This is a genomic window from Pseudomonas sp. B707 (genome assembly GCF_022496685.1).
In the GTDB taxonomy this organism is placed as follows: Bacteria; Pseudomonadota; Gammaproteobacteria; order Pseudomonadales; family Pseudomonadaceae; genus Aquipseudomonas; species Aquipseudomonas paraglycinae.
Genome location: NZ_WTVE01000023.1, coordinates 173,015 through 230,442, shown reverse-complemented (window position 1 = coordinate 230,442; position 57,428 = coordinate 173,015). Strand labels below are relative to the sequence as shown.

Genomic DNA, 57,428 nt, shown 5'->3' with positions numbered 1-57,428 from the left:
GGCGCCAGCTCCGACGCGCACCACATTTCCGCACCGGAGCCGACCGGCCGTGGCGCCCTGCAATCGATGCAGAAGGCGCTCGACCAAGCCCATCTGCAAGCCGGTGACATCAGCTACCTGAACCTGCACGGCACCGCGACCCAGCACAACGACGCGATGGAAAGTCTGGCCGTCGCCGCGCTGTTTCCCGAAGGCGTACCGTGTTCCTCGACCAAACCGATGACCGGCCACACCCTCGGCGCCGCCGGCGCACTGGAAGCGGCGTTCTGCTGGTTGAGCCTGAGTGCCGACAACCCCGACCACGCCTTGCCGCCGCACGTCTGGGATGGCCAGCCGGATCCGGACCTTCCACCACTCAAGTGGGTGACCGCAAGCGAACGCCTGGCGTCCATTGCACCCCGCTACCTGATGAGCAACTCGTTTGCCTTCGGTGGCAATAACGTCAGCCTGATTATCGGAGACGCCCCATGAGCCACTGGCCGCTCGCCGAACTGCTGCCCCACGCTGGCGACATGATCCTGATCGACCGGATCCTGAGCTTTGACGACGAACAGATCCACACCACCCTCACCGTCCGGCCCGGCGGCCTGTTCAGCCTGCCCGACGGCAGCCTGCCGGCGTGGGTCGGCGTCGAGCTGATGGCGCAAAGCGTCGCCGCGTTCGCCGGCTGCCATGCGCGGCAGAAAGGCAACCCGGTGGAGCTGGGCTTTCTGCTCGGCACACGCAAGTTCGAATGCAATGTCGCGGCCTTTCCGGTTGGCAGCGAACTGACCATCCATGGCCTGCGCTCGCTGGAAGACGACAACGGCATGGGCGTATTCGAATGCCATATCAACGCGCCCGGCATCGAGGCCAGCGCCCGGCTGAACGTGTTCCGCCCGCCCCAGGCAGCGGACTATCTAGAGCAATCCAAGGAGTCGAACGATGACTGAATCAATACTGGTCACCGGCTCCAGCCGTGGCATCGGCCGCGCCATTGCCTTGCGCCTGGCCAGCGCCGGCCACGATATCGTCCTGCATTGCCGCAGCGGCGTAGCGGAAGCGCAAGCAGTGAAAGCCGAAGTCGAAGCGCTCGGGCGCAACGCGCGCATCCTGCAATTCGACGTGGCGGATCGCGAAACCTGCAAAGCCATCCTCGAAGCCGACGTTGAAGCCCACGGCGCCTACTACGGCGTGGTGCTCAATGCCGGCCTGACCCGCGACGGCGCCTTTCCGGCTCTGAGCGACGACGACTGGGACGTGGTGCTGCGCACCAACCTCGACGGTTTCTACAACGTCCTGCACCCGGTGATGATGCCGATGATCCGCCGCCGCGCCGCGGGTCGCATCGTTTGCATCACCTCAGTCTCGGGGCTGATCGGCAACCGTGGCCAGGTCAATTACAGCGCGTCGAAAGCGGGCGTGATCGGCGCCGCGAAAGCCTTGGCGATCGAACTGGCCAAGCGCAAGATCACGGTGAATTGCGTTGCGCCGGGCCTGATCGACACGGCGATGCTGGATGAAAACGTGCCGGTGGAAGAACTGATGAAAATGATCCCCGCACAACGCATGGGCACGCCTGAAGAGGTGGCCGGTGCGGTGAATTTCCTGATGTCGGCGGAAGCGTCGTACATCACCCGCCAGGTGCTGGCGGTCAACGGAGGCTTGTGCTGATGAAGCGCGTTGTCGTCACCGGCATGGCCGGCATTACCTCGCTGGGCAGCGACTGGGACACCATCGCCGGCAATTTCGCCGCCAACCGCAGCGGCATCCGCCGGATGGACGAGTGGGATCGCTTCAGCGAGCTCAACACGCGCCTGGCCGGGCCTATCGATGATTTCCAGGTGCCGGCGCACTGGACCCGCAAACAGCTGCGCAGCATGGGCCGTGTTTCGCGGCTGGCCGTCGGCGCGGCGGAAAAAGCGCTGGCCGATGCCGGCCTGCTCGGCGACGAGTCGATCAAGGACGGGCGCATGGGCGTGGCCTGCGGTTCGTCCACCGGCAGCACCGACGAGATCAAGGCGTTCGGCAACATGCTGCTCAACTCGGTGGCCGAGGGCCTCAACGCCAACTCCTACGTGCGCATGATGCCGCACACCACGGCGGCGAACATCAGCATCTTCTTCGGCCTCACCGGCCGTTTGATCCCGACCTCCAGCGCCTGCACCAGCGGCAGCCAGGGCATCGGTTATGCCTACGAGGCGATCAAGTTCGGACGCCTGCCGCTGATGCTCGCCGGTGGCGCCGAAGAACTGTGCCCGACGGAAGCCATGGTGTTCGACGCGCTGTACGCCACCAGCCTGAAAAACGATGCGCCGCACACCTCGCCACGCCCCTACGACAAGGGCCGCGACGGTCTGGTGATCGGTGAAGGCGGCGGCATGCTGGTGCTTGAAGAGCTGGAACACGCCCTGGCACGCGGTGCGCACATTCACGCCGAGATCGTCGGTTTCGGCAGCAACGCCGACGGCCAGCACACCACCCGCCCCGAGCAAGTCACCATGCGCCGGGCAATGGAACTGGCGCTGGAAGACGCAGGACTTGCGCCGGACGTCATCGGCTACGTCAACGGCCACGGCACCGCCACCGAACAGGGCGATGTCGCCGAAACCCTGGCCACCAGTGCCCTGTTCGGTGAACGCATGCCGATCAGTTCGCAAAAGAGCTTCCTGGGCCACACCCTCGGCGCCTGCGGGGCGCTGGAGTCGTGGTTCAGCATCGAGATGCTCAACCGCGACCTGTACGTGCACACGCTCAACCTCGACGAGGTCGATCCGCACTGCGGCAAGCTCGACTACCTGCGCGGCGAATTCCGCCAGATGAGCCACGAATACGTGATGAACAACAATTTCGCTTTCGGCGGGGTCAACACCTCGCTGATTTTCCGTCGCTGGCCCCAACCGAATTAATCCAGGTCAAGGAGACCTCCATGCACTTCAAGAAACTCGCTGCCACCCTGCTCATCTGCGCCTTGCCGGCCGTCAGCCAGGCCCGTGACACGGCGGTCTACCTGCCGTTCGACAAGGCCGTCGCCGAAGCGACCCGCACCGGCAAGATCGACGGCAGCGTGAAGTTCTATCTGGCGGGCAATGCCCCGGCCGGCAAAGTCACCGTCGTCAGCCCCGGCGCCGTGACCAACAAGAAGACCAACGCCTTCAACAAGACCGACCAGGAAGCCTGCGAGTGGGTCGTGCAATCGGCGATCATCAGCCTGCACCAGGCCGCAAAAAACGCCGGCGCCAACGCCGTGACCAACATCGTCAGCTTCTACAAGAGCAACGAGCGCAAGGATGCGAAAACCTACGAATGCCACGCGGGCGCCATCATGGCGGGCGTTGCGTTGAAGGGCGATCTGGTGACGGTTCAATAACGGCCGGAAACGACAAAGGGCGCCTTTCGGCGCCCTTTCACAAACAGGTTGGCTTGTCATCGCCTGTCACCTGTCTGGCTCTGCGATGGCTGGTTGCCCAGGATCCTCAGAGTCTCACAAGCCCCTTTCGGGAACGCCGGCAGTATTGCCTGAAACCTCATGCCGAGCAACGGCTGGCATTTGGCTTCGATGCGCCACTTCCGTTGCCATCACAGTCCCAACGCCCGTCTGACCGCAGTTTTAATGGCGTGAAACTCGTCTGTTGCAAGATGTGAGATCAGGTAAATGCGCTTGCCTTGCCGATCCCGGCTTTTGATCCGATCAAGCCGCGAGAGACTGACCGTGGCAATCATGTCGCACTTTGCCCAACAGGTCGGGCTGGCTCCCTGAAGGTGACTTGCAAGTTCGAGATGGTGCCCGAGCATGCAATCAGAGGCGGTAGTACTTAGCGGCACCACTGTTACCAACAGGCTGTTGGTTCGATGTTTACGTATCACAACAACAGGTCTGACTTTGACCATCTCGGGGATTTCATAACCCCTGAAATCGCAAATCAAAACGCTGCCCTCCTTAGGCTGATATCGAAGTGGCATCCGTGACGCTCGTTTGAAAAAGAACTGATTTTGCGCAACAACGGCCATATTCCCTACGACAGTTCCGTTACTCGAAATGTACGGAGTCGAGCCAACCAAACCTGTTCACCACAACTACACTCGCTCAAACAGGCCAATACACAGTGCCTGCCGGAACGGCGAGCCCGGTCGGTCAAGTACTCGCGGTTCTCTTTCACCGTCAAGGAGACGACCATGCAAGCGAAAGCCCTGATCACCGCCGCCCTTCTCGGCCTGCTCCCCAGTGCCAGCCACGCCACCAATCTGATGTACATGCCGTTCGAAACAGTCGTGTCGGATGCAATGCGCGCCGGGCGGCTGGATGGCAGTGTGAAGTTTTATCTGGTCGGCAACGGGCCTCAGGGCACTCAGCGGTTGTTGCGGCGCGGGGTGGTCAGCGATTTGAAGACCAACGGCTTCAACAAGAGCGATCACGACTCCTGCGAGTGGGTGTTGCAGTCGAATCTGATTGCGCTGCAGGCCGAGGCCAAGCGTGTCGGGGCGAATGCGGTGACCAACATCGTCAGCTACTACGACCAGCATGTGCGCAAGGATCTGAACACTTGCGAATGTCGGGCCGGAGTGTTTGTGACGCGAGTGGCGTTGAAGGGTGATCTGGTGCGGCTGCCCTGATCAACCGGCTTCAAGCTTGCGCGTGAGCAGTTCGACAAACGCCTTGGCCATCGGTGATTTCTGGTCTTTGCGCTGCACGAGCCACACCGCCGTCACGGCTTCGGGATCGAGCAGCGGTCGGTAGACCACGCCGTCGATGCGCATCCGCTGATACGACGCCGGCATGACCGACACGCCCAGACCCGCTGCCACCAGGCCGATGATGGTCATGGCTTCACCGGCCTCCTGGGCGAAGTGCGGGCTGAACCCGGCATCGCGGGCCAGACTGATCAACTGCGAATACAGACCACTGCCGTAGCTGCGCGGGAAGAACACGAACGGCTCGAGGGCCAGCGCCGAGAGGAACAGCCCCTCTTCAGAGCCCTGCGCCAACGGATGTTTGGAGCTGAGCACGGCCACCAGCGGCTCGCGCATCAGTTCGACCACGCTGAGCGAATCCGGCAGGCCCAGCGGGCGCATGATGCCGACCTCGATCGATTCGTCCACCAACGCATCGGCCACCATGGTGCTGCTCATCTCGCGCAGGTTCAGGTGCACGGCCGGGAAACGCTGGCGGAAGGAAAAAATTGCCTGGGGAATGGTCGAGTTGAACGGCGCCGAAGAGGTGAAACCGATCTTCAACTCTCCCAGCTCGCCGAGCTGTGCACGGCGGGCCACGTCGGCCGCTTTATCGACTTGTGCGAGCACCAGCCGTGCTTCCTCCAGAAACAACCGCCCGGCCTCGCTGAGCTCGACCCGACGATTGGTACGCTCGAACAGTCGCGCGCCGACTTCCTGTTCCAGCGCCTGAATCTGCTGGCTCAGCGGTGGCTGGGAGATACCCAGCACCTGTGCGGCGCGGCCGAAGTGCAGTTCTTCGGCAACGGCGATGAAGTAGCGCAGATGACGCAATTCCATGGGCACCCCATTAGGTCGTGAAAGCTATCAAACAGGTCGAACAATATATTGGATAGAAACATTAGCCAGCTATATGATTTTTTCATTGCCTGCCTGCCCGCGCCCTCCGAGGTCTGATGTGAAAACCGCCGTCGCTCCACTGGCCCATGAAGTCCCGCCCGCTGCGGCGGACGATGTGCTGACCGAACTGCAAGAGATCTACATCGAGAAAGGCACGCCCGCGTTCATGCGCACGGTGCTCGCGCTGTTCAGTGGCGGCTTCGCCACCTTCGCCCTGCTGTACTGCGTGCAGCCGATGATGCCGCTGCTGTCCCACGAGTATTCGATCAACGCTGCGCAGAGCAGCCTGATCCTGTCGGTGGCCACCGGCATGCTGGCGTTCGGTCTGCTGATCACCGGCCCGATTTCCGATCGGGTCGGGCGCAAACCGGTGATGGTCGCCGCGCTGTTTGCTGCTGCGCTATGCACCATCGCCAGTTCGATGATGCCGAGCTGGCACGGCGTGCTGATCATGCGTGCGCTGATCGGGCTGTCATTGAGTGGCCTGGCGGCGGTGGCGATGACGTACCTGAGCGAGGAAATCCATCCGCAGCACATCGGGCTGGCGATGGGTTTGTACATCGGCGGCAACGCGATTGGCGGCATGAGCGGGCGGTTGATCACCGGTGTGCTGATCGACTTCGTCAGCTGGCACACAGCGATGATGGTGATCGGCGGCCTGGCGCTGATTGCGGCGGCGGTGTTCTGGAAAATCCTGCCGGAATCGCGCAACTTCCGCTCCCGCTCGCTGCATCCGCGCAGCCTGCTCGACGGCTTCACCATGCACTTTCGCGATGCCGGCCTGCCGTTGCTGTTCCTTGAGGCGTTTGTGCTGATGGGCGCGTTCGTCACGTTGTTCAACTACATCGGTTATCGCCTGCTGGCCGAGCCGTACCACATGGATCAAGTGTTCGTGGGACTGTTGTCGGTGGTGTACCTGTCGGGTATCTACAGCTCGGCGAAAATCGGTTCGCTGGCCGACAAACTGGGTCGCCGCAAAGTACTGTGGGCGACCATCGCGCTGATGTTCGCCGGCCTCGCCCTGACCATGTTCACACCGCTGCCGCTGGTGATCATCGGCATGCTGATCTTCACCTTCGGCTTCTTCGCCGCGCACTCGGTCGCCAGCAGCTGGATCGGCCGCCGGGCGCTCAAGGCCAAGGGCCAGGCGTCGTCGTTGTACCTGTTCAGCTATTACGCCGGGTCGAGCATCGCCGGGACGGCCGGCGGAGTGTTCTGGCACCTGGCCGGGTGGAACGGGATCGGCCTGTTCATCGGCGCGCTGTTGCTGGTGGCGCTGTTGGTGGCGTTGAAGCTGGCGAAGCTGCCGCCGCTGGGTGGTGGCGAAAAGGTTTAGCGACAACTGCGCCCTAGCGGTAATCACGGGCCAAGGTACACTGACGGCATTCGCCTGCTTTGGTAAAGGAAGCCAGAATGCGCCTGGACCGTCTCCACATTCAGAATTTTCGTTGCTACGAAGATGCCACGTTCGACTTTCAGCCAGGGTTTAATCTGGTGGTGGGGGTTAATGGGAGCGGGAAGAGTTCGTTGTTGCAGGCGGTTGCCGTTTCGTTCATCGAACTCGGCAATGCCATGAAGCCAAGTCAGACCTCTATAAAAAATGAAGACATTCGCTTTGTCATAGATCGTTTTGAAAACAGAAGCCGCTTTGAGCGCAAGTTCCCATTACTGGTACATGGCATAGGCAGTTTCTTCGGAACTACAGACTGGGTCCTGAAACGAGATGCAGAAGACTTGCCCCATCTTGTAGATTCAGTATTCGACGCCGAGATAGACAAACTAAAACAGAAAATCAACCTGGCCATTCCAGTCGATTTGCCTGTGCTTGCTTTCTATCGCTCCAATCGCCGCTGGCAAGGGGTAGGAGTATCTGCTGAGTTCGCCGCGAAACAACGCGTCTCGCGCTTCGATGCCTACGTTAACTGGTTCGATGCAGTTGCGGATCTCAGAGAATTTGAAAGTTGGTTAATCGGTAGAACGCTCGAACGGATGCAGAACCTCCTTGATTCCAACACCCAGTCACTTGAGTTCGACGACGAACTTTACTGGGTAAACACTGCGATCGAGCGCGCTATTCCCCACGCACAAAATTTTCGCTATGACCTCCGGCTGCAAAGCTTGTTGATCGACCTGGATGGAAAGACCACTCCTTTCAATGAGCTTAGCGATGGTCAGCGCGGGATGGTTGCGTTGTTCGCCGATATCGCCCGCCGCATGTGCATCCTCAACCCCCACATGGGTAAGGACGTTCTGAAAAACACCTCCGGCGTGGTGATCATCGACGAACTGGATATCCATCTGCATCCGGCCTGGCAACGCAGCATCGCCCCGGCATTGAGACAGGCATTCCCCAAAGTCCAGTTCATCGCCGCAAGCCATTCCCCACAAATCATCGGCAGCCTGAAGCCTGAGGAAGTCATCGTGTTGCACAACGGGGATCCTACTCATCCGCGGGTCACCTACGGTCTGGATTCCAGCAGCGTGCTTGAAGAGGTAATGGGCGTTACGCAGCGCGAACCAGAGATCGAAGATCTGCTGTCCGAGCTTTTTTCCACGTTGGAAGACAACGACCTCGAAAAGGCAAAATCACAACTTGAGGCGCTGAAAAAGAAAGCCCCCGACCTACCGGAATTCGCCGGCGCCGAAGCACTGATCAGGCGCAAGGAGATTCTCGGCAAATGAAGCGAGTGCTCAAAGGAACTGAACCCGCTTCATTTACAGATTGGAAAAGCTCGGCGAACGACGAGTGGAGCCCAACTTACCCAACGCTACAAAACCCGCAAAAACGCGATTTGCATAATGCCCTGCTTAAGGAGCAAGGCTTTTTCTGCTGTTATTGCGGCCGGGAAATAGATGCCTCGACCAGCCATATCGAGCACTTCAGACCTCAAGAGCATTTCGAAGAGCTGGCGTTGGAGTTTCACAACCTTCATGCCTCCTGCCTGCGAGAAACCAAGCCCGGCAATCCGTTGCACTGCGGCCATAAGAAGGGCAACTGGTTCGACGAAAACCAACACATTTCTCCCACTGACGAGAACTGTGAACAGCGCTTCCGATATCTGCGAACCGGCGAAATCCAGCCGAAGGACTCTGACGACCTTCCCGCCACAAAGATGATCGAGGTATTGGCGCTACACATCCCCTACCTCAAAAATCGACGGCAGGACACAATCCGCCGCCTCTTCGATGATGAGTTCGTCATGCAAATCAGCGAGGAAGAGCTTGAGCGGTTGGTGACGGCGATCAGAAATACCGCGATTCCCAATCAAAAACCCTTCGACCACATCATCGCCCGCTACGCCGAACAACTCCTCGGACGCTAAACCCATCGCAAACAAAAACGCCCGGCATAAGCCGGGCGTTTTTGTTTTCTACCTTTAGCGCTGAGCGCCGATTACTCGTGATACTGCGCCGACAACTCATGCACCGCACGCAGGAACGCGCCGGCGTGTTCCGGGTCGACTTCCGGGGTGATGCCGTGGCCGAGGTTGAACACGTGGCCGCTGCCTTTACCGTAGCTGGCGAGGATGCGCCCGACTTCGGTGCGGATCGCTTCCGGCTTGGCGTACAGCACGGTCGGGTCCATGTTGCCTTGCAGCGCGACCTTGTCGCCGACGCGGGCGCGGGCGTTGCCGATGTCGCAGGTCCAGTCCAGACCCAGTGCGTCGGCGCCGGCGTCGGCGATGCTTTCCAGCCACAGGCCGCCGTTCTTGGTGAAGAGGATCACCGGCACCTTGCGACCGTCGTGCTCGCGGATCAGGCCGCTGACGATTTTCTTCATGTAGGCCAGGGAGAATTCCTGATACGCCGCCGCCGACAGGTTGCCGCCCCAGGTATCGAAGATCTGCACCGCTTGCGCGCCGGCCTGGATCTGGCCGTTCAAGTAAGAAGTCACCGACTGCGCCAGCTTGTCCAGCAGCAGGTGCATGGCTTGCGGGTTGTCGTAGAGCATCGCCTTGGTCTTGCGGAAGTCTTTCGACGAGCCGCCTTCGACCATGTACGTGGCGAGGGTCCACGGGCTCCCGGAGAAACCGATCAGCGGTACACGGCCGTTCAGCTCGCGGCGGATGGTGCTGACCGCGTCCATCACATAACCGAGATCTTTGTGCGGATCCGGGATCGGCAGGGCTTCGATGTCGGCCAGGGTGCTGACGACTTTCTTGAAGCGCGGACCTTCACCGGTCTCGAAGTACAGGCCCTGGCCCATGGCATCGGGAATGGTGAGGATGTCGGAGAACAGGATCGCCGCGTCCAGTTGCGGATAGCGGTCCAGCGGTTGCAGCGTGACTTCGCAGGCGAATTCCGGATTCATGCACAGGCTCATGAAATCACCGGCCTGGGCGCGGCTGGCGCGGTATTCCGGCAGGTAGCGGCCGGCCTGGCGCATCATCCACACAGGGGTGACGTCTACGGGTTGCTTGAGCAGGGCGCGGAGGAAACGGTCGTTCTTCAGGGCAGTCATGTCGGCATCCGGAAAAAAAGTGCGGGCATTTTCTCAGAGCGCGACGCAAAAGGCACGGATGCAGGTCAGCCTTTTGTCTATCGGGTCAATTTGTCGCAATAAATACGGGGCATCAGCAACAGCGAGAAACAACTGTGGGAGCGAGCCTGCTCGCGATAGCGGATTGTCAGCCAATACGTCTGGTGACTGATTCACCGCCATCGCGAGCAGGCTCGCTCCCACAGGCTTATTGCTTTTGGCTCAGGATCCGGGTTTAGACGCCCAGGTAATCCAGAATCCCTTCAGCTGCATTGCGGCCTTCGAAGATCGCCGTCACCACCAGGTCGGAACCGCGCACCATATCGCCACCGGCGAAGATTTTCGGGTTGCTGGTCTGGTGCTTGTACTGTCCCTGCTCGGGCGCAACGACACGGCCCTGGCTGTCGGTCTGGATCTCGAACTGCTCGAACCACGGCGCCGGGCTCGGACGGAAACCGAAAGCGATGACCACGGCGTCGGCCGGGATGATCTCTTCGGAGCCCGGGATCGGCTCGGGACTGCGACGGCCACGGGCGTCCGGCTCGCCGAGACGGGTCTCGACCACTTTCACGCCTTCGACCTTGTCCTCGCCAACGATGGCGATCGGCTGGCGGTTGTAGAGGAATTTCACGCCTTCTTCCTTGGCGTTCTTCACCTCTTTGCGCGAGCCGGGCATGTTCGCTTCGTCACGACGATAAGCGCAGGTCACCGACTTGGCGCCCTGGCGGATCGACGTGCGGTTGCAGTCCATCGCCGTGTCGCCACCGCCCAGCACCACTACCTTCTTGCCTTTCATGTCGACGAAATCTTCCGGCGACTTTTCAAAGCCCAGGTTGCGGTTGACGTTGGCGATCAGGAAGTCCAGCGCGTCATAAACGCCCGGCAGATCTTCACCGGCAAAACCGCCTTTCATGTAGGTGTAGGTGCCCATGCCCATGAACACGGCATCGTATTCGGCGAGCAGTTGCTCCATGGTCACGTCCTTGCCGACCTCGGTGTTGAGGCGGAACTCGATGCCCATGCCGGTGAAGACTTCGCGGCGATTGCTCAGCACGGTCTTCTCGAGCTTGAACTCGGGGATGCCGAAGGTCAGCAGACCGCCGATTTCCGGGTTCTTGTCGAACACCACCGGGGTCACGCCGCCGCGCACCAGCACGTCGGCACAACCGAGGCCCGCCGGGCCTGCACCGATGATCGCGACACGCTTGCCGGTCGGTTTGACCTTGGACATGTCCGGGCGCCAGCCCATGGCGAACGCGGTGTCGGTGATGTACTTCTCGACCGAACCGATGGTCACCGCACCGAAACCGTCGTTGAGGGTGCAGGCACCCTCGCACAGACGATCCTGCGGGCACACCCGGCCACAGACTTCCGGCAGAGTGTTGGTCTGGTGCGACAGCTCGGCGGCCTGGAGGATGTTGCCCTCGGCCACCAGCTTCAGCCAGTTCGGAATGAAGTTGTGCACCGGGCACTTCCATTCGCAATACGGGTTGCCGCAACCCAGGCAGCGGTGGGCCTGGTCGGCCGACTGCTGGGGTTTGAACGGTTCGTAGATTTCCACGAACTCTTTCTTGCGTTGACGCAACAGTTTCTTCTTCGGATCCTTGCGCCCGACATCGATGAACTGGAAGTCGTTATTCAGACGTTCAGCCATTGTTAAAACCTCATCAAACTCTTCAGGCGCATATCACTGCGGGTTGGCACGAGTGCTGGAAAGCAACGACTTCAGGTTGGCAGCCTTCGGCTTGACCAGCCAGAAACGACGCAGGTAGTCATCGAGGTTCTCGGCGAGCTCACGACCCCACTCGCTGTCGGTTTCCGCGACGTACTCGTTCAGCACGTTCTGCAGGTGGCTGCGATAGGCTTCCATCGCCTCGCCGCTGATCCGCTGGATTTCCACCAGTTCGTGGTTGACCCGGTCAACGAAGGTGTTGTCCTGATCGAGCACGTAGGCGAAACCGCCGGTCATGCCAGAGCCGAAGTTGTAACCGGTCTTGCCCAGAACGCAGACAAAACCACCGGTCATGTACTCACAGCAGTGATCGCCAGTGCCTTCCACGACCGTGTGGGCACCGGAGTTGCGCACGGCGAAACGCTCGCCTGCGGTGCCGGCGGCGAACAGCTTGCCGCCCGTGGCGCCGTACAGGCAGGTGTTGCCGATGATGGCGCTTTCCTGAGTCTTATAAACGCTGCCCTTCGGCGGCACGATGGTCAGCTTGCCACCGGTCATGCCTTTGCCGACGTAGTCGTTGGCGTCGCCTTCAAGGTACATGTTCAGACCGCCGGCGTTCCACACGCCGAAGCTCTGACCGGCAGTGCCCTTGAAGCGGAAGGTGATCGGCGCTTTCGCCATGCCCTGGTTGCCGTGCTTGCGCGCGATTTCGCCGGAGATCCGTGCGCCGATCGAACGGTCGCAGTTGCAGATGTCCAGATCGAACTCGGCGCCGCTGAGGTCGTTGATCGCCGACGTCGCCATCTCGACCATTTTCTCGGCCAGCAGGCCCTGGTCGAAGGGCGGGTTGCGCTCGACGCCGCAGAACTGAGGCTTGTCCGCCGGGATGTGGTCGCTGCCGAGCAGCGGAGTCAGATCCAGGTGATGCTGCTTGGCGGTCTGGCCTTCGAGGATTTCCAGCAGATCGGTACGGCCGATCAGCTCTTCGAGGGAGCGCACGCCCAGCTTGGCCAGCCACTCACGGGTTTCTTCGGCGACGTAGGTGAAGAAGTTCACCACCATGTCGACGGTGCCGATGTAGTGATCCTTGCGCAACTTCTCGTTCTGAGTCGCGACGCCGGTGGCGCAGTTGTTCAGGTGGCAGATACGCAGGTATTTGCAGCCCAGCGCGATCATCGGTGCAGTACCGAAGCCGAAGCTTTCGGCGCCGAGGATGGCTGCCTTGATCACGTCGAGGCCGGTCTTCAGGCCGCCGTCGGTCTGTACCCGAACCTTGCCGCGCAGGTCGTTGCCGCGCAGGGTCTGGTGGGTTTCGGCCAGGCCGAGTTCCCACGGAGCGCCCGCGTATTTGATCGAGGTCAGCGGCGAAGCACCGGTGCCACCGTCATAGCCGGAAATGGTGATCAAGTCCGCATAGGCCTTGGCCACACCGGCGGCGATGGTGCCGACGCCCGCTTCAGCCACGAGTTTCACCGAAACCAGCGCCTTCGGGTTGACCTGTTTCAGGTCGAAGATCAGCTGCGACAAGTCTTCGATCGAATAGATGTCGTGGTGCGGCGGTGGCGAAATCAGGGTCACGCCCGGCACTGCGTAACGCAGCTTGGCGATCAGCCCGTTCACTTTACCGCCCGGCAGTTGCCCGCCCTCGCCCGGCTTGGCGCCCTGGGCGACCTTGATCTGCAGCACTTCGGCGTTGACCAGGTATTCCGGGGTCACACCGAAACGGCCGGTCGCGACCTGTTTGATTTTCGAGCTCTTGATGGTGCCGTAGCGCGCCGGGTCTTCGCCGCCTTCGCCGGAGTTGGAACGCGCACCGAGGCGGTTCATGGCTTCGGCCAGGGCTTCGTGAGCTTCCGGCGACAGGGCGCCCAGCGAGATACCGGCGGAGTCGAAGCGCTTGAGCACCGATTCCAGCGGCTCGACTTCACTGATGTCCAGCGGCGTGTCGAGGGTCTTGACCTTGAACAGGTCGCGGATCATCGACACCGGACGGTTGTCCACCAGCGAGGTGTATTCCTTGAATTTGGCGTAGTCGCCCTGCTGCACGGCGGCTTGCAGGGTGTTGACCACGTCCGGGTTGTACGCATGATATTCGCCACCGTGGACGAACTTCAGCAGACCGCCCTGCTGGATCGGCTTGCGCGGACTCCAGGCTTCGGTGGCCAGTGCTTTCTGCTCGGCTTCGATGTCGATGAAACGCGCACCTTTGATGCGGCTCGGCACGCCACGGAAGCTCAGGTCGCAGACTTCTTCGGACAGGCCGATGGCTTCGAACAGCTGAGCACCGCGATAGGACGCGATGGTCGAGATGCCCATCTTCGACAGGATCTTCAACAGACCTTTGGTGATGCCTTTGCGGTAGTTCTTGAACACCTCATAGAGGTCGCCCAGCACTTCACCGGTACGGATCAGGTCGCCCAGCACTTCGTACGCGAGGAACGGATAGACCGCCGAGGCGCCGAAACCGATCAGCACGGCGAAGTGGTGCGGATCGCGTGCGGTGGCGGTTTCAACCAGGATGTTGGAGTCGCAGCGAAGGCCTTTTTCGGTCAGGCGGTGGTGCACCGCGCCGGTGGCCAGCGAGGCGTGGATCGGCAGTTTGCCAGGAGCGATATGGCGATCGCTCAGTACGATCTGGGTACGACCGGCGCGCACGGCTTCTTCAGCCTGATCGGCGACGTTGCGGATCGCCGCTTCGAGGCCGACGCTTTCGTCGTAGTTGAGGTCGATGATCTGCCGCTCGAAACCCGGGCGGTCGAGGTTCATCAGCGAGCGCCACTTGGCCGGGGAAATGACCGGCGAGCTGAGGATCACGCGCGAAGCGTGCTCCGGCGATTCCTGGAAGATGTTGCGCTCGGCACCGAGGCAGATCTCCAGCGACATCACGATCGCTTCACGCAGCGGGTCGATCGGCGGGTTGGTCACCTGCGCGAACTGCTGGCGGAAATAGTCGTACGGCGTGCGCACGCGCTGGGACAGCACGGCCATCGGCGTGTCGTCGCCCATCGAGCCAACGGCTTCGTAGCCTTGTTCGCCAAGCGGACGCAGTACCTGATCGCGCTCTTCGAACGTGACCTGATACATCTTCATGTACTGCTTGAGCTGATCGACGTCGTAGAAAGCCGAACCGTGGTCGTTGTCTTCCATGGTCGCCTGGATGCGCAGGGCATTCTTGCGCAGCCATTGCTTGTACGGATGACGGGATTTGAGACGGTTGTCGATCGCGTCGGTGTCGAGGATCTGCCCGGTTTCGGTGTCCACGGCGAAGATCTGGCCCGGGCCGACACGGCCTTTGGCAATCACGTCCTCAGGCTTGTAGTCCCACACGCCGATTTCCGACGCGAGGGTGATGAAACCGTTGGTGGTGGTGACCCAGCGCGCCGGGCGCAGACCGTTACGGTCGAGCAGGCACACCGCGTAGCGACCGTCGGTCATTACCACGCCGGCCGGGCCGTCCCACGGCTCCATGTGCATCGAGTTGTACTCGTAGAACGCACGCAGATCCGGGTCCATGGTTTCGACGTTCTGCCACGCTGGCGGAATGATCATCCGCACGCCACGGAACAGGTCGATGCCGCCGGTGACCATCAGCTCAAGCATGTTGTCCATGCTCGAGGAGTCAGAACCGACACGGTTGACCAGCGGGCCGAGTTCTTCCAGATCCATCAGATCGTTGGTGAACTTGGTGCGACGGGCCTGGGCCCAGTTGCGGTTGCCGGTGATGGTGTTGATCTCGCCGTTATGGGCGAGGAAGCGGAATGGCTGGGCCAGCGGCCATTTCGGCAGGGTGTTGGTGGAGAAGCGCTGGTGGAACACGCAGATTGCGGTTTGCAGGCGCTCGTCGCTCAGGTCCGGATAAAACGCGGCCAGGTCGGCCGGCATCATCAGGCCTTTATAGATGATGGTCTTGTGGGAAAAGCTGCAGATGTAGTGATCGGTGTCGGCGGCGTTGGCCACCGACGAACGACGACGGGCGCTGAACAGCTTGACCGCCATGTCCTGATCGCTCAGGCCTTCACCACCGATGTACACCTGCTCGATTTGCGGCAGGCGCTCAAGGGCCAGGCGGCCGAGGACGCTGGTGTCGATCGGCACTTTACGCCAGCCGATCAATTGCAGGCCTTCGGCCAGGATCTCGCGGTTCATGTTCTCGCGAGCGGCTTCGGCCTTGGCCGGATCCTGATTGAAGAAGACCATGCCCACGGCATATTGCTTGGGCAGCTCGACGCTGAAGGTTTCCTGGGCAATGGCACGCAGGAACGCGTCGGGCTTTTGAATCAGCAGACCGCAACCGTCACCGGTCTTGCCGTCGGCATTAATCCCACCGCGGTGGGTCATGCAGGTCAGGGCCTCGATGGCCGTTTGCAAAAGGGTATGACTGGGTTCGCCCTGCATATGGGCTATCAGGCCGAAACCGCAGTTATCCTTGAATTCATCTGGTTGGTACAGACCTGCTTTCATAGACACTTTCTCACCAGGCTGCCTCTTAACGAGGCAAATTTCTTTTCAATTCAACCACTTGCTTGCCGCGCCGAACGTACGCCGGCTTTGCGGGGGCAAAAGGGTGGTCATTGTACACAGCGACACAGAGGCTCACAAATTTGACGACGAAATGTCGCAAATTCATGTCGCATTTGTGAAAGGTTTAAAGCGATCTGCTGTGCTAGTCAAAACTTTTTTAATTTTGACCGCAACGACTCAAAGACTACTGTGACGCAGACACCACAAGGCACGCGGTCTGTAGAGACGGCGCGCACTTGTAGAGATTTTGAGGTGCTTGGAGAGGCGGCCTGGGTAAGGCCGCCGAATCTTCAGCGAGTTGTTGCCAGTTCCTGTTGGACGCTGGCGACAGTGCGAGGCCAAGGTTTACCAGCCTGAACCTTCGCTGGCAAGGCCTTGATGGCAGAAACGGCTGCATCACGATTGGCGAAGTTGCCGTAGGTGATCACGTAGAGAGGCTTGCCGTTGAGGACTTTCTTGAAATAACGGTACTCGCCGCCCTGCTCCTTGACGAAGTTTTGCGCGGTCGCTTCGGAGCTGGTACCGAGGATCTGCACCACGTAGTTGCTGGTCGGCTGACCGGCGTACCAGCTGCCACCGGCGGCCTTGGCGACGGTGACCGGCTTCTCGGCCGGTTTGGCGGCGGCAACAGGCTTGGCAGGCGCCGGAGCCGGTTTGGCCGCTGGAGCTGCCGGAGCAGGCACAGGCTTGGCGGTAGCTACCTGGGTCGGCGCCGGGGTCGGCTTGGCTGACGGGACTGGAACCGGAACTGGCGTAGGAGCCGGACCGGCCTGAACGCCCGCGGGTGGCGCGGTGGTGGTCACGGTCGGTGGCGTGTTGCTGGAACCTTCGACCGGCACGCCGTCGTCGCCTTCAGTGATGCCCCCAGCGGCTTCAGCCAGCGGACCGCGCATTACCGGCTGCGAGTTGCCGACCAATGGCAGCGGCATCGGCTGGGTATTGCCGTTGAATTCGACGGACGGTGCGCCACCCGCTTGCGGCGTACCCTGGCCCAAGGGCAGTTGCGCCTGCTCGTTGGCCGGCGCACCGGTGGTCGGTGCCTTGTTGCGACCCGGCATCAGCCAGGCGGCAGCGACCGCGACCACAACGACGGCGGAAATCGCCAATACGTGTTTCTTCGGCATGTTGAACCCCATACTTGGACGCTTGACCGCAGAGCGGCTGGCAATCATGACTTCGATCAGAGCATCGCGAGCAACCTGGTTGATGTTGCCCGGCCAACCCTCGGAGCTTTCGTGAATATCAGAGATCTGATCCGCGGTGAAAAGTTCGACACCCCGGCCGGCGCCTTCAAGCCGCTGGTCGAGATACTCGCGGGTTTCTTCTTCGGTGTACGGCTGCAATTCGATGACGTGGAAGCGCTCTTCCTCAAGGTGCAAAGCCTCGAGCTGGGCGATCAGCGACGACTCACCGAACAGGAACACATGCGGACGGCCTTCCGGCGCGCCGGCGCCCAGCGCCATCAGCGCTTCAAGCGCGGACTCGTCGAGCTGCTCGGCATCGTCCACCAGCAGATAGACTTCCTGACCGGTCAGCGCCAGCTGCACGACCTGATCGAGGATCGCCCCGACTTCGGCCTGGGCCACGTCCAGCGCCTGGGCGATCTGGCGCAGCACACCAGCTGCATCGCCGGCGCCACGGGCGGAAACGACGACGCTCTGCACCGATTGCTTGTTGGTGCTGGCAACCAGCGCCTGACGCAGCAGGGTCTTGCCGCTGCCCTGCGGGCCGGTGACCACCAGCAGCAACTGGCTGTAACGCGCCAGATGATGCAACTGCCCCAGCACCGGCTTGCGCTGGGCCGGGAAGAATTTGAAGCCCGGCACCCGCGGCGCGAAAGGGTCGTGACTTAACTGGAAATGGCCGAGGAACGCCTCGTCGGCATGCAAACTAGTCATCGGAATCTTATTAACCTTTAAGCTGAGCCAGAGCGCGGTAATCCGCTCCCAGCGTGGCCTGTAGAACCTCTTTCGGATAATCGTCGGTCACCACCGCTTCGCCCATCCGGCGCAGCAGCACCAGGCGCAAGCGACCGTCGATCACTTTTTTGTCAATTGCCATGTGTTCAAGAAAATCGGCTTCAGTCATCTCTTCCGGCGGGATCACCGGCAGACCGGCACGCTGGAACAGGCGAATGCCGCGATCGCGCTCCTGCTCACTGATCCAGCCCAGGCGCGCGGACATTTCCAGCGCCATCACGGTGCCAGCGGCGACCGCTTCGCCATGCAACCAGACACCATAGCCCATGTGGGTTTCGATGGCGTGGCCAAAGGTGTGGCCGAGATTGAGCGTGGCCCGTACGCCGGTTTCCTTCTCGTCGGCGCCGACCACTGCAGCCTTGGCGGCGCAGGAGCGCTCGATGGCATAGGTCAGGGCCGTTTGATCCAGAGCACGCAGGGCGTCGACGTTGTCTTCGAGCCAGGTCAGGAAAGGTTCATCACAGATCAGACCGTACTTGATGACTTCCGCCAGGCCGGCCGACAGCTCGCGCGCTGGCAGGGTTTTCAGGGACGCGGTATCGATCAGCACCACGTTCGGCTGATAGAACGCGCCAACCATGTTCTTGCCCAGCGGATGGTTGATCCCGGTCTTGCCACCCACCGAAGAATCGACCTGGGACAGCAGCGTGGTAGGGATCTGGATGAAATCGACGCCGCGCTGGTAGCAGGCGGCCGCGAAACCGGCCATGTCGCCGATCACACCGCCGCCGAGGGCGATCACCGTGGTGCGACGGTCATGACGGGCGGTCAGCAGGCCGTCGAAGATCAGTTGCAGGGTTTCCCAGTTCTTGAAGGCTTCGCCGTCGGGCAGCACCACGGAAACCACCGAGAACTGCGCCAGGCTGCGGGTCAGACGTTCGAGATAGAGCGGCGCAACGGTCTCGTTGGAGATGATTGCCACTTGCCGCCCGTGGATATGCGGGGCCAGCAGTTCAGGCTGGTCCAGTAATCCTTCGCCAATGTGAATCGGGTAGCTGCGCTCGCCTAGGTCGACCTTGAGTGTCTGCATGTGTCCCCACGATGAAGATGAAGCAGGCGTCCTGCCTGGAATTATCGAATGTTCACGGCATGTGCTGGTGTGACGCCACTCGCACGCCATCCGCCACAACCCTTGGCGGCCATTACAGGTCGCCGAGGATAGCGCATTTCGTGCGGCGCTTTAACGGGGCGGAAGTTGCTGCAGGCGGTCGAGAATATCGAGCACGACCATGCGCGGTGGCCGCTCGTCGGTTTCCACCACCAGATCGGCGATTTCCCGATAGAGCGGATCACGGATCGCCAGCAGGTCACGCAGGGTTTTCTCCGGATTGGCGGTGCGCAGCAACGGCCGGTTGCGGTCGCGAGAGGTGCGGCCGACCTGCTGCTCGACGGAGGCGTGCAGATACACGACGCGCCCGCCCTCGTGCAGGGCCTTGCGGTTGGCATCGCGCATCACGGCGCCGCCACCGGTCGCCAGCACCACGCCGTCGAACGCGCACAGCTCTGCGATCATCGCCTGCTCACGGTCACGAAAGCCGGGCTCGCCTTCCTTGTCGAAGATCCACGGGATATTGGCGCCCGTACGCAGTTCAATTTCCTTGTCGGAATCCTTGAACGGCAGGCGCAGCTCTTTGGCCAGTAATCGGCCGATGGTGCTTTTTCCAGCCCCCATCGGTCCTACAAGAATCAAATTTCGCACAGAATCAACGACTCACAGCAATCGCCTGGTTATTCATGATACGCGGAGTGAGAAATACCAGCAGCTCGGATTTTTTCTCCGAAACCACATCACGCCGGAAAAGGCGGCCAAGATACGGCACATCGCCAAGAAATGGCACCTTATCTACAACCTTGCTCTGAGTATTTGAGAAAACGCCCCCGATCACGATGGTCTCGCCGTCGTTCACCAGCACCTTGGCGTTGACCTCGTTTTTCTTGATCGGCGGTACATCCTGCACTTTGTTCAGGTAGTCCGGTTCGTCCTTGGTGACCTTGACCTCCATGATGATGCGGTTGTCCGGGGTGATCTGCGGCGTCACTTCCAGCGACAGCGACGCCTCCTTGAAGGACACCGACGTAGCGCCGCTGGAGCTGGCTTCCTGATACGGAATCTCGGTGCCCTTGAGGATCTTCGCGGTTTCCTTGTCGGAGGTGACCACCTTGGGCTGCGAGACGATTTCGCCGTTGCCGGTCTTCTCCATCGCGGTCAGCTCAAGGTCGAGCAAGACGTTGTCGGTGATGAACGCGATGCCGATCCCGGAGGTGTTGTTGACCGTGCCCATGTCGACGAACGGCGAGTTGGTGCTGGTGCTGCCCGGCGTGCCGATGGTGGTCGAGGAACCGTTGCTGACCCCGGACGTGTTCCAGTTGCCCTTGTTCTGGATCGAGCCGCCCCAGCGCACACCCAGGCTCTTGTCGTAATCGACGTTGGCTTCGACGATCCGCGCCTCGATCATCACCTGACGCACCGGGATATCCAGCTGCGCCACGATCCGCCGCAGCTCGTCGAGGCGATCCTGGGTCTGGTAGGCAATGATGTTGTTGGTCCGTTCATCGACGGTGATCGAACCCCGTTCGTCGACCTTAGCCTCGGCACTGGTGACCGACTGGAACAGCTTGGCGATGTCCGCAGCCTTGGCGTAGTTCACTTGCAGCAGTTCGCGGCGCAGCGGCGCCAGTTCGGCGATCTGTTTCTGCGATTCCAGTTCCTGCCGTTCGCGGGCGGCGATTTCATCTGCCGGTGCCACCAGCAGCACATTGCCGACCTTGCGCTTGTCCAGGCCTTTGGTCTTGAGCACCAGATCCAGCGCCTGATCCCACGGCACGTTCTGCAGGCGCAAGGTAATGCCGCCCTGCACCGTATCGCTGGCCACCAGATTGAGGTTGGTGAAGTCGGCGATCAGTTGCAGCACCGAACGCACATCGATGTCCTGAAAGTTGAGAGAGAGCTTTTCGCCGTTATAGCTGTTGCGGTCGGCGTTGCGCTTTTGCAGGTCATCGACGGTCAACGGCCGGATGCTGACAGTCAGCTTGTTGTCGGTCTGGTAAGTGGAATAGTCGAAAGTACCGCTGGGTTCGACGGTGATCGTCGCCCGATCACCGCTGACACCGGCATTGACGAACTGCACCGGGGTGGCGAAATCCTTGACGTCGAGGCGCACCCGCAGCGGCTCGGGCAATTGGGTACGCGCGAAATTGAGGATGATCTTGCCGTCGTGTTCCTGAATGTCCGGGGCAATGGCCGGGTCGGACAGATCAATGACCACATTGCCCTCACCTGCCGTACCACGCTGGAAATCGACGCCGCGAATGGCCCTGGCGGTCGGCGCAAACGTGCGGACCGGCGCTGCCGCAGGTGCTGCGCGCGGCGCACGAGCCGCCGTACGCGGGGCAACGGCTTTGCTGCCTTGCCCGACCACCACGAACACCGTATTGCCTTCGACCCGGGTGTCGTACGGCGCCAGTTGCGTCAGGCTGATGATCAGCCGCGTCCGGTTATTGGCCTCGACCACCGTGGCCGTGCGGGCATTGCCGCTGCCCAGGTCACGGGTCTTGCTCGTCAGCTGACTGGCGACACCCGGAAGATCGAGGGCGATCCGCGCCGGCGAATCGGTGGTGTAGCCCTTGGGCTGCGGAGGCGGGCCGTCGAACGACAGCTTCAATTCGACCCGGTCGCCCGGCAGTGCCGCGACGTCCAGCGCCTTCAGATTGGCTGCCTGTACCATCGGTGAAAGCAGCGCCATCCATAGCGAAAAACCGAGGGTGGAAAAAATCCTGTTCATTATTCGACTTCCACTTATGAGTGCTCTTTCAAAGGAATGGTGCGCGGCCGCTCAAGCCAGGCGCCCTGGCCATCCGGAACGATTTCCACCACCTCGACCTGTGAAGCGCTGATCGCAACGATCCGCCCGTCGTTGCGCCCAAGGTAATCGCCGACCTTGAGCCGATGAACCCCGCCCGCCCCCCGCAGCAAAGCGAAGGAACCGGAGGCGTTGGCAATCGTGCCGACCATTTCAAACTGCTCGATGTTGAAACCTTCGAGGTATTGCTTGACCCGGTTGGGATCGGGCTTCACGTCGCGCGAGCCGTGTTTCTGCCCGGCCAGATCGACCCGCAGCTGACGTGAAAACGGACTGCGCAGGTTGGCGGCGCTGTAGGTGAATGTCGGGTAGGAGCGGAAGGTCGGGGTCGGCTCGATCTTGCCCGGCGGACGCAGGCGCACTTCATTCATGTAGGCGTCGAGGTCACTGAAGTCATCGCCGCCACAGCCACCGAGCATCAATAACAATGCCGACAAGGCGATAAAACGGATCGGGCTCATTTCTGCAGCCCCTTGTCGTTGTAGCGGTAGGTCTTGGCGAGAATGCTCATGCGCAGCTTCGGCCCGCCTTCGGGATTGGCTGGCGCCAACTCGAAATCGTGCAGGGTGACGATGCGGGGCAGCCCGGCCACGCCGCTGACGAAGGTGGCAAGGTCGTGATAGGCCCCGGTCACGGTGATCTGGATGGGCAACTCGATGTAGAACTGCTGGGTGACCTCCGGCAGCAGTTTGATCTCTTCGAATTCAAGACCGCTGCCAAGCCCGGTGCGGGTGATGTCTTCCAGCAAACCCGGCACTTCGGTATCACTGGGCAATTGCCGCAACAACACTCCGAACGAGTTTTCCATCTCCTTCATCTGCTGGGTGTACAGCTCCAGATTGGCCGCCATGCGCGCCTTGCTCGCGAATTGCTCCTTGAGGGTGACCTCCTCCTCACGCTTGAGCTCGAGCTGGTTCTCCAGGTCACTGATGAAAAAGTTATAGCCAAGCGCCAGGACCAGCACCATCAACAGCCCGCCGGCCAGGGTTTTGACCACTGGCGGCCAGGAGCCGATGTTGCTGGTGTCCAGGTCGTTGAAATCGACATTGCGCAGGCTGTCCAGCCACTCGGACGGCTTCATTGGTCGTCCTCCTCGATCCGGGGTCGAGTCTGGCGAACGGTCAGCTGGAAGACGTTGGCCTGATCCACCTGGCCGGCGGTGGTGGCTTTCACTTCATTGAGGTTGGGCGCATCGAACCAGTCGGAGGCATCAAGGTTGCGCATCAGGTCGGACACCCGATTGTTCGACTCCGCCGCGCCGCTGATCGACAGGGTCTTGCCGACCATTTTCACGTCGGTGAAATACACCCCGTCGGGCAAGGTGCGCGCCAGCTGATCGAAGATCCGCCCGCTGATCTGCCGGTTGCCCTGCAAGTCCTGGATGATGCGCATGCGCTCTACCAGTTGTTGACGATGGGCCTTGAGCTCGCTGATCTGCTTGATCCGTTCGTCGACCACGGCGATCTGCTTGCCGATGTAGTCATTGCGCGCGACCTGCCGCGCGATGGCGGCGCTGATGATCTGATCGGCAATGAGCACCGCCCCCACCGAGCCGACCACCACGCCGGTCAAGGCCAGCAGGAAGCGTTTGCGCCGCTCTTCGCGACGCTCCTCGCGCCAGGGTAAAAGGTTGATCCGCGCCATCAGTCGAAACTCCTGAGCGCGAGCCCGCAGGCAATCATCAGGGCCGGCGCATCGCTCGCCAGGGCCCCGGCGTTGACCTTGCTGCTCAAGGCCATGTCGGAAAACGGGTTGGCGACCTGGGTCGGGGTGTTCAGACGCTCTTCGATCAGCCGATCGAGCCCGGGCACCGACGCCGTGCCGCCGGCCAGCAGAATATGGTCGACGGCGTTGTACTGGCCGGAGGCGAAAAAGAACTGCAGGGAGCGCGACACCTGCTGCACCAGCGCCTCGCGAAACGGTTGCAGCACCTCGCTGACGTAATCGTCCGGCAGGCCGCCCTGCTTTTTGGCGAGTCCCGCCTGTTCAAGGGTCAGGCCATAACGGCGCTGAATTTCCTCGGTCAGCTGTCGACCGCCGAACAGCTGTTCGCGGGTATAGATGATCCGGCCGTTGTGCAGGACGCTGAGGGTGGTCATGGTGGCGCCGATGTCGACCACGGCCACCGTCAGCCGATCCTGTGACGCGGCCAGTTGCGTGGCCAGCAGGCCGAACGAGCGCTCCAGCGCATAAGCCTCGACATCCACCACCCGCGCCGTCAGCCCGGCCAGTGCAAGCGCCGCTTCGCGGACTTCGACGTTTTCCTTGCGACAGGCGGCCAGCAGCACGTTGACCCGTTCGGGGTTGCGCGGCGAAACGCCCTGGACTTCGAAGTCGATGGCGACCTCATCCAGTGGATAGGGAATGTATTGATCGGCTTCGATCTTGAGCTGGTTTTCCAGCTCGTCGTCGGACAGCCCGGCGTCCATCTCGATGACCTTGGTGATCACCGCAGATCCAGCCACTGCCACCGCCACGGTTTTCAACCCGGTACGCGCCTTGACCAGCACCCGGGACAGGGCCTGGCCGACGCCCTCGAGCTCGGCGATGTTCTTTTCGACCACGGCGTTGGCCGGCAACGGCTCCACCGCGTACGCCTCGACCCGGTAGCGCTCCCCCTGACGGCTCAGCTCCAGTAGCTTCACCGACGTGGAGCTGATATCGATCCCCAGTAACGTATTGGCCTTTTTATTGAAGAGTCCTAGCACTACCAATTCCCTATGACTTTCCGTGAGTTACGGACTCTGTAATGCGCATTGCGTTCCCTCGCCCCGTCTTGACAGAAGCGCAAATGACGCCCCCAGCGGAAAAGTGCTTATAATGCCCAGCGTTTTTTTCCGCTTTTTACTGCCGGCGCGGGTCGTTCTGTGTGTTAGCCGGGACCCTGTCGCCCAATTCATTCTTTGCCGTGGATGTCCAAAAGCCTTGATTCGTCTGCTGAAACTTTTCGGTTGGTCCATCGTCGCCGTTTTCTGCGGACTGCTTTTAGGTCTCAGCGGCGCGTTTCTTTACCTTAGTCCGGGTTTGCCATCTGTGGAGGCGCTGAGAAGCATTCAGTTGCAGATTCCGCTCCGGGTCTACAGCAGCGACAACAAGTTGATCGCAGAATTTGGCGAAATGCGCCGCACACCGATCCGTTTCGCCGACATTCCCCCCAATTTCATCAATGCGTTACTAAGTGCTGAAGACGACAACTTCGCCAATCACTATGGCGTCGATCCGAGCAGCCTGATGCGTGCCGCGACGCAACTGGTCAAGAGCGGGCACATCCAGTCCGGCGGCAGCACCATCACCATGCAGGTGGCGAAGAACTTCTTCCTGACCAGCGAGCGCAGCTTCTCGCGCAAGACCACTGAAATCCTTCTCGCCCTGCAGATCGAACGCCAGCTGACCAAGGACGAGATCCTTGAGCTGTACGTGAACAAGATCTATCTGGGCAACCGCGCCTACGGCATCGAGGCGGCGGCACAGGTGTATTACGGCAAGTCGATCCGCGAAGTCAGCCTGGCGCAGATGGCGATGATCGCCGGCCTGCCGAAAGCCCCGTCGCGCTTCAATCCGCTGGCCAACCCGGCGCGCAGCAAGGAGCGGCGCGACTGGATCCTCGGCCGCATGTACAAGCTCGGCAAGATCACCGAGGCCGACTACACCGCCGCGATCAACGAACCGCTGAACGCCAGCTATCACGTGCCGACACCGGAAGTGAACGCGCCGTACATCGCCGAGATGGCCCGTGCGGAAATGGTCGGTCGCTACGGCAGCGACGCCTATACCGAAGGTTTCCGCGTTACCACCACGGTGCCGAGCAACCTCCAGGAAATGGCGAACACCGCGCTGCACGAAGGCCTGATGACCTACGACCAGCGTCACGGCTACCGTGGTCCTGAATCGCGCCTGCCGGGCAAGACCCGCGAAGCCTGGGCCACCGAACTGACCAAGCAACGCACCATCAGCAGCCTCGAACCGGCCATCGTCACCCAGGTCGACAAGAACGGCCTGCAAGTGCTGACCCGCACCGGCGAAGAGCACGTGGCATGGGACACCATGAAATGGGCACGCCCGTTCCTCAACACCAACAGCATGGGTGCCGCGCCGCGTCAGCCGTCGGATGTGGCACAGATCGGCGACCTGATTCGCGTGCAGCGCCAGCCGAACAATTCGCTGAAGTTCAGCCAGATTCCGCAGGCGCAAGGCGCGCTGGTGTCGCTGGATCCGCAGAACGGCGCGATCCGTTCGCTGGTCGGCGGCTTCGCCTTCGAGCAGAGCAACTACAACCGCGCGATGCAGGCCAAGCGTCAGCCGGGTTCGAGCTTCAAGCCGTTCGTCTACAGCGCCGCACTGGATAACGGCTACACCGCCGCCAGTCTGGTCAACGACGCGCCGATCGTGTTCGTCGACGAGTACCTGGACAAAGTCTGGCGTCCGAAGAACGACACCAACACCTTCCTCGGCCCGATCCGTCTGCGTGAAGCGCTGTACAAGTCGCGCAACCTGGTTTCGATCCGCCTGCTGCAGGCGATGGGCGTGGGCAAGACCATCGACTACATCACCCGTTTCGGCTTCAACAAGCAGGACCTGCCGCCAAACCTGTCCCTGGCGCTGGGCACCGCGACCCTGACGCCAATGGAGATCGCCACCGGCTGGAGCACCTTCGCCAACGGCGGCTACAAGATCACCCCGTACATCATCGACAAGATCGAAAGCCGCAATGGCGACACGCTGTTCGTCGCCAATCCGCCGACCGTACCGCAGGGCGGCGCGGCCACCGATGGCATCGCGGCACCCGCTACCGAGTCGTTTACCGTCAATGCCGCGCCGGTTCCGGGTGAAGCGCCGGGCAGCGCGGCTGTGCCGCAAGCTCCAGCAGTCGCCGAGCGCATCGTCGATGGCCGCACCACTTACATCCTCAACAGCATGTTGCAGGACGTGATCAAGCTCGGCACCGGCCGTCGCGCACTGGCCCTGGGCCGCAGCGACATCGCCGGCAAGACCGGTACCACCAACGAATCCAAGGACGCGTGGTTCTCCGGCTACAACGCCGACTACGTGACCACCGTGTGGACCGGTTTCGACCAGCCGGAAAGCCTCGGTCGCCGAGAGTTCGGCGGCACCGTGGCACTGCCGATCTGGATGAACTACATGGCCGCCGCGCTCAAGGACAAGCCGCCGCACGTCCAGCCGGAGCCGGAAGGCATCCTCAGCCTGCGGGTGGATCCGGTCAGCGGTCGTGCGGCATCGCCGAGCACACCAGGCGCGTACTTCGAGCTGTTCAAGGCTGAGGACACGCCACCGTCGGTCAATGAGATCGGCAACGGCACAGTTCCGGGCAGTCCGCTGCCGGCGGATGAACAGGCGCCGATCGATTTGTTCTGATCCTGATCCGCCAAAAAGCCCCGCCTTCGCAAGAAGTGCGGGGCTTTTTGTTTTCTGTCGTACCGAGAATGGCGTTTCACATCAAAGGCCGCCCTCACCCTAGCCCTCTCCCAGGGGGAGAGGGGACTGACCGAGGTGTCTGACGCTGTACGTCGACCTGAATAACCGAGTCGATTATGGATTCACAGCAGGGCCTTCACGTCGGCGTAACTCATCGATATCCCCCATTCGGTCCCCTCTCCCCCTGGGAGAGGGTTAGGGTGAGGGCCGCCCTTGAAGCTGGAACGCATTTTCACGGACAAAAAAACCCCGCTTAAAAAGCGGGGCTCTTCATGAAGCGCTACAACGACTTAGCCGTTGAACACGTCATCCACGCTTTTCAGCGGGTAGTTCTTCGGATACGGCAGGGTCGCCACACCGGTCTCGATCGCGGCCTTGGCCACGGCGTCGGAGATCACGGTGATCAGGCGCTTGTCCATTGGCTTCGGAATGATGTACTCACGGCCGAATTCCAGGGAGATACCGCCGTAGGCGTCGCAGACTTCCTGAGGAACCGGCAGCTTGGCCAGTTCGCGCAGGGCGTTGGCGGCAGCGATCTTCATTTCTTCGTTGATGCGCTTGGCGCGAACGTCCAGGGCACCACGGAAGATGAACGGGAAGCCCAGTACGTTGTTGACCTGGTTCGGGTAGTCCGAACGGCCGGTGGCCATGATCACGTCGTTACGGGTGGCGTGAGCCAGTTCCGGGGAGATTTCCGGATCCGGGTTGGAGCATGCGAAGACGATCGGGTTGGCCGCCATGCGCTTGAGTTGCTCGGCGCTCAGCAGGTTCGGACCCGACAGGCCGACGAATACGTCAGCGCCTTCGATGGCGTCGTCCAGGGTGCGTTTCTCGGTAGGGTGAGCGAACACAGCCTTGTACTGGTTCAGGTCGTCACGGCCAGCGTGGATCACGCCAGTACGGTCAACCATGAAGATGTTCTCGACCTTGGCGCCCATGCTCACCAGCAATTTCATGCAGGAGATGGCGGCTGCGCCAGCGCCCAGGCAGACGATCTTGGCGTCGGCAAGGGTTTTGCCAGCGATTTCCAGGGCGTTGATCATGCCCGCAGCGGTCACGATCGCGGTGCCGTGCTGGTCATCGTGGAATACCGGAATGTCGCACTGCTCGATCAGAGCGCGCTCGATCTCAAAGCACTCAGGCGCCTTGATGTCTTCCAGGTTGATGCCACCGAAGGTGATGGAAATGCGTTTTACGGTGTCGATGAAGGCTTGCGGGCTTTCGGAGTCGACTTCGATGTCGAAGACGTCGATGCCGGCGAAGCGCTTGAACAGCACGCCTTTACCTTCCATCACTGGCTTGGAAGCCAGTGGGCCGAGGTTACCCAGGCCCAGAATCGCGGTGCCATCGGAAATGACTGCAACCAGGTTGCCCTTGCCGGTGTACTTGTAGGCCAGTTCAGGATCGCGGGCGATCTCGCGCACTGGTTCAGCTACGCCGGGGCTGTAGGCCAGCGACAGGTCGCGGGCGGTAGCAGTGGCCTTGGTGAGCTCGACACTCAGCTTTCCTGGACGAGGATTGGCATGATATTCGAGAGCGGCAGTTTTCAGATCAGACATTTTGGCATTCCGCTTTTTACTGTTGGACAGACTGGTCAGCGAGGATACGCGCCTCGCAAAGTCCCCACAAGACTGCCCGGTCACCCCTGTCAAGCGCCCTGCCCTACGACTTTGGGCCAAGAGCCACGGCGCACAAGGGTTAGACTGTTCACAATCGACAGAAAAAATGTCTACAACTTTTTATTCAGCGGGACGGCTGGAGCATCGAAGGATCGGTCAGCGGCAGCAACCAGCGCGCCTGACCTGATTTCAGTCCACCGCGCCGGGAACGGTCGACCACCCAGCCACGAGCCTCGATCTGCTTGCCCTTCAATGCCTGCAGAGAGGCGCCATCGAAGCGATGCAGCAGATTGGGTGCAACGCGCAGTACAAGCTTGTCCTGCAACTCGATCCAGATTCCGCCGCGATTGCGTTGAACCTTGCTCACACGCCCGCTGACCAGCGCGAAACCCGAGCGCTCGATCTGCTCCGCTTTCAGTACAGGTGAGCGTTTCCACAGGCCAAGCCCGGCCTGTCGCGCGCGGCGTTCAGCGGCTTGCTGACAATCGACCAGATCGACATTTGGCGCTACCGAAACCTGGAAACCGAGGCCATCGGCGAGCATCTGCGCTTCGAGATTCTCACCCCTGGCGCTGAAAACATGGGCCAGTGTTCGCCCGTAACGGTCCCTGGACTCGACGCCGAGTCGCAGGCCTACCCGCCCGTCGCTCTCGGCGACCAGGGCTTCGAGGCGCTTGCGCGCGGCCACTGCAAACGGCTCGTCGCTGCGGCCCTGCTTGCCGAGTTCGGGCGTATTGAGGCCGATCATCCGCACATTGCGCCCGTCGATCAGGCGCAGGGTGTCGCCGTCGACCACCCGCTGAACCGTGGCGCTGTCCAGACCGGTCGGCGCCGGGCAGAAGGCCTGAACGGAGGAGAGCCAAATCGCGGACACAAAAAAGGCGCCCGCAAGGGACGCCTTTTTCATCAGACCGGAAAAGCCGCTGAGGTTTTCCAGAATGAAGGGCCTTAGGCCTTTTTCGCGCCGAAAGCACCGAAACGGTCGGCGAACTTCTGAACGCGACCACCGGTGTCCAGAGTCTTCTGCTTACCGGTGTAGAACGGGTGGCACTCATTGCAAACGTCGATCGCCAGGGCTTTGCCGAAGGTCGAACGGGTTTCGAACTTGTTGCCGCAGCTGCAAGTTACTGCAACTTCTGGGTAATTCGGGTGGATATCGGCTTTCATGGTGTTTTCCTCAGCTGGCGTGCCGCCATCCAACACGATTGTTGAATACCGCACGTAATTAGGCCGCGGATTCTACCAGACAATCCCGATCACGCAAGCTGTCAGGGGTGCCCTCCATCAGAAAAGACTGTTCAATGTTGACGGCGTCTTTTGACGTCAGGCTGCGTTGCTACTCCTCCCCATAGCAAGCTATGAGTCGTCGTAGCGCCTTGCCTGACGCCAAAATCCACTCGTCAACATTTGAACGCTTTCCTGATGGAGGACACAGGACCGACCGTCTGCTAGGCTCCCGGCCTTCTCCACCGCCCCGCCTATGAGAATCCTCCGCGTGCCCGACGCCATTCTGCGCCTCGCCCTGCCTTCGCCCCTGCGCCGCCTGTTCGACTATCGGGCCCCGGCCGGCGTGCTGCGTTCGCAGTTGCAACCGGGCATGCGCCTGCGGGTGCCGTTCGGTCGGCGGGAGATGATCGGGATTCTGGTGGAAGTCACTGACACCAGCGAAGTGCCGGTGGAAAAGCTCAAACCGGCGCTGGCCCTGCTCGACGCCACCGCTCCGCTACCGCCGGCGCTGTTCAAGCTATGCCTGTGGACGGCTCAGTACTATCAGCACAGCCTCGGCGACACGCTGAGCTGGGCGCTGCCGGTGCTGTTGCGCCAGGGCGAACTGGCCGAGGCGCGACAGGAACGCTTCTGGTCCGCCGCCCCCGGCGCCAGCCTCGATGACCCGCGCATCGCTCGCGCCCCGCGCCAACGCGAAGCCCTGGCGACGCTGGCCCAGCATCCTCACGGCGTCGCCCATCAGTTGCTGAGCAAACTGATGCTGAGCAAGGACAGCCTCGATTTGCTGCTGGCCAAGGATCTGGTGCAAGTCGAAGTGCGCCGCCACGCCCCCGGCGCGCGCCATGAACACTGGCTGGCCCAGCCCGAACTGCCGCTCAACAGCGAGCAGCGCGCCGCGTACGAGGCGATCCGCGCCGGGTTCGACAGTTATCACGCGTTCCTGCTCGCCGGGGTCACCGGCAGCGGCAAGACCGAAGTCTATTTGCAGCTGATCCGCGAAACCCTCGAGGCCGGCAAGCAGGCGCTGGTGCTGATTCCGGAGATCAACCTCGGCCCGCAGACCCTCGCCCGTTTCGAACAACGCTTCAACGCCCGCATCGCCCTGCTGCACTCGGCGGTCAACGATCGTGATCGTCTGGATGCCTGGCTCGCCGCCCGTGACGGCGAGGCCGACATTATTATCGGAACCCGCTCGGCGCTGTTCACCCCGATGAAAAATCCGGGGCTGATCATCATCGATGAAGAACACGACGGCTCCTATAAACAGCAGGAAGGCCTGCGCTATCACGCGCGGGATCTGGCGCTGGTGCGGGCGCGGCAGGAAAACATCCCGATCGTGCTCGGCTCCGCGACGCCATCGCTGGAAAGCCTGCACAACGCCTACACCGGCCGCTACGGACTCCTGCGCCTGAACGAACGTGCCGGCGGCGCCAAGCAGCCACGTTTCCTGCGTCTGGATGTGAAAAGCCGTCCACTGGACAGCGGCATTTCCGGGCCGATGCAGCAAGCCATCGGCCAGACCCTCGCCGCCGGCCAGCAGGTATTGGTGTTCCTCAACCGCCGGGGGTTTGCCCCGACTCTGCTGTGCCACGATTGCGGCTGGATGTCCGAATGCCAGCGCTGCGATGCGCGGATGACCGTGCATCAGCGCTACGGCGAACTGCGCTGCCACCACTGCGGTTACGTCGAGCGCGTGCCGCGCCAGTGCCCGAAGTGCAACAAGGTCGATCTGCGGCCCGTGGGCGCCGGTACCGAGCGGGCCGAGGAACGGCTGGCGATTCTGTTCCCGGACTATCCGGTGTTGCGCGTCGACCGTGACAGCACGTCGCGCAAGGACGCGATGAACCAGCTGTTCGCCACGATCCAGAAAGGCCAGCCGTGCATTCTGGTCGGCACCCAGATGTTGGCCAAGGGTCACCACTTCCCTCGAGTGACGCTGGTGTCGATCCTCGATGCCGACGGCGGATTGTTTTCCGGTGACTTCCGCGCCAGCGAGCGCATGGCGCAGTTGATCGTGCAGGTTGCCGGCCGGGCCGGGCGGGCGGAAGAACCGGGCAAGGTGATCATCCAGACCCACCTCGCAGACCATCCTTTACTGGTGCAACTGACCGAGCAGGGTTACTTCGCCTTCGCCGAGCAGGCCCTGAGCGAACGCCGCGCCGCCGGCCTGCCGCCGTTCGCCCACCTCGCCCTGCTGCGCGCCGAAGCGCACAAGCCGGGGCAGGCCGAAGGCTTTCTTGATGAGGCGTGCAGCGAGGCCGAGCGTTTGCTGGTCGAACAGAACCTGACCGGCATTGAACTGTTGGGACCCGTGCCAGCGCCGATGGAGCGCCGGGCCGGACGCTTCCGCGCGCAGCTGCTGTTGCAGGCCACGGCCCGGGCGCCGCTGCACCGATTGCTGGCGAGCTGGCTGCTGGTACTGGAGCAGATGCCAAGCGGCCGTGCGGTGCGCTGGTCGCTGGATGTCGATCCGGTGGATCTGTACTGACCGGGCAAAACCGGCCGAATTGTCACCACACATCCACATCCTGCCTGCTAAGGTTGGCAAGCCCGTCTTCGCAACGGATAATGCCCAGTTTTTCCACCCGCGCATCGATGCGCCGCCGCGCTTGCGGTCGAAAGAGAAGACCATGAAAGACACCATTCGCCAGCTGATCCAACAAGCCCTCACCCAACTCGTCAACGAAGGTGTGTTGCCTGAAGGCCTGACGCCGGCGATCCAGGTGGAAAACGCCCGGGACAAGACCCATGGCGACTTCGCCAGCAACATCGCGATGATGCTGGCCAAGCCTGCGGGCATGAAGCCCCGCGACCTGGCGGAGAAAATCATCGCCGCCCTGCCGGCTGACGAGAACGTCACCAAGGCCGAAATCGCCGGGCCCGGCTTCATCAACTTCTTCCAGAACACTCAAGCGCTGGCCTCGCGCCTCGACGCCGCACTGGCCGACGCTCACGTTGGCGTGCGCAAGGCCGGCCCGGCGCAACGCACCGTGGTCGACCTGTCGGCACCGAACCTCGCCAAAGAGATGCACGTCGGCCATCTGCGCTCGACCATCATCGGCGACGGCGTGGCGCGGGTACTCGAATTCCTCGGCGACACCGTGATCCGTCAGAACCACGTCGGCGACTGGGGCACCCAGTTCGGCATGCTGATGGCGTACCTGCAGGAAAACCCGATCACCAGCGACGAACTGTCGGACCTGGAAAACTTCTACCGCGCCGCCAAGCAACGCTTCGACGAATCTCCGGAATTCGCCGACCGCGCCCGTGGTCTGGTGGTCAAGTTGCAGGCTGGCGATGCCGAGTGCCTGGCGCTGTGGACCAAGTTCAAGGACATCTCGCTGTCGCACTGCCAGAAGATCTACGAACTGCTCAACGTCAAACTGACCATGGCCGACGTGATGGGCGAAAGCGCCTACAACGACGACCTGATCAACGTGGTCAACGACCTGAAAGCCGCCGGCATGCTGGTCGAAAGCAACGGCGCCCAGTGCGTGTTCCTCGACGAATTCAAGAACGCCGAAGGCGAGCCGCTGCCGGTGATCATCGTCAAGGCTGACGGCGGCTACCTGTACGCCACCACCGACCTGGCGGCCGTGCGCTACCGCAGCGGCAAGCTGAAGGCAGACCGTGCGCTGTACTTCGTCGACCAGCGTCAGGCCCTGCACTTCCAGCAAGTGTTCGCCGTGGCGCGCAAGGCCGGTTTCGTGACCCATCCGATGGAAATGGAGCACATGGGCTTCGGCACCATGAACGGCGCCGACGGCCGTCCGTTCAAGACCCGTGACGGCGGCACCGTGAAGCTGATCGACCTGCTGACCGAAGCGCAGGAACGTGCCTACAGCCTGGTGAAGGCAAAAAACCCGACACTGGCCGAAGACGAACTGCGCGCGATCGCCAAAGTGGTCGGCATCGGCGCGGTGAAGTACGCCGACCTGTCGAAGCACCGCACCAGCGACTACAGCTTCAACTTCGACCTGATGCTCAATTTCGAAGGCAACACTGCGCCATACCTGTTGTACGCCTACACCCGCGTGGCCGGCGTATTCCGCAAACTGGGCAAGGATTTCAGCGAAGTCGACGGCCAGATCGTCCTCGAAGCCGCGCACGAGCAGGAACTGGCAGCCAAACTGGCGCAGTTCGGTGAAGTGCTGAACAACGTTGCGGAAAAGGGCACGCCACATACCTTGTGTACCTACCTGTACGACGTGGCCGGTCTGTTCTCCAGCTTCTACGAGAACTGCCCGATCCTCGCCGCCGACACCCCGGCACAAATGCAAAGCCGTCTGCGCCTTGCCGCGCTGACCGGCCGTACCCTCAAGCAAGGCCTGGAACTGCTCGGCCTGGAAACCCTGGAGCGCATGTAAGTTGGCTGCCAAGAAAAAACCTGCACCCAAGCGTGGCGCCAGCCGTTACCAAGCTCCAGCGAAGCAGCCGATTCCGGGCTGGCTGTGGATGGCCATCGGCCTGACGGTCGGCGCGTTCATCGTGTTCCTGATGAAACTGGAGCCGGGCAAGGGCAGCGACACGGTCAAGCGCGAGAAGGTCGAGCAACAGCAACAACAGAAAGCCAGCAAGATCGCCGAGGCCAACAAGACCCCGCCGAGCCCGACGCAACCGGTGAAGCCGAAGTACGACTTCTACACCCTGCTGCCGGAATCGGAAGTGATCGTGCCGCCTGATGCCGTGCCGGAGAAAACCCTGCCGACGCCACAAGTGCCGGCAATCCCGACCACGCCGGTGACCCCGGCGGAAGCGGCAAAAATCGACACCGCACGCGCACAGGCTGCACTGGCCGGGATCACCCCGCCACCAGCGCCACCGGTGACCAAGGCTGCACCGGTGACCAAGTTCTTCCTGCAGGCCGGCTCGTTCCGCAAAGAGACAGATGCCGACAAGGTCCGCGCGCAGATCATTCTGCTCGGCCAGGCGGTCGCGGTTGAGTCCGGGACGGTCAAGGATGAAACCTGGTACCGCGTACTGGTCGGCCCGTTCAGCAACCGCGAACAGCTGACCACCGCCCAGAAACAACTGGCGGGCGCGGGCTTCAGCAACCTGTTGTTACAACAACGCCAGAGCCGCTGATCCTCCCCCACCGATCGTTCCCACGCTCTGCGTGGGAATGCAGCCCGGGACGCTCCGCGTCCCTTGCCGCAGGGACGCGGAGCGTCCATTGAGGCATTCCCACGCGGAGCGTGGGAACGATCATGTAGCTCTGCGTGGGAGCGATCACTTGCAAACCACCGCTCGTCCCCTCTCCCGCCCCGCAGTTGAAATCCTCTCCACCACCCCCATATGAATGGGCATAAGGCATTTTCGCCCCGCAGTGTGGAGACTCTTCCCTTGACCACCATCGTTTCAGTCCGCCGCCACGGCAAAGTCGTCATGGGCGGCGACGGCCAGGTTTCTCTCGGCAACACCGTGATGAAAGGCAACGCGAAGAAAGTTCGTCGCCTGTACCACGGCGAAGTCATCGCCGGTTTCGCCGGTGCCACCGCCGACGCCTTTACCCTGTTCGAACGTTTCGAAGGCCAGCTTGAAAAGCACCAGGGTCACCTGGTTCGCGCCGCCGTCGAACTCGCCAAAGAATGGCGCACCGACCGCTCCCTGAGCCGCCTCGAAGCGATGCTCGCGGTCGCCAACAAGGACGCCTCGCTGATCATCACCGGCAACGGTGACGTGGTCGAACCCGAAGACGGCCTGATCGCCATGGGTTCCGGTGGCGCCTACGCGCAAGCCGCCGCCAGCGCGCTGCTGAAGAAGACCGACCTGTCGGCCCGCGAAATCGTCGAGACCGCTCTCGGCATCGCCGGCGACATCTGTGTATTCACCAACCACACCCAGACCATTGAGGAGCAGGATCTCGCTGAATAAGCCTGACGCGGCCCCTGTGCCACGGCTTGTTTCTGCTTGAGGACCGTCAATTATTATGTCCATGACTCCCCGCGAAATCGTCCACGAACTCAACCGCCACATCATCGGCCAGGACGATGCCAAGCGCGCCGTCGCGATTGCCCTGCGCAACCGCTGGCGCCGCATGCAGCTGCCTGAAGAGCTGCGCGTTGAAGTGACCCCGAAGAACATCCTGATGATCGGCCCGACCGGTGTCGGTAAAACCGAGATCGCCCGTCGCCTGGCCAAGCTGGCCAACGCACCGTTCATCAAGGTCGAAGCGACCAAGTTCACCGAAGTCGGCTACGTCGGCCGTGACGTCGAATCGATCATCCGTGATCTGGCCGACGCCGCGATCAAGATGCTGCGCGAGCAGGAAATGACCCGCGTTCGCCACCGTGCCGAAGACGCCGCCGAAGACCGTATCCTCGACGCCCTGCTGCCACCGGCACGCATGGGTTTCAGCAACGAAGAAGCGCCGACCCAGGATTCCAACACTCGCCAACTGTTCCGCAAGCGCCTGCGCGAAGGCCAGCTGGACGACAAGGAAATCGAGATCGAAGTCGCCGAAATGGCCGGCATCGAAATCGCCACGCCTCCGGGCATGGAAGAAATGACCAACCAGTTGCAGAACCTGTTCGCCAACATGGGCAAGGGCAAGAAGAAGGCCCGCAAGCTCAAGGTCAAGGAAGCGCTGAAGCTGGTACGCGACGAAGAAGCCGGTCGCCTGGTCAATGAAGAAGAGTTGAAGGCCAAGGCTCTGGAAGCGGTCGAGCAGCACGGCATCGTGTTCATCGACGAAATCGACAAGGTCGCCAAGCGCGGCAATGTCGGCGGCGCCGATGTGTCCCGCGAGGGCGTGCAACGTGACCTGCTGCCGCTGATCGAAGGCTGCACCGTCAACACCAAGCTGGGCATGGTCAAGACCGACCACATCCTGTTCATCGCCTCCGGTGCGTTCCACCTGAGCAAACCGAGCGATCTGGTGCCGGAGCTGCAAGGTCGTCTGCCGATCCGCGTCGAACTCAAGGCCCTGAGCCCGCAGGACTTCGAACGCATCCTCAGCGAACCGCACGCCTCGCTCACCGAGCAGTACTGCGCGCTGCTGAAAACCGAAGGCCTGAACATCCAGTTCCAGCCGGAAGGCATCAAGCGTCTGGCGGAAATCGCCTGGCAGGTCAACGAGAAGACCGAGAACATCGGTGCCCGTCGCCTGCACACGCTGCTCGAGCGCCTGCTGGAAGAGGTGTCGTTCAGTGCCGGCGATCTGGCCAGCGCCCACGACGACAAGGCGATCCAGATCGACGCCGAATACGTCAACAGCCACCTGGGCGAATTGGCGCAGAACGAAGACCTGTCCCGTTATATTCTGTAGAGCTGCCAGCTCCGAGCTACAAGCGGCAAGCTGAGTTAAGCTTGCCGCTTGTAGCTTGCAGCTAAAGGCTTTTTTCTATGCTTCCCACCGACATCAAACTGCACAAAGCCTCGAAAACCCTGTCGCTCAAATACGCGTCCGGCGAGGAATACACCCTGCCCGCCGAATTCCTGCGCGTGCATTCCCCCTCCGCCGAGGTTCAGGGCCACGGCAAACCGATCCTGCAATTCGGCAAGCTGAACGTCGGCCTGACCAAGGTAGAACCGGCCGGTCAGTACGCACTGAAACTGACCTTCGACGACGGTCACGACAGCGGTCTGTTCACCTGGGATTATCTGTACGAGCTGGGGCGACGTTATGACGCACTCTGGGCGGATTATCTGGCCGAGCTCAAAGCCGCCGGCAAAACCCGCGACCCGGACCAGTCCGTCGTCAAGCTGATGCTCTAGTCCGCGCCCTGGACTGTTTAGAGGGCATTTTCTAGATTCATCTGTTTGAATGCTCCGCTAAAGCGGCCCGGGATCGGCTGCTTGCGAAAAAAATCAATCTCGGGTAACCAATGGAACTGGCAAGTTCCCTGCAGTGCTCTACGACTGTAAAGCAGCTATGCAGAATCAACGGTCACCCGAGCAGTAGTACCTGGCATTGGCTGTGGAACTGCACAGCAGAAAACCGGGTACTCGTCTCAGGACAATGGAGCGTCGTAGATGAGTAACAAGAATAACGATGATTTGAAGTACCAGGCCTCGGAAAACACCCTGGGGCTGAATCCTGTCGTTGGGCTTCGCGGAAAGGATCTGCTGGCCTCTGCTCGAATGGTGCTGACCCAGGCCATCAAACAACCGATCCATAGTGTCAAACACGTCACCCAGTTCGGCCTCGAACTGAAGAACGTGCTGTTCGGCAAATCCGACCTGCAACCGGCAGGCGATGACCGTCGCTTCGTCGATCCGGCGTGGAGTCAGAACCCGCTGTACAAACGTTATCTGCAAACCTACCTGGCATGGCGCAAGGAACTCCATGCCTGGATCGACGACAGCAGCCTCTCGCCCAAGGACATCGCGCGTGGCCACTTCGTGATCAACCTGATGACCGAGGCCATGGCCCCGACCAACACGGCAGCCAATCCGGCAGCGGTCAAACGCTTCTTCGAGACCGGCGGCAAGAGCCTGCTCGACGGCCTCTCGCATCTGGCCAAGGATCTGGTGCACAACGGCGGCATGCCGAGCCAGGTCAACATGGGCGCGTTCGAGGTCGGCAAGAGCCTTGGCGTGACCGAAGGCGCGGTGGTGTTTCGCAACGATGTGCTGGAACTGATCCAGTACAAGCCGATCACCGAGCAGGTGCACGAGCGCCCGCTGCTGGTGGTGCCGCCGCAGATCAACAAGTTCTATGTATTCGACCTGAGCCCGGACAAGAGCCTGGCGCGTTTCTGCCTGCGCAACAATGTGCAGACCTTCATCGTCAGCTGGCGCAACCCGACCAAGGAACAGCGTGAGTGGGGCCTCTCGACCTACATCGAAGCCCTGAAGGAAGCGGTCGACGTGGTCACCGCGATCACCGGCAGCAAGGACGTCAACATGCTCGGTGCCTGCTCCGGCGGTATCACCTGCACCGCCCTGCTCGGCCACTACGCGGCGATCGGCGAGAACAAGGTCAACGCCCTGACCCTGCTGGTCAGCGTGCTCGATACAACGCTGGACAGCGACGTCGCGCTCTTCGTCGACGAGCAGACCCTGGAGACCGCCAAGCGCCATTCGTATCAGGCCGGCGTGCTCGAAGGCAAAGACATGGCCAAGGTCTTCGCCTGGATGCGCCCCAACGATCTGATCTGGAACTACTGGGTCAACAACTACCTGCTCGGCAACGAGCCGCCGGTGTTCGACATCCTGTTCTGGAACAACGATACGACTCGACTGCCGGCGGCGTTCCACGGCGACCTGATCGAGATGTTCAAAAACAACCCACTGATCCGCCCCAATGCACTGGAAGTGTGCGGCACGCCGATTGACCTCAAGCAGGTAACCGCCGACATCTTCTCGCTGGCCGGCACCAACGACCACATTACCCCGTGGAAGTCCTGCTACAAGTCGGCGCAGCTGTTTGGTGGCAAGGTCGAATTCGTGCTGTCCAGCAGCGGGCATATCCAGAGCATTCTGAACCCGCCGGGCAACCCGAAATCGCGCTACATGACCAGCGATGAAATGACCGCGAATGCCGATGACTGGCAGGAAAACTCGACCAAACACGCCGACTCCTGGTGGTTGTACTGGCAGGCATGGCAGGCCGCGCGCTCGGGCGAGCTGAAAAAGGCGCCGACCAAGCTGGGCAACAAAGCGTATCCGGCAGGCGAAGCTTCACCGGGCACTTACGTTCACGAGCGGTAACCGACACACCTCGCCCCACACTGTGGGAGCGAGCCTGCTCGCGATGGCGTCGACAGCCGGAACAATGTGCTGACTGATACACCGCTATCGCGAGCAGGCTCGCTCCCACAGGGGATTGAGGCTGACATAAAGATCGACCCACAGGGCCTTGAAGCATGCCGCACCCGTTCATCTTTCGAACTGTCGAGCTGGATGGCCAGACTATCCGTACGGCGGTCCGCCCCGGCAAGCCTCACTTGACGCCCTTGCTGATATTCAACGGCATCGGCGCCAACCTGGAGCTGGTGTTTCCTTTTGTCGCGGCGCTGGATCCGGACCTGGAAGTGATCGCCTTCGACGTGCCCGGTGTCGGCGGTTCCTCGACGCCGAGCCGACCGTATCGCTTTCCGGGACTGGCGAAACTCACCGCACGGATGCTCGATTACCTCGACTACGGACAGGTCAACGTGATCGGCGTGTCCTGGGGTGGCGCGCTGGCGCAGCAGTTTGCCTACGACTATCCCGAGCGCTGCAAGAAGCTGGTGCTGGCGGCGACCGCCGCCGGTGCGGTGATGGTGCCGGGCAAGCCGAAAGTGCTGTGGATGATGGCCAGCCCGCGGCGCTATATCCAGCCGTCCCATGTGATCCGCATCGCCCCGATGATCTACGGCGGCTCGTTCCGCCGCGATCCGACACTCGCCGCCAGCCATGCGGCCAAGGTGCGTTCGGCGGGCAAGCTCGGTTACTACTGGCAACTGTTCGCGGGCCTGGGCTGGACCAGCATTCACTGGCTGCACAAGATCCACCAGCCGACGCTGGTGCTGGCCGGCGATGACGATCCGCTGATCCCGCTGATCAACATGCGCATGCTCGCTTGGCGAATCCCCAACGCGCAGCTGCACATCATCGACGACGGGCATCTGTTCCTGATTACCCGGGCCGAGGCGGTGGCGCCGATCATCATGAAATTCCTCCAGGAGGAACGTCAGCGTGCGGTGATGCATCCGCACCCGACACCGCTGGGCGGATAACCGTCCCGGCACGGATTTATGGACAGCGTTTTGCAACGCGTCTGGACAGGTGCGTGGCAGGAGGCCACGCAGGCAGCAACCCGCAACAGCGTCTATGGTGTTCTGGTTCGGTGTGTTTGTTTTTGGCCTGAAGACGAAGGAGTGTTGAGTCATGCGTGACAAACCAGCGACGGGCGTCGTGCCCAGCCCCGCCGTGTTCATCAATGCACAGAGTGCCATGACCGGTCTGCGCGGCCGCGACCTGATCTCGACCTTGCGCAACGTTGCGGCCCACGGGCTGCGCAATCCGATCCACAGTGCAAAACACGCCTTGAAGCTGGGAGGCGCGCTCGGACGCGTGCTGCTCGGCGAAACCCTCCACCCGACCAATCCGCAGGACAGTCGCTTCGCCGATCCGGCGTGGAGCCTGAACCCGTTCTATCGGCGCAGCCTTCAGGCTTATCTGGCCTGGCAGAAACAGGTCAAGAGCTGGATCGACGAGAGCAGCATGAGCGACGACGACCGCGCCCGCGCACACTTCGCCTTCACCCTGCTCAACGACGCCGTGGCGCCTTCCAACACGCTGCTCAATCCGCTGGCGGTCAAGGAACTGTTCAACTCTGGCGGCCACAGTCTGGTGCGCGGTCTCAGCCATCTGATCGACGACCTGTTGCACAACGACGGCCTGCCGCGCCAGGTGACCAAACAGGCATTCGAAGTCGGCAAGACCGTCGCCACCACCACCGGCTCGGTGGTGTTTCGCAACGAAATGCTCGAGCTGATCCAGTACCGGCCGATGAGCGAAAAGCAGTATTCGAAACCGCTGCTGGTGGTGCCGCCGCAAATCAACAAGTACTACATTTTCGACCTCAGCCCGAGCAACAGCTTCGTCCAGTTCGCCCTGAAGAACGGCTTGCAGACCTTCATGATCAGCTGGCGCAACCCGGATGTGCGCCATCGCGAATGGGGCCTGTCGACCTACGTCGAAGCCGTGGAAGAAGCGATGAACATCTGCCGGGCGATCACCGGCGCCCGTGAGGTCAACCTGATGGGCGCCTGCGCCGGCGGGCTGACCATCGCGGCGCTGCAAGGGCATCTGCAGGCCAAGCGGCAGTTGCGGCGGGTCTCCAGCGCCACCTATCTGGTGAGCCTGCTCGACAGTGAGATGAATACCCCGGCCACCCTGTTCGCCGATGAGCAAACGCTCGAAGCGGCCAAGCGGCGCTCCTATCAGAAAGGCGTGCTGGACGGTCGCGACATGGCCAAGGTGTTCGCCTGGATGCGCCCCAACGATCTGATCTGGAGTTATTTCGTCAATAACTACCTGCTGGGCAAGGAGCCACCGGCGTTCGACATTCTCTACTGGAACAACGACAGCACCCGCCTGCCCGCCGCGTTTCACGGCGACATACTGGACTTCTTCAAGCACAACCCGTTGACCCACCCGGGTGGCCTGGAAGTGTGCGGCACGCCGATTGATCTGCAAAAGGTCACGGTCGACAGTTTCAGCGTGGCCGGCATGAACGACCACATCACGCCGTGGGATGCGGTCTATCGCTCGACGCTGTTGCTGGGCGGTGAGCGGCGCTTCGTGCTGTCCAACAGCGGCCACGTGCAGAGCATCCTCAACCCGCCGGGCAACCCGAAAGCCCATTACGTCGAGAACGGAAAGCTCAGCGGTGATCCGCGCGCCTGGTACTACGACGCCAAGAAAGTCGACGGCAGCTGGTGGCCGCAATGGCTGGAGTGGGTCCAGCAGCGCTCCGGCACCCTGCGCGAAACCCAGATGACCCTCGGCAACGCCAATTATCCACCGATGGAAGCGGCACCCGGCACCTATGTGCGTGTGCGCTGACTGACTCAAGCCCTTTTAAGAAGACTGGATGAAAACAAGCGAACGGATCCTCGAATGTGCCCTGCAGTTGTTCAATGAAAAGGGCGAGCCGAACGTCTCCACCATGGAGGTTGCCAATGAAATGGGGATCAGCCCCGGCAACCTCTACTACCACTTCCACGGCAAGGAACCGCTGATTCTCGGACTGTTCGAGCGCTTCCAGAACGACCTCGCCCCGCTGCTCGACCCGCCCGCCGATGTCGAACTGGCGCCGGAGGATTACTGGCTGTTCCTGCACCTGATCGTCGAACGGCTGGCGCAGTACCGTTTTCTGTTCCAGGACCTGTCGAACCTGGCCGGGCGCCTGCCGAAACTGGCCAAGGGCATTCGCCAGTTCCTCAACGTGCTCAAGCGCACGCTGGCGTCATTGCTGGCGCGGTTGAAGGCGTCGGGGCAGCTGGTCAGCGACACCCAGGCGCTGGGGCAACTGGTGGAGCAGATCACCATGACGCTGCTGTTCTCGCTGGACTATCAGCGGATTCTCGATCGCGAAGGGGAAGTGCGGCTGGTGGTGTACCAGATCATGATGCTGGTGGCGCCGCATTTGTTGCCGCCGGTGAAGGTGGCGACGGAGAGGATGGCTTTGCAGTACCTCGAAGATCACGAGTGAGTCAGGTAGATCGCTGCCCTCACCCTAGCCCTCCCGAAACGTCGGACCGCCCGTAGGGAGAGGGAACCTACGGAGTTGTCTTACGCTAGACATCGACCTGAAAGACCTTATCGATTATGGATTCAATGCTTCACTTTCAGGCCGACGTAAGACTGAAGCATCCCGCAATCGGCCCCCTCTCCCTCCGGGAGAGGGCTGGGGTGAGGGGCTCTTGGATCAGACATAAAAAACGCCCGACCTTCACAGGCCGGGCGTTTTTTTGAGCCCTGAAAAATCAGGACTGACTGGTTGGCGTCGACGGCGTCGATGCAGCAGTCGGAGCAGGCGCCGGGGTTGGAGCCGAGGCGGAGTTCGACGTGCTTGCCAGTGCTTGCGGTGTGGTCACCGGTTTTGGTGCTGCGGCTTTCGGTGCAGCGGCTTTCGGCGCGGCCGGTTTTTTCACTGCAGGCTTTTTCGCCGCAGCCGGTTTGGCGGCAGGCTTGGCAGCGGGTTTGGCTGCTGCGGTTTTCGCTGCTGGTTTGGCTGCTGGCTTGGCCGCAGGTTTAGCGGCTGATTTTGCAGCCGGCTTGGCGGCGGCCTTGGCAGCAACCGGTTTGGCCGCGGCTTTCGCTGCAGGCTTGGCGGCAGCGGTTTTGGCTGCTGGTTTTGCGGCCGGTCTGGCGGCGGCTTTAGCCAGTGGCTTGGCAGCGGTTTTGGCCGCAGGCTTGGCTGCTGCGGTTTTCGCCGCGACAGGCTGAGCTTTCAGGCCGGTGAGTTTTTCGATCTGCTTGGTCAGGGTATCGACCTTTTTGTGCAGATCCTTCACCTCATTGCGGCTCGGTACGCCCAGGCGCGAAATCGCACTGTTCAGGCGCTTGTCGAAAGCCCCTTCCAGTTGATCCCAGGTGCCCAGCGCGCGATCTTTCACGCCGCTGATGCGCGATTTTGCCGAGCTTGCAGAATCCTTGGCAGCATCGACTTTCTTGCCAACTGCAGCCTTGGTGAGCTTCTCGGCTTTCTCGCCGTCTTTGACCAATGTATCGAAGAGCTTGCTGCCGTCAGTGTCGATCTTCGAGTACACGCCTAAACCAGCCAGCCAGATCTTGCGGGAATAGTCTTCGACTTTTCCGATCCACGAGCTGCCTTCTTTATCGGTGTTCTTTTTACCAGCCATCCCGTTCTCCTTAAGATTTACGCGCGACGCGTTCGAGCAATGCCGTCAGCTCATCGAGCTTAGCAGAGAGTGCCTCAACGTCATGTTTAGACGGAATGCCGATACGATTCAAGGCACTGGCGACACGCGTGTCGAACGCCTTCTCGACCTTGTCGAGCTGAACTTCGACCCGGCCTTTGAAAGAGCTGACTTCGCCCTTGGCTTCATCGATCTCGGCGTTGGCCGCTTCGAGTTTTTCGGTGACGGCTTTTTTGCCTTTCTTTTCAACAGTTTGACCAGCCTTGATCAACTCCTGAAAGTACTCGCTGCCCTCCTGACCGACCTTGGTGTAGGCACCCAGGCCTGCCAGCCAGATCTTGCGGGCATAGGATTTGACGTCGCTCAGAGCGGAAGTCGAAGCGTCGATTTTTTTCTTCAAAATGACTTTGGCCATGGTGCACCTCACGCGCAGAAGGTTTGAGGAACTGCCCTGACGAGTGTCGGGCTCAGGCACAAAGTAGGGAGAAAAATTAGAAACGGCACCCTAACAACTGACATAAAAGGCAGGTGCACGAGAAAAAAACGGGGAGCCCGAAGCTCCCCGTTTTGTCCTGATCAGACCAGCGCTTTATCCAGCGCCTTTTCGATCTCGGCTTTGATCATGCCGCTCATGGCCGACATCATCAGGCCCAGTTCCACGTCGACCCGGATCGAATCCTCGGCCACATGCACCGCGCCCTTCACGCCCGAACGCTTGAGGTTCAGGACATCGCCCGACCACTGCGGCTCCAGACCATATTGATCGGAGAGTTTTTGCGCCAGTTTGTCGGCTTTCTCGCGGGCCGCTTCCTTGCCCAGGCTGTGGGCACGCTCAACACTGATATGGGCCATTGAATGACTCCTGCTTTTTGAATGGGGCTATGAATGCCTGCAACGAATCTTGACCGCCACTGCGGCAAATCGTCCCGAAGGTTGCCCATCTTACCTTTAGCCATTCCAAGACAAAGCATGGCTTGGGGATTAGAATGTCGCGCATTCTCTTTTGGTGACAGCGATATGACTGATCAGCACAAAGGCAGCGATGCCGAACCCACCACTCACTTCGGCTTCAAAAACGTTCCGGAAAGCCAGAAAGCGGAAAAAGTCGCTGAGGTGTTCCACTCCGTGGCCGCCAAGTACGACCTGATGAACGACCTTCTGTCGGGCGGCATGCACCGTCTGTGGAAGCGCTTCGCGATCGAACTGTCGGGCGTGCGCTCCGGCAACCGCGTACTGGACATCGCCGGCGGCACGGGCGACCTGACCAAAAAATTCTCGCACCTGGTCGGCCCGACCGGTCAGGTGGTGCTGGCCGATATCAACGAATCCATGCTCAAGGTCGGTCGTGACCGCCTGCTGGATGTCGGCGTGTCGGGCAACGTCGAGTTCGTCCAGGCCGACGCTGAAAAGCTGCCGTTCCCGGACAACCATTTCGACTGCGTGACCATCGCCTTCGGCCTGCGCAACGTGACGCACAAGGAAGACGCCCTGCGTTCGATGCTGCGCGTACTCAAGCCGGGCGGCCGCCTGCTGGTGCTGGAATTCTCCAAGCCGACCAACGCGCTGATGTCCAAGGCCTACGACGCCTACTCGTTCGCCTTCATGCCGCTGATGGGCAAGCTGATCACCAACGACTCGGAAAGCTATCGCTACCTGGCCGAATCGATCCGCATGCACCCGAATCAGGAAACTTTGAAGTCGATGATGGTCGACGCCGGTTTCGACCGCGTGACCTATCACAACATGACCGCAGGCATCGTCGCCCTGCACCGCGGCATCAAACCCTGATGCTGCTGACCGGGCTGCTCGCCAGCGTCGAACTCGGCCTGAACCGCGTGCTGCGTCTCGACAGCACGGCGCTGCCGCGACTGGCGCATCTGACCGGCAAAGTGATTGCCGTGGATTGCCGCAGCCCGGCGCTGCAACTGTTCATCCTGCCGAGCGACGAAGGCCTGATGCTGGCGTCCCACTGGGAAACCGGCGTCGACTGCACCCTGCGTGCCCCCGCTTCGAGTCTGGTGAAACTGGCCCTGAGCAAGGACAAGACCGCGGTGCTGCACGCACCGGAAGTCGAACTCGACGGTGACAGCGGCGTGCTGCTGGAACTGGCGGGCGTGCTGCAGGATCTGGAGCTGGACTGGGAGTACGAACTCTCGCGCTGGCTGGGACCTGTCGCCACGCAACTGGTCGGCGGTCACCTGCGCAGCCGCGCCCGCTGGTATCAACAAGGATTTGCCAGCCTCAACCAGAACCTCGCCGAATACCTGGCCGAAGAATCGCGCACCCTCGTCGGGCAGCGCGAAGCCGAAGCCCGCTTCAGCGAACTGGACCGGATCAAACTCGATCTGGAACGTCTCGAGGCGCGCTTCGAGCGCCTTTCCCGATCCCTCGACCCAAGCGATAACGCATGAAGCTGCTCGCCGTCCGCCGTCTGTTGCGCATCCAGCGCGTCGTGATCCGCTACCGCCTCGATGACCTGCTGTTCGATCTGCCTTTGCCGTGGTTCCTGCTGGCGCTGCGCTACGTCTTGCCGTGGCGCTGGTTCCCGCGCAAGCCGCTGGACCTGAGCCGTGGCGCACGCCTGCGCCTGGCCTTGCAGGACCTGGGGCCGATCTTCATCAAGTTCGGGCAGATCCTTTCGACCCGCCGCGACCTGCTGCCAGAAGACATCGCCGATGAGCTGATGCGGTTGCAGGACCGCGTGCCGCCGTTCGATTCGCAGCTGTCGGTCAAGCTGATCGAAGAGCAACTGGGCAAGAAGATCAGCGAAGTGTTCAGCCGTTTCGACGTCGAACCGCTGGCCTCGGCCTCGGTGGCGCAGGTGCATGCCGCGCAGTTGAAGACCGGTGAAGAAGTAGTGGTCAAGGTGATCCGCCCGGGCCTGAAACCGATCATTGCCCAGGATCTGGCGTGGCTGTTCATCCTCGCCCGCGCCGCCGAAAAGGTCTCCGCCGACGCTCGTCTGCTGCACCCGGTGGACGTGGTCAGCGACTATGAAAAAACCATCTACGACGAACTCGACCTGTTGCGCGAGGCAGCCAACGCCAGCCAGTTGAAACGCAACTTCGAAGGCTCGCCGCTGCTGTACGTGCCGCAAGTCTATTGGGACTGGTGCCGGCCGAAAGTGCTGGTGATGGAGCGCATCTACGGGATTCAGGTGACGGATCTGGCGACCCTCGCCGACCAGCGCACCGACATGAAAATGCTCGCCGAGCGCGGCGTGGAGATCTTCTTCACCCAGGTATTCCGCGACAGTTTCTTCCACGCCGACATGCACCCGGGCAACATCTTCGTCAGCACCGTCAACCCGTGGAGCCCGCAGTACATCGCTATCGACTGCGGCATCGTCGGCAGCCTGACCCCGGAAGACCAGGACTATCTGGCGCGCAACCTGTTCGCCTTCTTCAAACGCGACTACCGCCGCGTGGCGCAATTGCACATCGATTCGGGCTGGGTGCCGGCGGAAACCAAGCTCAACGAATTCGAAGCGGCGATCCGTACCGTGTGCGAGCCGATCTTCGAAAAACCATTAAAAGATATTTCATTTGGCCAGGTGCTGATGCGCCTGTTCCAGACCGCGCGCCGCTTCAACATGGAAGTGCAGCCGCAACTCGTATTGCTGCAAAAGACCCTGCTGAACATCGAAGGCCTGGGCCGTCAGCTGTATCCGGATCTGGATCTGTGGAACACCGCGCAGCCGTTCCTCGAACGCTGGATGCGCGAGCGCGTCAGCCCGAAAGCCTTGATCGGCAACGTCCAGAGCCAGTTCGAACAACTGCCGCACCTGGCCAACATGGCCCGTGACCTGCTCGAACGCATGTCCCAACCTCACGCCAACGACCCGCCACCGCCGTGGAAAAAGCGCAAGGACGACTGGTTCCTGCGCCTGCTCGGCAGCGCCCATCTGGCGGGCGGTACGATCCTCGCCGCCGGTGGCCCGATGCACGAACTGGGGCATTGGCCCGCCGGGATCATGGTGGCCGTCGGCTTGTATCTGGTCGTTCGCCGATAGCCAGTTCCGTGATCGGCTGGCACACTGTTTCAACGCCTGAACCCGACTATTGAAGTGTGGGTTCGCTGTCGGAGTCGAAGATGAAAAACTGGCTGGACGAGATCAAGTGGGACGCCGATGGCCTGGTGCCGGCGATTGCCCAGGATCACAAGACCGGACGCGTATTGATGATGGCCTGGATGAACCGCGAAGCCCTGGAGCTGACCGCGGCGGAAAACCGTGCCATCTATTGGTCACGTTCCCGTGGCAAGCTGTGGCGCAAGGGCGAAGAGTCCGGCCACGTACAGACGCTGCATGAAATGCGTCTGGACTGCGACGCCGACGTCATCATCCTGATGGTCGAACAGATCGGCGACATCGCTTGCCATACCGGCCGTCAAAGCTGCTTCTACCGCGTCTTCGAAAACGGCGACTGGAAAACGGTCGACCCGGTCCTGAAAGACCCGCACGCCATCTATTCCGCAGGACACAAACATGAGTGACACTCTGACCCGCCTTGCTCAGGTGCTGGAAGAGCGCAAAGGCGCAGCCGCCGACAGCTCGTATGTCGCCAGTCTGTACCACAAGGGTCTGAACAAGATTCTGGAGAAGGTCGGCGAAGAGTCGGTTGAAACGATCATTGCCGCCAAGGACGCCGCCGTCAGCGGCGACTGCAGCGACGTGATCTACGAGACCGCCGACCTGTGGTTCCACAGCATGGTCATGCTTGCCCAGCTGGGGCAGCATCCGCAGGCGGTGCTGGATGAACTGGATCGCCGTTTCGGCCTGTCCGGACACGTCGAGAAAGCCTCGCGCCCGTCCGCCTGAACAACTATTAGAGAGGAACAGCAACATGGGCATTTTTGACTGGAAACACTGGATCGTCATCCTGGTGGTCGTGGTACTGGTGTTCGGTACCAAGAAACTGAAAAACCTCGGCACCGACGTCGGCGAGTCGATCAAGGGCTTCCGTAAAGCCATGAACGACGACGAGAAACCGGCCGATCCGACCGTCACGCCTGCGCAACCGGTACCGCCGGTCCAGCCGCAAGCCACCGCTCAGGCCAACCCGCCGCACACCATCGACGTGCAGGCGCAGAAAGTCGAAGAGCCGATCCGCAAAGACGTGTGAGCACTGACTAATGTTTGGTATCAGCTTCTCTGAACTGCTGCTCGTCGGCCTCGTTGCCCTGCTGGTGCTGGGTCCCGAGCGTCTGCCGGGCGCTGCACGCACCGCCGGCCTGTGGGTCGGACGGCTGAAGCGCAGCTTCAACGCGATCAAACAGGAAGTTGAGCGTGAAATCGGTGCCGACGAAATCCGTCGGCAACTGCACAACGAGCACATCCTGTCGCTGGAACAGGAGGCGCGGAAGATTTTCACGCCGGTTCAGCAGGAGCCGACGCCGGTCGAGCATGTGGGTGAGCAGACGATTCATGCGCCTGCCGCCGCGACGCCACCAGCACCTGTCGTAGCGCCAACCGATTCTGCACCTGCTGTCGCAGCCACGACGGTTGAACATGTAGCTCCAACCGCCGCGCCGACCACACCAGCGCCTCACGACCCAACATTGCCACCGCGAGCCCCATGAGCGATCTCCCCGAAAACGACCAGCACATGCCGCTGGTTTCGCACCTCACCGAGTTGCGCACCCGCCTGCTGCGTTGCGTGGCGGCGATCTTCATCATCTTCGCCGGGCTGTTTGCCTTCACCCAGCAGATCTACACCTTCGTCTCGACGCCGTTGCGCGAATACCTGCCGGCCGGCGCGACGATGATCGCCACCGACGTGTCGTCGCCGTTCCTGACGCCGCTGAAACTGACGATGATGGTCTCGCTGTTCCTGGCGATCCCGGTGATCCTGCATCAGATCTGGGGCTTCATCGCGCCGGGCCTGTACAAGCACGAGAAGCGTGTCGCGGTGCCGTTGCTGATCTCCAGCATCCTGCTGTTCTACACCGGCATGGCGTTCGCCTACTTCTTCGTGTTCCCGCTGATCTTCAAGTTCTTCGCCTCGGCCACCCCGGCCGGCGTGGAAATGATGACCGACATCACCAGTTACCTCGACTTCGTCATGACGCTGTTTTTCGCCTTCGGCGTGGCGTTCGAAATCCCGGTGGCCGTGGTGCTGCTGGTGTGGATCGGCGTGGTCGACGTCAAATACCTGAAGAAGATCCGTCCGTACGTGATCATCGGCTGCTTCGTGGTGGGCATGATCCTGACCCCGCCGGACATCTTCTCCCAGACCCTGCTGGCCGTGCCGATGTGGATGCTGTTCGAAGTCGGCATCCTCTTCGGCAGCCTGGTCAGCAAGCGCGAGCGCCCGGAAGAAACCGTAGACGATCACAACGACCAGCCGCCAGCGACTCAGCCATGAACCTGCTGCTGCTCGAAGAGGCCGACTTCATTGCGGCCGACCGCGTCGTGCTGCGTGATCGGCGCCTGACCCACATGCAGGAAGTCCACCGCTCGGAAGTCGGCGACAGCCTGCGGGTCGGGCGGATCGGCGGGTTGATGGGCTCGGCCGAGCTGCTGCGCCTGGACGCGGGTGAAGCCGAGCTTCGGGTCACCCTCGATCAACCGCCACCGGCCAAACTGCCGCTGACCCTGATACTCGCCCTGCCCCGCCCGAAGATGCTGCGCCGGGTGTTCCAGACCGTGGCGACCATGGGCGTGTCGAAGGTGATTCTGGTCAACAGCTACCGGGTCGAGAAAAGCTTCTGGCAGACGCCGTTCCTCGAGCCGGAAGCGATTCGCGAACAGCTGATCCTCGGCCTCGAACAGGCCCGCGATACCGTGCTGCCGGAAATCATCATCGAGAAGCGCTTCAAGCCGTTCGTCGAAGACCGCCTGCCAGCCGTCACCGACGGCACCCTCGGCCTGGTCGGTCATCCGGGCAACTTCCCGCCCTGCCCCCGCGCCCTGAACGAACCGGTAACCCTGGCCATCGGCCCCGAGGGTGGCTGGATTCCCTACGAAATCGATCTGCTGGCCAAGGCCGGGCTGCAACCGGTGCAACTGGGCGAGCGAATCCTGCGGGTCGAAACCGCCGTCACCGCACTGCTCGCCCGGCTGTTCTGAAGTCTTCGTCAGACAAAAGGCGTTACAGATTGCCATCATGCGGCCGATACCCTCCCCATAAGTCCAATTAGTGGTCCGAGGGAGTCGTCGCATGTACCGTTGGTTAGCCGAGAGTCTTGGAAACGTCAGCGTTAAACGTAAGCTTGGAATCGGTTTCGGCCTGGTGCTGCTGCTGACCCTGTTGATCACCTTCACCGGCTGGACCGGCATGAGCGGAATCATCAGCCGGGGCGACAAGCTCGGGTTCATCTCCGGCCTCAACGAGCTGACCAAAGACCTGCGCCTTGCGCGCCTGGACTATGAAGCGCGCCGTGGCGAACAGGGTCCTGGCGCGGTCAACGACCTGCTCGGCAAACTCGACAGCGGCCTGCAAAGCGCCCGCAACATGATCGAGCAACCGTCCGACGTGGCCATGATCGATCAGCAACTGGCGGCGGTCGCCGAGTACAAACGCGCCTTTGGTGACATGACTCAGGCCACCGTGCAGCGTGAAGACGCCCGCAGCAAACTCGGCGCCAGCGCCGACAATGCAGTGGCCAAGGTCAGTGAAGTCGAGAAATCCCTGCTGCAAGGCGACAGCGTCGCGCAATTCAACAGCGTGATCGAACTGAGCAAACTGCTGCAGCAGGCGCGCTATCAGGTGCGCGGCTACACTTACAGCGGCAAGGCCGAGGCCGAACAGCCGGCGCTGGATGCCATCGCCGCCGCCCTGAACAATCTGGAAAGCCTGCCGAGCAAACTGCCCGAGCAACACATCGCCAACCTGCAACAGGCCACCGAATCGCTGAAGGCTTACCGCGCTGCCGTCAGCCAGTTCCGCGACTCCCAGGTGAACAACGCCAAGGCGCTGGCTCGCATGTCGGCCCAAGGCGACATCCTGCTCGACGTCAGTAAGAAACTCACCGAATCCCAGACCATCGTCCGCGACACCGATGCCGCGCACGCCAAAAACATGCTGATGATCGCCACCCTGCTGGCCCTGGCCTTCGGTCTGCTCGCGGCTTGGGCGATCACCCGCCAGATCATCATCCCGCTGGAGCAGACCCTGAAAGTTGCCGAGCGTGTGGCCGCCGGTGACCTGACCCACAACCTGGTATCCCTGCGCCGTGACGAACTTGGCCAACTGCAACGCTCGATGCAGAGCATGACTCAAGGCCTGCGCGAACTGATCGGTGGCATCAGCGACGGCGTGACCCAGATCGCCAGCGCTGCCGAAGAATTGTCCGCCGTGACCGAGCAGACCAGCGCCGGGGTGAACAATCAGAAAATCGAGACCGACCAGGTCGCCACCGCCATGAACGAAATGGCCGCCACCGTGCAGGAAGTCGCGCGCAACGCCGAGGAAGCTTCGGAAGCAGCGGTCGCTGCTGACCAGCAGGCCCGCGAAGGCGACAAGGTGGTTGGCGAGGCCATCGCCCAGATCGAACGTCTGGCTGCTGAAGTCGGCCACTCCACCGAGGCCATGGGTGAGCTCAAACGCGAAAGCGACAAGATCGGCAGCGTGCTCGACGTGATCAAGTCCGTGGCCCAGCAAACCAACCTGCTGGCCCTCAACGCCGCCATCGAAGCCGCCCGTGCCGGTGAAGCCGGACGTGGTTTTGCGGTGGTTGCCGACGAAGTCCGCAGCCTCGCCCAGCGCACTCAGAAGTCCACGGAAGAGATCGAAGAGCTGATCGTGGGTCTGCAGAACGGCACCCAGCAAGTGGCGACGATCATGGACAACAGCCGCACCCTGACCGACAGCAGTGTCGAGCTGACCCGGCGTGCCGGTGGCTCGCTGGAAAGCATCACCCGCACCGTCTCGGCGATTCAGGCGATGAACCAGCAGATCGCTGCAGCGGCCGAGCAGCAGAGCGCCGTGGCCGAAGAGATCAACCGCAGTGTGCTGAACGTGCGTGATGTCTCGGACCAGACTTCGGCGGCCAGTGAAGAGACGGCGGCCTCCAGCGTCGAGCTGGCGCGTTTGGGCACTCACCTGCAAACGCTGGTGGGCCGGTTCAAGGTGTAAGTGGACGCCCGATCGTTCCCACGCTCCGCGTGGGAATGCATCCTGTGACGCTCCGCGTCACGCTTGCGAAGGGACGCAGAGCGTCCTGGGCGGCATTCCCACGCAGACGGTTCGACGCCTCGACGTGGGAACGATCAGTGATAAAAAAACGCAGCCTGTGGCTGCGTTTTTTTGCCCTGCGTTTAGAGGACTTGCCGCAGGAACGCCTGGGCTCGCGGATCCTTCGGTGCATCGAAGAACTCCGCCGGCGAGGCGTCTTCCAGCAGTTTGCCGTGATCGAAGAACAGCACCCGATCCGCCACTTCCCGGGCAAAGCCCATTTCGTGGGTCACGCAGACCATGGTCATGCCTTCCACGGCCAGGTTCTTCATCACGTCCAGCACTTCGCCGACCATTTCCGGGTCGAGGGCCGAGGTCGGTTCGTCGAACAGCATGACCTTCGGATCCATCGCCAGCGCCCGGGCAATCGCCACGCGCTGCTGCTGACCGCCGGACAGGCGCGACGGATATTCGCGGGCCTTCTGGGCGATGCCGACCTTCTCCAGCAATGCCAGAGCCTTGGCCTCGCTTTCTTTCTGGCCGCGTTTGCGCACGACTTTCTGCGCCAGGCACAGGTTTTCCAGCACGGTCATGTGCGGAAACAGATTGAAATGCTGGAACACCATGCCGACTTCGCGGCGGTAGGCGTTGACGTCGGTTTTCGGGTCGGCCAGTTGCAGGCCGTCGATGCTCACCGAGCCGGAATCGAACTCTTCCAGACCGTTGAGGCAACGCAGGAACGTCGACTTGCCGGAACCGGACGGGCCGATCACCACCAGCACTTCACCCTTGGCGACACTGGTGCTGACGTTATCCACCGCGCGCACCACTTGCCCACGGGTGTCGAAGACTTTTACCAGATCGCGGACTTCAATCACTTTGCGCGAGCCTCCGCTCAAGCCGGCTGGCGATTTTCGACAGCGGCAGGTTGATCAACAGGTACAGGCCGGCGACGCAGAACAGGATCTCGAACGGCGAGAACGACGTGGTGATGACTTCACGACCGCTTTTCAGCAGCTCGGTGATTGCGATCACCGACACCAGCGAAGTGTCTTTGACCAGACTGATGAACTGCCCGGCCAGCGGCGGCAGCACGCGCTTGAACGCCTGCGGCAGCACCACATGACGCATCGACTGGCCGGCGCTCAGACCCAGCGAACGCGCTGCTTCGTTCTGGCCGCGGGCAATCGACTGCACGCCGGAACGGATGATTTCCGCCACATAGGCACCGGTGAACAGCGACAGCGCGGCGATCCCGGCGAACTCCCGGGACAGGTTCATTACCGTGCCGATGAAGAAATAGAAAATGAAGATCTGCACCAGCAGCGGCGTGCCGCGCACCAGTTCGACATAGATCGTCGACAGGTCGCGCAGGGTCGGGTTGCTCGACAGCCGGCACAGCCCGGTCGCCAGACCGATCAGCAGGCCCAGCACGCCGGACACCACCGACAGCCAAAGCGTGGTCCACAGGCCCCACAACAGCGGACCCGCCGCCCAATGCCGCGTCACACCCACGACGTCGCCTTCGGCCACATCGTCGCCCTGGGCGAATTGCAGGCTGTTTTCGTCGACGGTCAGGTGCTGCTCGTCACCGGCATCGTTGCGCAGGGTGACCTGCGCGCTGCCGCCCTTGCGCACCAGTTCGCTGACGGTGGAAATGTCGGTCGCGCGCTGGGTTTCCTCGGCCTGATAGGCGAAGTACTGCGGCACACGGTTCCAGCGCCATTCGTAGGACATCAGCGACGTGGCGTAATACAACGCGCCAGCCAGGCCGACCAGCACCAGCACAGTCAGGACGTGCCAGGGCCATTGGGCTTTTTTCTGTTTCATTGAATGTTTCTCTGATTCGCTCGTTCCCACGCTCTGCGTGGGAATGCATCCTGTGACGCTCTGCGTCACGCTTGCTAAGGGACGCGGAGCGTCCCGGGCGGCGTTCCCACGCAAAGCGTGGGAACGATCAGCGGGCGGGCCTTATTCCATGTCCTTGAGCCACTCGGTGCTCTTGAACCACTTGTCATGGATGCGATCGTAGGTGCCGTCTTCGTGGATCTGGTGCAGGAAGTTGTTGATGAAGTTGATGCTGTCGTAGTCACCCTTCTTCAGACCGAAGGCCAGTGGCTCGTAGGTGAACGGCTTGTCGAGGAACACCAGCTTGCCGGCGCCGACCTTGTTCACCGCGACCACATTGTACGGGGCGTCGTAGATGAAGGCGTCAGCCTTGCCGTTGACCACGTCGAGCACGGCTTCCTGCTCGTTGTCGTAACCGTGGTACTTGGCCTTGGAGATCAGCTTCTTGGCGACCATCTCGCCGGTGGTGCCGAGCTTGGAAGTGATGCGGTAGTCGGCGGTGTTCAGGTCTTTGTAGGACTTGATGGTGCCTTCCAGCTCTTTACGGATCAGCAGGGTCTGGCCGACCACGATGAACGGTTCGCTGAAGTTCAGGCGCAGGTTGCGCTCCTGGGTCAGGGTCATGCCGCTGCCGATCATGTCGAACTTGTCGGTCATCAGCGCCGGGATGATCCCGTCGTAGCCGGTGGAGACCAGCTCCAGCTTGACGCCCATCGCCTTGGTCATGGCTTTGAGGATGTCGACTTCGAAACCGATGATTTCGCCGCGCTTGTTGGTCATTTCGAACGGCATGTAGGTCGGATCCATGCCGACTTTCAACGAGCCACGCTTGACCGCGTCATCGATTGCGCCGGCCTGCGCCGCATTGACTGCAACCAGTGCCGTGACGCCGACCAGCAGCATCGACAGATACTTCTTCATCTTCAAGTCCCCAAAACCATTGCGTTTGCGGCGCGAAAACCGACAGAAATGGACAAGATTGTCCGGGTGCGCCAATTCGGGGACGGATGCTAACGCACTCGATTTTTTGCACAAGGTTTAATGGACGATTTGTTTAACATTCAAGAACCACCCCTCACCCCAGCCCTCTCCCCAGAGGGGAGAGGGGGAAAGGGAGCCGATCTCCGTCGTTTTCCAGACCAGAGTTCAACTCGGTATCTCACGTCGGCGTAACTCGAACATTCAACCCGGTCAGTCCCCTCTCCCTCCGGGAGAGGGTTAGGGTGAGGGGGGCTTTTCAGCGAGCATAAAAAAACCCCGCCAGTTAGCGGGGTTTCTTCATCAGGCCGGTTGCGCCTGCAAGCTCACCGGCTTGAGCGGCAGCAGCGGTGCATGAGGATCAGCTTTCACCGAAGCCCGCCAGGCGTCCAGCCACTCGGCATGGCCTTCGGCCCACACCTGCTCGTGCAGACGGGCCAGGGCCACCGGATCGCTCAGCAGTTGCAGACGATCATGGTTGTTCAGCCCGGCCGGGCCGACCTTGATCGCGTGACGCACACGTTCCTGGCGCAGCCATTCGATCGGCTCGGCCTGACCGTGACGCGAGGTCGCCAGCGAGCACGCCAGGGCGTTCTGCTGTGGATCGACCACGGCGCGGACGAAGCCGTCGTTCAGCGCGTGCCAGCGGTTTTCGTGGGTGTACTGATCGGTGGCCAGCAGCTCCTGTGGCGGATTGTATTCCTCGGGGATGAGGAACAGGCTTTCGTCACGGGATTTGAGGCCCAGACCGACGCGGCTGGAAATCACCGACACCGGAATCGACAGCATCAGCGAACCGACGATCGGCACCAGCCACCACAGGAAGC

Annotated in this window: 53 protein-coding genes (2 of these 53 running past the window's edge); 30 read left to right on the top strand and 23 right to left on the bottom strand. The window is 61.5% G+C overall.

Annotated features, from left to right (window positions below; translation table 11 throughout):
* The 5 genes in view from GQX66_RS11470 to GQX66_RS11450 are tightly spaced (at most 20 nt apart) and all read left to right on the top strand, a layout consistent with a single transcriptional unit that may run on beyond the window.
* Nucleotides 1-471, top strand: partial view of a beta-ketoacyl-[acyl-carrier-protein] synthase family protein gene (locus tag GQX66_RS11470; protein WP_085746430.1) — the 3' portion only. The gene continues 726 nt to the left of window position 1, outside the view; 471 of the gene's 1,197 nt are visible here — the last part of the coding sequence; its start codon lies beyond the left edge, outside the window; the stop codon is at nt 469-471.
* The gene (locus GQX66_RS11465; protein ID WP_085746429.1) at nt 468-932 is read left to right on the top strand and encodes a hotdog family protein; all 465 of its coding nucleotides are present in this window, start codon (nt 468-470) and stop codon (nt 930-932) included. Before GQX66_RS11470 ends, GQX66_RS11465 begins: the two co-directional genes overlap by 4 nt.
* Nucleotides 925-1,653, top strand: coding sequence for a 3-ketoacyl-ACP reductase FabG2 (locus tag GQX66_RS11460; protein WP_240868992.1), 729 nt, complete (start codon nt 925-927; stop codon nt 1,651-1,653). Before GQX66_RS11465 ends, GQX66_RS11460 begins: the two co-directional genes overlap by 8 nt.
* Complete coding sequence (locus GQX66_RS11455) at nt 1,653-2,888, top strand: beta-ketoacyl-ACP synthase (RefSeq protein ID WP_085611127.1); 1,236 nt, start codon at nt 1,653-1,655, stop codon at nt 2,886-2,888. The genes GQX66_RS11460 and GQX66_RS11455 overlap by 1 nt, the downstream gene beginning before the upstream one ends.
* A 20-nt stretch (nt 2,889-2,908) precedes the next feature.
* Nucleotides 2,909-3,349 carry an excinuclease gene (locus tag GQX66_RS11450; protein WP_240868959.1) on the top strand — a complete coding sequence of 147 codons (441 nt, stop codon included), beginning with the start codon at nt 2,909-2,911 and terminating at the stop codon, nt 3,347-3,349.
* A gap of 209 nt (nt 3,350-3,558) precedes the next feature.
* Here the strand turns inward: GQX66_RS11450 and GQX66_RS11445 are convergent, their stop codons facing one another.
* Complete coding sequence (locus GQX66_RS11445; RefSeq protein ID WP_240868956.1) at nt 3,559-3,990, bottom strand: type II toxin-antitoxin system PemK/MazF family toxin; 432 nt, start codon at nt 3,988-3,990, stop codon at nt 3,559-3,561.
* 165 nt (nt 3,991-4,155) lie between these two features.
* Between GQX66_RS11445 and GQX66_RS11440 the strand changes: the two genes are divergently transcribed.
* Nucleotides 4,156-4,593, top strand: a complete 438-nt coding sequence (locus GQX66_RS11440) for an excinuclease (protein ID WP_240868947.1) — start codon at nt 4,156-4,158, stop codon at nt 4,591-4,593.
* On the opposite strand, the gene GQX66_RS11435 is transcribed toward GQX66_RS11440, so the two are convergent.
* The gene (locus GQX66_RS11435; RefSeq protein ID WP_085746425.1) at nt 4,594-5,490 is read right to left on the bottom strand and encodes a LysR family transcriptional regulator; all 897 of its coding nucleotides are present in this window, start codon (nt 5,488-5,490) and stop codon (nt 4,594-4,596) included.
* Between the two features lie 118 nt (nt 5,491-5,608).
* On the opposite strand from GQX66_RS11435, the gene GQX66_RS11430 reads away from it, so the two are divergent.
* The 3 genes from GQX66_RS11430 (at nt 5,609) to GQX66_RS11420 (ending at nt 8,873) form a co-directional block, all read left to right on the top strand.
* Entirely contained in the window at nt 5,609-6,886 is a 1,278-nt protein-coding gene (locus GQX66_RS11430) for an MFS transporter (RefSeq protein WP_240868944.1), read from the top strand.
* A gap of 77 nt (nt 6,887-6,963) precedes the next feature.
* Complete coding sequence (locus tag GQX66_RS11425; protein ID WP_240868941.1) at nt 6,964-8,232, top strand: AAA family ATPase; 1,269 nt, start codon at nt 6,964-6,966, stop codon at nt 8,230-8,232.
* The gene (locus GQX66_RS11420; RefSeq protein ID WP_134023631.1) at nt 8,229-8,873 is read left to right on the top strand and encodes a retron system putative HNH endonuclease; all 645 of its coding nucleotides are present in this window, start codon (nt 8,229-8,231) and stop codon (nt 8,871-8,873) included. The genes GQX66_RS11425 and GQX66_RS11420 overlap by 4 nt, the downstream gene beginning before the upstream one ends.
* 71 nt (nt 8,874-8,944) lie before the next feature.
* Here GQX66_RS11420 and hemE read toward each other — a convergent pair whose 3' ends face one another.
* The 11 genes from hemE to GQX66_RS11365 form a co-directional block, all read right to left on the bottom strand.
* Nucleotides 8,945-10,012, bottom strand: a complete 1,068-nt coding sequence (gene hemE / locus GQX66_RS11415) for a uroporphyrinogen decarboxylase (protein WP_007952372.1) — start codon at nt 10,010-10,012, stop codon at nt 8,945-8,947.
* Between the two features lie 253 nt (nt 10,013-10,265).
* The gene (locus GQX66_RS11410) at nt 10,266-11,684 is read right to left on the bottom strand and encodes an FAD-dependent oxidoreductase (RefSeq protein WP_007909438.1); all 1,419 of its coding nucleotides are present in this window, start codon (nt 11,682-11,684) and stop codon (nt 10,266-10,268) included.
* 33 nt (nt 11,685-11,717) lie between these two features.
* Nucleotides 11,718-16,163 (bottom strand): glutamate synthase large subunit, encoded by a 4,446-nt coding sequence (gene gltB / locus GQX66_RS11405; protein WP_085746421.1) that lies wholly within the window; start codon nt 16,161-16,163, stop codon nt 11,718-11,720.
* 350 nt (nt 16,164-16,513) lie between these two features.
* Entirely contained in the window at nt 16,514-18,121 is a 1,608-nt protein-coding gene (locus GQX66_RS11400; RefSeq protein ID WP_085746420.1) for an AAA family ATPase, read from the bottom strand.
* A gap of 10 nt (nt 18,122-18,131) precedes the next feature.
* Nucleotides 18,132-19,232, bottom strand: coding sequence for a 3-dehydroquinate synthase (gene aroB, locus GQX66_RS11395; RefSeq protein WP_011332082.1), 1,101 nt, complete (start codon nt 19,230-19,232; stop codon nt 18,132-18,134).
* Between the two features lie 150 nt (nt 19,233-19,382).
* Nucleotides 19,383-19,901, bottom strand: a complete 519-nt coding sequence (aroK, locus tag GQX66_RS11390) for a shikimate kinase AroK (protein WP_045121685.1) — start codon at nt 19,899-19,901, stop codon at nt 19,383-19,385.
* 4 nt (nt 19,902-19,905) lie between these two features.
* Nucleotides 19,906-21,984, bottom strand: coding sequence for a type IV pilus secretin PilQ (gene pilQ / locus GQX66_RS11385; RefSeq protein WP_240868939.1), 2,079 nt, complete (start codon nt 21,982-21,984; stop codon nt 19,906-19,908).
* Nucleotides 21,985-21,998: 14 nt separating this feature from the next.
* The gene (locus tag GQX66_RS11380) at nt 21,999-22,523 is read right to left on the bottom strand and encodes a pilus assembly protein PilP (RefSeq protein WP_007952383.1); all 525 of its coding nucleotides are present in this window, start codon (nt 22,521-22,523) and stop codon (nt 21,999-22,001) included.
* Nucleotides 22,520-23,143: a type 4a pilus biogenesis protein PilO gene (gene pilO / locus GQX66_RS11375; RefSeq protein ID WP_085746418.1), complete on the bottom strand. Its 624-nt coding sequence runs from the start codon at nt 23,141-23,143 to the stop codon at nt 22,520-22,522. The genes GQX66_RS11380 and pilO overlap by 4 nt, the downstream gene beginning before the upstream one ends.
* Nucleotides 23,140-23,706, bottom strand: a complete 567-nt coding sequence (locus GQX66_RS11370; RefSeq protein ID WP_007952387.1) for a PilN domain-containing protein — start codon at nt 23,704-23,706, stop codon at nt 23,140-23,142. The genes pilO and GQX66_RS11370 overlap by 4 nt, the downstream gene beginning before the upstream one ends.
* Nucleotides 23,706-24,770, bottom strand: a complete 1,065-nt coding sequence (locus GQX66_RS11365; RefSeq protein WP_085746416.1) for a pilus assembly protein PilM — start codon at nt 24,768-24,770, stop codon at nt 23,706-23,708. The genes GQX66_RS11370 and GQX66_RS11365 overlap by 1 nt, the downstream gene beginning before the upstream one ends.
* 217 nt (nt 24,771-24,987) lie before the next feature.
* Here GQX66_RS11365 and GQX66_RS11360 point away from each other — a divergent pair, with 217 nt between their 5' ends.
* Nucleotides 24,988-27,435, top strand: a complete 2,448-nt coding sequence (locus tag GQX66_RS11360) for a penicillin-binding protein 1A (protein ID WP_240868936.1) — start codon at nt 24,988-24,990, stop codon at nt 27,433-27,435.
* Between the two features lie 350 nt (nt 27,436-27,785).
* Here the strand turns inward: GQX66_RS11360 and GQX66_RS11355 are convergent, their stop codons facing one another.
* The 3 genes from GQX66_RS11355 to rpmE all read right to left on the bottom strand — a co-directional run bounded on the left by GQX66_RS11355 (nt 27,786) and on the right by rpmE (nt 30,281).
* The gene (locus GQX66_RS11355; protein WP_007952395.1) at nt 27,786-29,054 is read right to left on the bottom strand and encodes a malic enzyme-like NAD(P)-binding protein; all 1,269 of its coding nucleotides are present in this window, start codon (nt 29,052-29,054) and stop codon (nt 27,786-27,788) included.
* Nucleotides 29,055-29,238: 184 nt separating this feature from the next.
* Complete coding sequence (locus tag GQX66_RS11350; protein ID WP_085746413.1) at nt 29,239-30,021, bottom strand: thermonuclease family protein; 783 nt, start codon at nt 30,019-30,021, stop codon at nt 29,239-29,241.
* A gap of 41 nt (nt 30,022-30,062) precedes the next feature.
* Nucleotides 30,063-30,281, bottom strand: a complete 219-nt coding sequence (rpmE, locus tag GQX66_RS11345; protein ID WP_007952398.1) for a 50S ribosomal protein L31 — start codon at nt 30,279-30,281, stop codon at nt 30,063-30,065.
* A gap of 328 nt (nt 30,282-30,609) precedes the next feature.
* Between rpmE and GQX66_RS11340 the strand changes: the two genes are divergently transcribed.
* From GQX66_RS11340 to GQX66_RS11295, 10 genes are all read left to right on the top strand, one after another.
* Nucleotides 30,610-32,829 (top strand): primosomal protein N', encoded by a 2,220-nt coding sequence (locus GQX66_RS11340; protein WP_102686851.1) that lies wholly within the window; start codon nt 30,610-30,612, stop codon nt 32,827-32,829.
* 142 nt (nt 32,830-32,971) lie between these two features.
* On the top strand, nt 32,972-34,708 hold the full coding sequence (argS, locus tag GQX66_RS11335; RefSeq protein ID WP_085746411.1) for an arginine--tRNA ligase: 1,737 nt from the start codon (nt 32,972-32,974) through the stop codon (nt 34,706-34,708).
* A 1-nt stretch (nt 34,709) separates the two neighbouring features.
* Nucleotides 34,710-35,426, top strand: a complete 717-nt coding sequence (locus tag GQX66_RS11330; RefSeq protein WP_039772438.1) for an SPOR domain-containing protein — start codon at nt 34,710-34,712, stop codon at nt 35,424-35,426.
* Nucleotides 35,427-35,684: 258 nt separating this feature from the next.
* Nucleotides 35,685-36,215: an ATP-dependent protease subunit HslV gene (gene hslV / locus GQX66_RS11325; RefSeq protein WP_003196958.1), complete on the top strand. Its 531-nt coding sequence runs from the start codon at nt 35,685-35,687 to the stop codon at nt 36,213-36,215.
* Between the two features lie 55 nt (nt 36,216-36,270).
* Nucleotides 36,271-37,608: an ATP-dependent protease ATPase subunit HslU gene (hslU, locus tag GQX66_RS11320; protein WP_007952406.1), complete on the top strand. Its 1,338-nt coding sequence runs from the start codon at nt 36,271-36,273 to the stop codon at nt 37,606-37,608.
* A 77-nt stretch (nt 37,609-37,685) separates the two neighbouring features.
* Nucleotides 37,686-38,057 carry a DUF971 domain-containing protein gene (locus GQX66_RS11315; RefSeq protein ID WP_102718297.1) on the top strand — a complete coding sequence of 124 codons (372 nt, stop codon included), beginning with the start codon at nt 37,686-37,688 and terminating at the stop codon, nt 38,055-38,057.
* 258 nt (nt 38,058-38,315) lie between these two features.
* Nucleotides 38,316-39,995 carry a class II poly(R)-hydroxyalkanoic acid synthase gene (gene phaC / locus GQX66_RS11310; protein ID WP_039772445.1) on the top strand — a complete coding sequence of 560 codons (1,680 nt, stop codon included), beginning with the start codon at nt 38,316-38,318 and terminating at the stop codon, nt 39,993-39,995.
* Nucleotides 39,996-40,150: 155 nt separating this feature from the next.
* Entirely contained in the window at nt 40,151-41,005 is an 855-nt protein-coding gene (phaZ, locus tag GQX66_RS11305; RefSeq protein WP_007952412.1) for a poly(3-hydroxyalkanoate) depolymerase, read from the top strand.
* 151 nt (nt 41,006-41,156) lie between these two features.
* A complete protein-coding gene (gene phaC, locus GQX66_RS11300) occupies nt 41,157-42,839 on the top strand; it encodes a class II poly(R)-hydroxyalkanoic acid synthase (protein WP_085746408.1) in 1,683 nt (560 codons plus the stop codon).
* A 28-nt stretch (nt 42,840-42,867) separates the two neighbouring features.
* The gene (locus GQX66_RS11295; RefSeq protein WP_007952414.1) at nt 42,868-43,488 is read left to right on the top strand and encodes a TetR/AcrR family transcriptional regulator; all 621 of its coding nucleotides are present in this window, start codon (nt 42,868-42,870) and stop codon (nt 43,486-43,488) included.
* A 274-nt stretch (nt 43,489-43,762) separates the two neighbouring features.
* Here the strand turns inward: GQX66_RS11295 and GQX66_RS11290 are convergent, their stop codons facing one another.
* From GQX66_RS11290 to GQX66_RS11280, 3 genes are all read right to left on the bottom strand, one after another.
* On the bottom strand, nt 43,763-44,641 hold the full coding sequence (locus GQX66_RS11290) for a phasin family protein (protein ID WP_240868933.1): 879 nt from the start codon (nt 44,639-44,641) through the stop codon (nt 43,763-43,765).
* 10 nt (nt 44,642-44,651) lie between these two features.
* A complete protein-coding gene (locus GQX66_RS11285; protein WP_240868930.1) occupies nt 44,652-45,074 on the bottom strand; it encodes a phasin family protein in 423 nt (140 codons plus the stop codon).
* A gap of 161 nt (nt 45,075-45,235) precedes the next feature.
* Nucleotides 45,236-45,511 carry a polyhydroxyalkanoic acid system family protein gene (locus GQX66_RS11280; protein ID WP_007952417.1) on the bottom strand — a complete coding sequence of 92 codons (276 nt, stop codon included), beginning with the start codon at nt 45,509-45,511 and terminating at the stop codon, nt 45,236-45,238.
* A gap of 165 nt (nt 45,512-45,676) precedes the next feature.
* Between GQX66_RS11280 and ubiE the strand changes: the two genes are divergently transcribed.
* The 10 genes from ubiE to GQX66_RS11230 all read left to right on the top strand — a co-directional run bounded on the left by ubiE (nt 45,677) and on the right by GQX66_RS11230 (nt 53,736).
* Complete coding sequence (gene ubiE, locus GQX66_RS11275) at nt 45,677-46,447, top strand: bifunctional demethylmenaquinone methyltransferase/2-methoxy-6-polyprenyl-1,4-benzoquinol methylase UbiE (protein WP_102687892.1); 771 nt, start codon at nt 45,677-45,679, stop codon at nt 46,445-46,447.
* The gene (locus GQX66_RS11270; protein ID WP_007952419.1) at nt 46,447-47,070 is read left to right on the top strand and encodes an SCP2 domain-containing protein; all 624 of its coding nucleotides are present in this window, start codon (nt 46,447-46,449) and stop codon (nt 47,068-47,070) included. The genes ubiE and GQX66_RS11270 overlap by 1 nt, the downstream gene beginning before the upstream one ends.
* On the top strand, nt 47,067-48,671 hold the full coding sequence (gene ubiB, locus GQX66_RS11265) for a ubiquinone biosynthesis regulatory protein kinase UbiB (RefSeq protein ID WP_007952420.1): 1,605 nt from the start codon (nt 47,067-47,069) through the stop codon (nt 48,669-48,671). The genes GQX66_RS11270 and ubiB overlap by 4 nt, the downstream gene beginning before the upstream one ends.
* An 80-nt stretch (nt 48,672-48,751) precedes the next feature.
* Entirely contained in the window at nt 48,752-49,153 is a 402-nt protein-coding gene (gene hisI, locus GQX66_RS11260; protein ID WP_007909357.1) for a phosphoribosyl-AMP cyclohydrolase, read from the top strand.
* A complete protein-coding gene (locus GQX66_RS11255) occupies nt 49,146-49,478 on the top strand; it encodes a phosphoribosyl-ATP diphosphatase (RefSeq protein ID WP_007952422.1) in 333 nt (110 codons plus the stop codon). The genes hisI and GQX66_RS11255 overlap by 8 nt, the downstream gene beginning before the upstream one ends.
* A gap of 25 nt (nt 49,479-49,503) precedes the next feature.
* Nucleotides 49,504-49,782, top strand: a complete 279-nt coding sequence (locus GQX66_RS11250; protein ID WP_007952423.1) for a twin-arginine translocase TatA/TatE family subunit — start codon at nt 49,504-49,506, stop codon at nt 49,780-49,782.
* Between the two features lie 10 nt (nt 49,783-49,792).
* Nucleotides 49,793-50,239, top strand: coding sequence for a Sec-independent protein translocase protein TatB (gene tatB, locus GQX66_RS11245; protein WP_084777045.1), 447 nt, complete (start codon nt 49,793-49,795; stop codon nt 50,237-50,239).
* Nucleotides 50,236-51,024, top strand: coding sequence for a twin-arginine translocase subunit TatC (tatC, locus tag GQX66_RS11240; protein ID WP_085608402.1), 789 nt, complete (start codon nt 50,236-50,238; stop codon nt 51,022-51,024). The genes tatB and tatC overlap by 4 nt, the downstream gene beginning before the upstream one ends.
* Complete coding sequence (locus GQX66_RS11235; protein WP_240868927.1) at nt 51,021-51,728, top strand: 16S rRNA (uracil(1498)-N(3))-methyltransferase; 708 nt, start codon at nt 51,021-51,023, stop codon at nt 51,726-51,728. The genes tatC and GQX66_RS11235 overlap by 4 nt, the downstream gene beginning before the upstream one ends.
* 91 nt (nt 51,729-51,819) lie before the next feature.
* Nucleotides 51,820-53,736 (top strand): methyl-accepting chemotaxis protein, encoded by a 1,917-nt coding sequence (locus GQX66_RS11230; RefSeq protein WP_240868926.1) that lies wholly within the window; start codon nt 51,820-51,822, stop codon nt 53,734-53,736.
* 182 nt (nt 53,737-53,918) lie between these two features.
* On the opposite strand, the gene GQX66_RS11225 is transcribed toward GQX66_RS11230, so the two are convergent.
* From GQX66_RS11225 to mdoH, 4 genes are all read right to left on the bottom strand, one after another.
* On the bottom strand, nt 53,919-54,653 hold the full coding sequence (locus GQX66_RS11225) for an amino acid ABC transporter ATP-binding protein (protein ID WP_064592877.1): 735 nt from the start codon (nt 54,651-54,653) through the stop codon (nt 53,919-53,921).
* Nucleotides 54,646-55,605: an amino acid ABC transporter permease gene (locus GQX66_RS11220; RefSeq protein WP_007952431.1), complete on the bottom strand. Its 960-nt coding sequence runs from the start codon at nt 55,603-55,605 to the stop codon at nt 54,646-54,648. The genes GQX66_RS11225 and GQX66_RS11220 overlap by 8 nt, the downstream gene beginning before the upstream one ends.
* 141 nt (nt 55,606-55,746) lie before the next feature.
* On the bottom strand, nt 55,747-56,544 hold the full coding sequence (locus GQX66_RS11215) for a transporter substrate-binding domain-containing protein (RefSeq protein ID WP_039772466.1): 798 nt from the start codon (nt 56,542-56,544) through the stop codon (nt 55,747-55,749).
* Between the two features lie 360 nt (nt 56,545-56,904).
* A protein-coding gene (gene mdoH / locus GQX66_RS11210; protein WP_085746402.1) for a glucans biosynthesis glucosyltransferase MdoH crosses the window boundary here: on the bottom strand, nt 56,905-57,428 show its final stretch. The gene runs 2,047 nt beyond the window's last position; only the last 524 of its 2,571 coding nucleotides appear in the window; its start codon lies off the right edge, out of view; its stop codon occupies nt 56,905-56,907.

Coding starts and splice junctions, on each gene's coding strand:
- GQX66_RS11465 (WP_085746429.1), top strand. CDS start 468: ATGAGCCACTGGCCGCTCGCCGAACTGCTGCCCCACGCTGGCGACATG.
- GQX66_RS11460 (WP_240868992.1), top strand. CDS start 925: ATGACTGAATCAATACTGGTCACCGGCTCCAGCCGTGGCATCGGCCGC.
- GQX66_RS11455 (WP_085611127.1), top strand. CDS start 1,653: ATGAAGCGCGTTGTCGTCACCGGCATGGCCGGCATTACCTCGCTGGGC.
- GQX66_RS11450 (WP_240868959.1), top strand. CDS start 2,909: ATGCACTTCAAGAAACTCGCTGCCACCCTGCTCATCTGCGCCTTGCCG.
- GQX66_RS11445 (WP_240868956.1), bottom strand. CDS start 3,990: ATGGCCGTTGTTGCGCAAAATCAGTTCTTTTTCAAACGAGCGTCACGG.
- GQX66_RS11440 (WP_240868947.1), top strand. CDS start 4,156: ATGCAAGCGAAAGCCCTGATCACCGCCGCCCTTCTCGGCCTGCTCCCC.
- GQX66_RS11435 (WP_085746425.1), bottom strand. CDS start 5,490: ATGGAATTGCGTCATCTGCGCTACTTCATCGCCGTTGCCGAAGAACTG.
- GQX66_RS11425 (WP_240868941.1), top strand. CDS start 6,964: ATGCGCCTGGACCGTCTCCACATTCAGAATTTTCGTTGCTACGAAGAT.
- GQX66_RS11420 (WP_134023631.1), top strand. CDS start 8,229: ATGAAGCGAGTGCTCAAAGGAACTGAACCCGCTTCATTTACAGATTGG.
- hemE (WP_007952372.1), bottom strand. CDS start 10,012: ATGACTGCCCTGAAGAACGACCGTTTCCTCCGCGCCCTGCTCAAGCAA.
- GQX66_RS11410 (WP_007909438.1), bottom strand. CDS start 11,684: ATGGCTGAACGTCTGAATAACGACTTCCAGTTCATCGATGTCGGGCGC.
- gltB (WP_085746421.1), bottom strand. CDS start 16,163: ATGAAAGCAGGTCTGTACCAACCAGATGAATTCAAGGATAACTGCGGT.
- GQX66_RS11400 (WP_085746420.1), bottom strand. CDS start 18,121: ATGACTAGTTTGCATGCCGACGAGGCGTTCCTCGGCCATTTCCAGTTA.
- aroB (WP_011332082.1), bottom strand. CDS start 19,232: ATGCAGACACTCAAGGTCGACCTAGGCGAGCGCAGCTACCCGATTCAC.
- pilQ (WP_240868939.1), bottom strand. CDS start 21,984: ATGAACAGGATTTTTTCCACCCTCGGTTTTTCGCTATGGATGGCGCTG.
- GQX66_RS11380 (WP_007952383.1), bottom strand. CDS start 22,523: ATGAGCCCGATCCGTTTTATCGCCTTGTCGGCATTGTTATTGATGCTC.
- pilO (WP_085746418.1), bottom strand. CDS start 23,143: ATGAAGCCGTCCGAGTGGCTGGACAGCCTGCGCAATGTCGATTTCAAC.
- GQX66_RS11370 (WP_007952387.1), bottom strand. CDS start 23,706: ATGGCGCGGATCAACCTTTTACCCTGGCGCGAGGAGCGTCGCGAAGAG.
- GQX66_RS11355 (WP_007952395.1), bottom strand. CDS start 29,054: ATGTCTGATCTGAAAACTGCCGCTCTCGAATATCATGCCAATCCTCGT.
- GQX66_RS11350 (WP_085746413.1), bottom strand. CDS start 30,021: ATGAAAAAGGCGTCCCTTGCGGGCGCCTTTTTTGTGTCCGCGATTTGG.
- rpmE (WP_007952398.1), bottom strand. CDS start 30,281: ATGAAAGCCGATATCCACCCGAATTACCCAGAAGTTGCAGTAACTTGC.
- argS (WP_085746411.1), top strand. CDS start 32,972: ATGAAAGACACCATTCGCCAGCTGATCCAACAAGCCCTCACCCAACTC.
- hslU (WP_007952406.1), top strand. CDS start 36,271: ATGTCCATGACTCCCCGCGAAATCGTCCACGAACTCAACCGCCACATC.
- GQX66_RS11315 (WP_102718297.1), top strand. CDS start 37,686: ATGCTTCCCACCGACATCAAACTGCACAAAGCCTCGAAAACCCTGTCG.
- phaC (WP_039772445.1), top strand. CDS start 38,316: ATGAGTAACAAGAATAACGATGATTTGAAGTACCAGGCCTCGGAAAAC.
- phaZ (WP_007952412.1), top strand. CDS start 40,151: ATGCCGCACCCGTTCATCTTTCGAACTGTCGAGCTGGATGGCCAGACT.
- phaC (WP_085746408.1), top strand. CDS start 41,157: ATGCGTGACAAACCAGCGACGGGCGTCGTGCCCAGCCCCGCCGTGTTC.
- GQX66_RS11295 (WP_007952414.1), top strand. CDS start 42,868: ATGAAAACAAGCGAACGGATCCTCGAATGTGCCCTGCAGTTGTTCAAT.
- GQX66_RS11290 (WP_240868933.1), bottom strand. CDS start 44,641: ATGGCTGGTAAAAAGAACACCGATAAAGAAGGCAGCTCGTGGATCGGA.
- GQX66_RS11285 (WP_240868930.1), bottom strand. CDS start 45,074: ATGGCCAAAGTCATTTTGAAGAAAAAAATCGACGCTTCGACTTCCGCT.
- GQX66_RS11280 (WP_007952417.1), bottom strand. CDS start 45,511: ATGGCCCATATCAGTGTTGAGCGTGCCCACAGCCTGGGCAAGGAAGCG.
- ubiE (WP_102687892.1), top strand. CDS start 45,677: ATGACTGATCAGCACAAAGGCAGCGATGCCGAACCCACCACTCACTTC.
- GQX66_RS11270 (WP_007952419.1), top strand. CDS start 46,447: ATGCTGCTGACCGGGCTGCTCGCCAGCGTCGAACTCGGCCTGAACCGC.
- ubiB (WP_007952420.1), top strand. CDS start 47,067: ATGAAGCTGCTCGCCGTCCGCCGTCTGTTGCGCATCCAGCGCGTCGTG.
- hisI (WP_007909357.1), top strand. CDS start 48,752: ATGAAAAACTGGCTGGACGAGATCAAGTGGGACGCCGATGGCCTGGTG.
- GQX66_RS11255 (WP_007952422.1), top strand. CDS start 49,146: ATGAGTGACACTCTGACCCGCCTTGCTCAGGTGCTGGAAGAGCGCAAA.
- GQX66_RS11250 (WP_007952423.1), top strand. CDS start 49,504: ATGGGCATTTTTGACTGGAAACACTGGATCGTCATCCTGGTGGTCGTG.
- tatB (WP_084777045.1), top strand. CDS start 49,793: ATGTTTGGTATCAGCTTCTCTGAACTGCTGCTCGTCGGCCTCGTTGCC.
- tatC (WP_085608402.1), top strand. CDS start 50,236: ATGAGCGATCTCCCCGAAAACGACCAGCACATGCCGCTGGTTTCGCAC.
- GQX66_RS11235 (WP_240868927.1), top strand. CDS start 51,021: ATGAACCTGCTGCTGCTCGAAGAGGCCGACTTCATTGCGGCCGACCGC.
- GQX66_RS11230 (WP_240868926.1), top strand. CDS start 51,820: ATGTACCGTTGGTTAGCCGAGAGTCTTGGAAACGTCAGCGTTAAACGT.
- GQX66_RS11220 (WP_007952431.1), bottom strand. CDS start 55,605: ATGAAACAGAAAAAAGCCCAATGGCCCTGGCACGTCCTGACTGTGCTG.
- GQX66_RS11215 (WP_039772466.1), bottom strand. CDS start 56,544: ATGAAGAAGTATCTGTCGATGCTGCTGGTCGGCGTCACGGCACTGGTT.